This window comes from Streptomyces formicae (assembly GCF_002556545.1).
GTDB classification, from domain to species: Bacteria; Actinomycetota; Actinomycetes; order Streptomycetales; family Streptomycetaceae; genus Streptomyces; species Streptomyces formicae_A.
In genome coordinates this window covers 4,499,802-4,556,383 of the sequence record NZ_CP022685.1, presented here as the reverse complement: position 1 = coordinate 4,556,383, position 56,582 = coordinate 4,499,802, and the positions used below count along the sequence as shown (strand labels likewise).

The 56,582-nt window shown below is 68.7% G+C and carries 51 protein-coding genes, 3 rRNA genes and 1 pseudogene (2 of these 55 cut by a window edge); 15 read left to right on the top strand and 40 right to left on the bottom strand.

The window, feature by feature from the left end:
• Nucleotides 1-1,282: the 3' portion of an ATP-binding SpoIIE family protein phosphatase gene (locus KY5_RS19470; protein WP_098243455.1), read on the top strand. The gene continues 392 nt to the left of window position 1, outside the view; only the last 1,282 of its 1,674 coding nucleotides appear in the window; the start codon falls outside the window, past its left edge; the stop codon is at nt 1,280-1,282.
• A gap of 56 nt (nt 1,283-1,338) precedes the next feature.
• On the opposite strand, the gene KY5_RS19465 is transcribed toward KY5_RS19470, so the two are convergent.
• Nucleotides 1,339-2,604: an MFS transporter gene (locus KY5_RS19465; RefSeq protein WP_098243454.1), complete on the bottom strand. Its 1,266-nt coding sequence runs from the start codon at nt 2,602-2,604 to the stop codon at nt 1,339-1,341.
• A gap of 122 nt (nt 2,605-2,726) precedes the next feature.
• Between KY5_RS19465 and KY5_RS19460 the strand changes: the two genes are divergently transcribed.
• From KY5_RS19460 to rrf, 4 genes are all read left to right on the top strand, one after another.
• Nucleotides 2,727-3,275, top strand: a complete 549-nt coding sequence (locus KY5_RS19460) for a MarR family winged helix-turn-helix transcriptional regulator (protein ID WP_098243453.1) — start codon at nt 2,727-2,729, stop codon at nt 3,273-3,275.
• Between the two features lie 726 nt (nt 3,276-4,001).
• Nucleotides 4,002-5,527: ribosomal RNA gene (locus KY5_RS19450) — 16S ribosomal RNA — on the top strand.
• Between the two features lie 300 nt (nt 5,528-5,827).
• Nucleotides 5,828-8,953 (top strand): 23S ribosomal RNA (locus KY5_RS19445).
• Nucleotides 8,954-9,041: 88 nt separating this feature from the next.
• A 5S ribosomal RNA gene (rrf, locus tag KY5_RS19440) occupies nt 9,042-9,158 on the top strand.
• Together the 16S, 23S and 5S rRNA genes form the textbook arrangement of a ribosomal RNA operon.
• Nucleotides 9,159-9,264: 106 nt before the next feature.
• Here the strand turns inward: rrf and KY5_RS19435 are convergent.
• The 5 genes from KY5_RS19435 to KY5_RS19415 form a co-directional block, all read right to left on the bottom strand.
• The gene (locus tag KY5_RS19435) at nt 9,265-9,933 is read right to left on the bottom strand and encodes a response regulator (protein WP_098243452.1); all 669 of its coding nucleotides are present in this window, start codon (nt 9,931-9,933) and stop codon (nt 9,265-9,267) included.
• Nucleotides 9,930-11,210, bottom strand: coding sequence for a sensor histidine kinase (locus KY5_RS19430; RefSeq protein ID WP_098247362.1), 1,281 nt, complete (start codon nt 11,208-11,210; stop codon nt 9,930-9,932). The genes KY5_RS19435 and KY5_RS19430 overlap by 4 nt, the downstream gene beginning before the upstream one ends.
• Before the next feature lie 39 nt (nt 11,211-11,249).
• Nucleotides 11,250-12,068, bottom strand: coding sequence for an ABC transporter permease (locus tag KY5_RS19425; RefSeq protein ID WP_098243451.1), 819 nt, complete (start codon nt 12,066-12,068; stop codon nt 11,250-11,252).
• Complete coding sequence (locus KY5_RS19420) at nt 12,065-13,000, bottom strand: ATP-binding cassette domain-containing protein (RefSeq protein WP_098243450.1); 936 nt, start codon at nt 12,998-13,000, stop codon at nt 12,065-12,067. The genes KY5_RS19425 and KY5_RS19420 overlap by 4 nt, the downstream gene beginning before the upstream one ends.
• A gap of 127 nt (nt 13,001-13,127) precedes the next feature.
• A complete protein-coding gene (locus tag KY5_RS19415; RefSeq protein WP_098243449.1) occupies nt 13,128-14,063 on the bottom strand; it encodes a helix-turn-helix transcriptional regulator in 936 nt (311 codons plus the stop codon).
• Nucleotides 14,064-14,167: 104 nt separating this feature from the next.
• On the opposite strand from KY5_RS19415, the gene KY5_RS19410 reads away from it, so the two are divergent.
• Nucleotides 14,168-14,890 (top strand): SDR family NAD(P)-dependent oxidoreductase, encoded by a 723-nt coding sequence (locus tag KY5_RS19410; RefSeq protein WP_159072555.1) that lies wholly within the window; start codon nt 14,168-14,170, stop codon nt 14,888-14,890.
• A 10-nt stretch (nt 14,891-14,900) separates the two neighbouring features.
• Here the strand turns inward: KY5_RS19410 and KY5_RS19405 are convergent, their stop codons facing one another.
• From KY5_RS19405 to KY5_RS19350, 12 genes are all read right to left on the bottom strand, one after another.
• Nucleotides 14,901-16,388 (bottom strand): type IV secretory system conjugative DNA transfer family protein, encoded by a 1,488-nt coding sequence (locus KY5_RS19405; protein ID WP_098243447.1) that lies wholly within the window; start codon nt 16,386-16,388, stop codon nt 14,901-14,903.
• Nucleotides 16,378-17,778 (bottom strand): ATP-binding protein, encoded by a 1,401-nt coding sequence (locus KY5_RS19400; protein ID WP_098243446.1) that lies wholly within the window; start codon nt 17,776-17,778, stop codon nt 16,378-16,380. Before KY5_RS19400 ends, KY5_RS19405 begins: the two co-directional genes overlap by 11 nt.
• A gap of 21 nt (nt 17,779-17,799) precedes the next feature.
• A complete protein-coding gene (locus KY5_RS19395) occupies nt 17,800-19,359 on the bottom strand; it encodes an SCO6880 family protein (RefSeq protein ID WP_199843150.1) in 1,560 nt (519 codons plus the stop codon).
• Nucleotides 19,356-20,717 carry a hypothetical protein gene (locus KY5_RS19390; RefSeq protein ID WP_098243445.1) on the bottom strand — a complete coding sequence of 454 codons (1,362 nt, stop codon included), beginning with the start codon at nt 20,715-20,717 and terminating at the stop codon, nt 19,356-19,358. The genes KY5_RS19395 and KY5_RS19390 overlap by 4 nt, the downstream gene beginning before the upstream one ends.
• Nucleotides 20,707-21,555, bottom strand: coding sequence for a hypothetical protein (locus KY5_RS19385; RefSeq protein WP_098247360.1), 849 nt, complete (start codon nt 21,553-21,555; stop codon nt 20,707-20,709). Before KY5_RS19385 ends, KY5_RS19390 begins: the two co-directional genes overlap by 11 nt.
• A 244-nt stretch (nt 21,556-21,799) precedes the next feature.
• Complete coding sequence (locus KY5_RS19380) at nt 21,800-22,108, bottom strand: hypothetical protein (RefSeq protein ID WP_055570172.1); 309 nt, start codon at nt 22,106-22,108, stop codon at nt 21,800-21,802.
• Between the two features lie 229 nt (nt 22,109-22,337).
• The gene (locus KY5_RS19375; protein ID WP_267894284.1) at nt 22,338-24,011 is read right to left on the bottom strand and encodes a hypothetical protein; all 1,674 of its coding nucleotides are present in this window, start codon (nt 24,009-24,011) and stop codon (nt 22,338-22,340) included.
• A gap of 196 nt (nt 24,012-24,207) precedes the next feature.
• Nucleotides 24,208-24,942, bottom strand: coding sequence for a DUF4232 domain-containing protein (locus tag KY5_RS19370; protein WP_098243444.1), 735 nt, complete (start codon nt 24,940-24,942; stop codon nt 24,208-24,210).
• A 269-nt stretch (nt 24,943-25,211) separates the two neighbouring features.
• On the bottom strand, nt 25,212-25,859 hold the full coding sequence (locus tag KY5_RS19365) for a hypothetical protein (protein WP_098243443.1): 648 nt from the start codon (nt 25,857-25,859) through the stop codon (nt 25,212-25,214).
• Between the two features lie 86 nt (nt 25,860-25,945).
• The gene (locus KY5_RS19360; protein ID WP_098243442.1) at nt 25,946-26,197 is read right to left on the bottom strand and encodes a DUF397 domain-containing protein; all 252 of its coding nucleotides are present in this window, start codon (nt 26,195-26,197) and stop codon (nt 25,946-25,948) included.
• Nucleotides 26,198-26,232: 35 nt separating this feature from the next.
• Nucleotides 26,233-26,433, bottom strand: a complete 201-nt coding sequence (locus KY5_RS19355; protein WP_098243441.1) for a DUF397 domain-containing protein — start codon at nt 26,431-26,433, stop codon at nt 26,233-26,235.
• Between the two features lie 11 nt (nt 26,434-26,444).
• Entirely contained in the window at nt 26,445-27,296 is an 852-nt protein-coding gene (locus KY5_RS19350) for a helix-turn-helix domain-containing protein (RefSeq protein WP_098243440.1), read from the bottom strand.
• A 195-nt stretch (nt 27,297-27,491) separates the two neighbouring features.
• Here KY5_RS19350 and KY5_RS19345 point away from each other — a divergent pair, with 195 nt between their 5' ends.
• A complete protein-coding gene (locus KY5_RS19345) occupies nt 27,492-27,929 on the top strand; it encodes an ATP-binding protein (RefSeq protein WP_098247358.1) in 438 nt (145 codons plus the stop codon).
• Here KY5_RS19345 and KY5_RS19340 read toward each other — a convergent pair.
• From KY5_RS19340 to KY5_RS19305, 8 genes are all read right to left on the bottom strand, one after another.
• Nucleotides 27,926-28,624, bottom strand: a complete 699-nt coding sequence (locus tag KY5_RS19340; RefSeq protein ID WP_098243439.1) for a hypothetical protein — start codon at nt 28,622-28,624, stop codon at nt 27,926-27,928. The genes KY5_RS19345 and KY5_RS19340 overlap by 4 nt on opposite strands.
• A 48-nt stretch (nt 28,625-28,672) precedes the next feature.
• Nucleotides 28,673-29,590 (bottom strand): hypothetical protein, encoded by a 918-nt coding sequence (locus KY5_RS19335; RefSeq protein ID WP_098243438.1) that lies wholly within the window; start codon nt 29,588-29,590, stop codon nt 28,673-28,675.
• Nucleotides 29,591-29,675: 85 nt separating this feature from the next.
• Nucleotides 29,676-30,932 carry a hypothetical protein gene (locus KY5_RS19330; RefSeq protein ID WP_098243437.1) on the bottom strand — a complete coding sequence of 419 codons (1,257 nt, stop codon included), beginning with the start codon at nt 30,930-30,932 and terminating at the stop codon, nt 29,676-29,678.
• A 1-nt stretch (nt 30,933) separates the two neighbouring features.
• Complete coding sequence (locus tag KY5_RS19325; RefSeq protein ID WP_098243436.1) at nt 30,934-31,236, bottom strand: hypothetical protein; 303 nt, start codon at nt 31,234-31,236, stop codon at nt 30,934-30,936.
• 56 nt (nt 31,237-31,292) lie between these two features.
• Nucleotides 31,293-32,267, bottom strand: coding sequence for a hypothetical protein (locus tag KY5_RS19320; protein ID WP_199843149.1), 975 nt, complete (start codon nt 32,265-32,267; stop codon nt 31,293-31,295).
• 50 nt (nt 32,268-32,317) lie between these two features.
• Nucleotides 32,318-32,992, bottom strand: a complete 675-nt coding sequence (locus tag KY5_RS19315; protein ID WP_234362788.1) for a hypothetical protein — start codon at nt 32,990-32,992, stop codon at nt 32,318-32,320.
• Between the two features lie 580 nt (nt 32,993-33,572).
• A complete protein-coding gene (locus KY5_RS19310) occupies nt 33,573-34,676 on the bottom strand; it encodes a CU044_5270 family protein (protein ID WP_159072554.1) in 1,104 nt (367 codons plus the stop codon).
• Entirely contained in the window at nt 34,673-35,344 is a 672-nt protein-coding gene (locus KY5_RS19305) for an RNA polymerase sigma factor (RefSeq protein WP_234362787.1), read from the bottom strand. Before KY5_RS19305 ends, KY5_RS19310 begins: the two co-directional genes overlap by 4 nt.
• 141 nt (nt 35,345-35,485) lie before the next feature.
• Between KY5_RS19305 and KY5_RS19300 the strand changes: the two genes are divergently transcribed.
• Both KY5_RS19300 and KY5_RS19295 read left to right on the top strand, forming a co-directional pair.
• A complete protein-coding gene (locus tag KY5_RS19300) occupies nt 35,486-36,496 on the top strand; it encodes an NlpC/P60 family protein (RefSeq protein ID WP_098247354.1) in 1,011 nt (336 codons plus the stop codon).
• A gap of 249 nt (nt 36,497-36,745) precedes the next feature.
• On the top strand, nt 36,746-37,456 hold the full coding sequence (locus tag KY5_RS19295) for a phosphatase PAP2 family protein (protein WP_098243434.1): 711 nt from the start codon (nt 36,746-36,748) through the stop codon (nt 37,454-37,456).
• Between the two features lie 77 nt (nt 37,457-37,533).
• On the opposite strand, the gene KY5_RS19290 is transcribed toward KY5_RS19295, so the two are convergent.
• Both KY5_RS19290 and KY5_RS42210 read right to left on the bottom strand, forming a co-directional pair.
• Nucleotides 37,534-39,114 (bottom strand): FAD-binding oxidoreductase, encoded by a 1,581-nt coding sequence (locus KY5_RS19290; RefSeq protein WP_098243433.1) that lies wholly within the window; start codon nt 39,112-39,114, stop codon nt 37,534-37,536.
• A gap of 86 nt (nt 39,115-39,200) precedes the next feature.
• Nucleotides 39,201-39,356: a hypothetical protein gene (locus KY5_RS42210; protein ID WP_199843147.1), complete on the bottom strand. Its 156-nt coding sequence runs from the start codon at nt 39,354-39,356 to the stop codon at nt 39,201-39,203.
• A gap of 118 nt (nt 39,357-39,474) precedes the next feature.
• Between KY5_RS42210 and KY5_RS19285 the strand changes: the two genes are divergently transcribed.
• Entirely contained in the window at nt 39,475-40,290 is an 816-nt protein-coding gene (locus tag KY5_RS19285) for a hypothetical protein (protein ID WP_098243432.1), read from the top strand.
• Nucleotides 40,291-40,440: 150 nt separating this feature from the next.
• Entirely contained in the window at nt 40,441-40,635 is a 195-nt protein-coding gene (locus tag KY5_RS19280; protein WP_098243431.1) for a hypothetical protein, read from the top strand.
• 365 nt (nt 40,636-41,000) lie between these two features.
• Here the strand turns inward: KY5_RS19280 and KY5_RS19275 are convergent, their stop codons facing one another.
• The gene (locus KY5_RS19275; RefSeq protein ID WP_098243430.1) at nt 41,001-41,360 is read right to left on the bottom strand and encodes a metal-sensitive transcriptional regulator; all 360 of its coding nucleotides are present in this window, start codon (nt 41,358-41,360) and stop codon (nt 41,001-41,003) included.
• A gap of 212 nt (nt 41,361-41,572) precedes the next feature.
• Here KY5_RS19275 and KY5_RS19270 point away from each other — a divergent pair, with 212 nt between their 5' ends.
• Complete coding sequence (locus KY5_RS19270; protein ID WP_098243429.1) at nt 41,573-42,193, top strand: DUF47 domain-containing protein; 621 nt, start codon at nt 41,573-41,575, stop codon at nt 42,191-42,193.
• A 9-nt stretch (nt 42,194-42,202) separates the two neighbouring features.
• Nucleotides 42,203-43,201 (top strand): inorganic phosphate transporter, encoded by a 999-nt coding sequence (locus KY5_RS19265; protein WP_098243428.1) that lies wholly within the window; start codon nt 42,203-42,205, stop codon nt 43,199-43,201.
• A gap of 157 nt (nt 43,202-43,358) precedes the next feature.
• On the opposite strand, the gene pstB is transcribed toward KY5_RS19265, so the two are convergent.
• From pstB to KY5_RS42560, 10 genes and pseudogenes are all read right to left on the bottom strand, one after another.
• Nucleotides 43,359-44,135 carry a phosphate ABC transporter ATP-binding protein PstB gene (pstB, locus tag KY5_RS19260; RefSeq protein ID WP_098243427.1) on the bottom strand — a complete coding sequence of 259 codons (777 nt, stop codon included), beginning with the start codon at nt 44,133-44,135 and terminating at the stop codon, nt 43,359-43,361.
• Nucleotides 44,136-44,190: 55 nt separating this feature from the next.
• Nucleotides 44,191-45,267, bottom strand: a complete 1,077-nt coding sequence (pstA, locus tag KY5_RS19255; protein ID WP_098243426.1) for a phosphate ABC transporter permease PstA — start codon at nt 45,265-45,267, stop codon at nt 44,191-44,193.
• The gene (pstC, locus tag KY5_RS19250) at nt 45,264-46,286 is read right to left on the bottom strand and encodes a phosphate ABC transporter permease subunit PstC (protein WP_098243425.1); all 1,023 of its coding nucleotides are present in this window, start codon (nt 46,284-46,286) and stop codon (nt 45,264-45,266) included. The genes pstA and pstC overlap by 4 nt, the downstream gene beginning before the upstream one ends.
• A gap of 117 nt (nt 46,287-46,403) precedes the next feature.
• Nucleotides 46,404-47,528, bottom strand: a complete 1,125-nt coding sequence (gene pstS, locus KY5_RS19245) for a phosphate ABC transporter substrate-binding protein PstS (protein WP_098243424.1) — start codon at nt 47,526-47,528, stop codon at nt 46,404-46,406.
• Between the two features lie 221 nt (nt 47,529-47,749).
• Nucleotides 47,750-48,196 carry an NUDIX hydrolase gene (locus tag KY5_RS19240; protein ID WP_098243423.1) on the bottom strand — a complete coding sequence of 149 codons (447 nt, stop codon included), beginning with the start codon at nt 48,194-48,196 and terminating at the stop codon, nt 47,750-47,752.
• The gene (locus tag KY5_RS19235; RefSeq protein ID WP_418952798.1) at nt 48,166-49,305 is read right to left on the bottom strand and encodes a CHAD domain-containing protein; all 1,140 of its coding nucleotides are present in this window, start codon (nt 49,303-49,305) and stop codon (nt 48,166-48,168) included. Before KY5_RS19235 ends, KY5_RS19240 begins: the two co-directional genes overlap by 31 nt.
• Nucleotides 49,286-51,637: an RNA degradosome polyphosphate kinase gene (locus KY5_RS19230; RefSeq protein ID WP_418952797.1), complete on the bottom strand. Its 2,352-nt coding sequence runs from the start codon at nt 51,635-51,637 to the stop codon at nt 49,286-49,288. The genes KY5_RS19235 and KY5_RS19230 overlap by 20 nt, the downstream gene beginning before the upstream one ends.
• A gap of 133 nt (nt 51,638-51,770) precedes the next feature.
• The gene (locus KY5_RS19225) at nt 51,771-52,739 is read right to left on the bottom strand and encodes a hypothetical protein (protein ID WP_098243421.1); all 969 of its coding nucleotides are present in this window, start codon (nt 52,737-52,739) and stop codon (nt 51,771-51,773) included.
• Entirely contained in the window at nt 52,736-53,632 is an 897-nt protein-coding gene (locus KY5_RS19220) for an ABC transporter ATP-binding protein (RefSeq protein ID WP_098243420.1), read from the bottom strand. Before KY5_RS19220 ends, KY5_RS19225 begins: the two co-directional genes overlap by 4 nt.
• A pseudogene (locus tag KY5_RS42560) lies at nt 53,629-53,870 on the bottom strand (GntR family transcriptional regulator); the annotation flags it as partial. The gene KY5_RS19220 and the pseudogene KY5_RS42560, both read right to left, overlap by 4 nt.
• A 106-nt stretch (nt 53,871-53,976) precedes the next feature.
• Here KY5_RS42560 and KY5_RS19210 point away from each other — a divergent pair.
• Entirely contained in the window at nt 53,977-54,315 is a 339-nt protein-coding gene (locus KY5_RS19210) for an LppU/SCO3897 family protein (RefSeq protein ID WP_098243419.1), read from the top strand.
• Nucleotides 54,316-54,391: 76 nt separating this feature from the next.
• Here the strand turns inward: KY5_RS19210 and mshD are convergent, their stop codons facing one another.
• The gene (mshD, locus tag KY5_RS19205; RefSeq protein ID WP_098243418.1) at nt 54,392-55,330 is read right to left on the bottom strand and encodes a mycothiol synthase; all 939 of its coding nucleotides are present in this window, start codon (nt 55,328-55,330) and stop codon (nt 54,392-54,394) included.
• 838 nt (nt 55,331-56,168) lie between these two features.
• Here mshD and KY5_RS19200 point away from each other — a divergent pair.
• Nucleotides 56,169-56,582: the start of a bifunctional metallophosphatase/5'-nucleotidase gene (locus tag KY5_RS19200; protein WP_098243417.1), read on the top strand. 1,428 nt of this gene lie beyond the right edge of the window; 414 of the gene's 1,842 nt are visible here — the first part of the coding sequence; the start codon lies at nt 56,169-56,171; its stop codon lies beyond the right edge, outside the window.

Sequence of the window (56,582 nt, the reverse complement as noted above, 5' to 3'; positions counted from 1 at the left end):
CCGCAGGACGTCCGGCGGCCGGTCGTACACCTTTACGTGCACCCCCGTGACGCTGCCGCTCGGCGGCTCGGCGGCGGGCCCCGAAGAGGGTGGCGGCGTCCTGGTGTTCGCCGCCGACGTCACCGACCACGCCGAGGCCGCCGAGCGCCTGCGCACCAGCGAGCGCGCCCAGCGCGAGACGGCCGTCACCCTCCAGAAGTCCCTGCTGCCCCAGGAGCTGGAGCAGCCCGACGACCTCCGCATCGCCGCCACCTACCAGCCCGGCGGCACCGAGGCCGCGGTCGGCGGCGACTGGTACGACGTGATCACCCTCGGCGGCGGCCGCACCGCCCTCGTCATCGGCGACGTGATGGGCCGCGGCGTGCGCGCGGCGGCCGTCATGGGCCAGCTCCGCACAGCAGTGCGCGCCTACGCCCGCCTCGACCTGCCCCCGCACGAGGTCCTCCAGCTCCTGGACGGCCTCGCCGCCGAGATCGACGCGAGCCAGATCGCCACCTGCGTCTACGCGGTGCACGACCCGAACGAAGGAAGCCTCGTCTACGCGTCCGCGGGGCACCTGCCGATCCTCGTACGCGACGAGAACGGCGTGATCCACCGCGCCGAAGAGCCCACGGGACCCCCGCTCGGCACGGGCGGCTGGATGCACACATCCGGGTCCGTGCCGCTGAGCCCCGGCTCGACGGCGGTCCTCTACACGGACGGCCTGGTGGAGCGGCGCAGCGAGGACATCGACGAGGGAGTGGCCTCCCTGGAGCGCGCGCTCGCCGGTGCGACCGGCACGCCCCAGGTGGTGTGCGACCGGCTGATCCGCGCCCTGGGCGTGACGGCCGACCACGACGACGACGTCGCCGTCCTGGTCCTCCAGCACCCCGCCCGCACCGGCTCCGACGCCGAGCTCTTCCGCAACGCGGCCCTCGAACTGCTCGGCGGCGTGGAAGCCGCCCCACGCGCGCGTGCCTTCGCCACGGGCGTCCTGGCCAGCTGGCGCTTCTCGCCCGAGCTGCACGACCTGGGCGTCCTCGCGGCCAGCGAACTGGTCGCCAACTCCCTCCAGCACGGCACCCCGCCGATGCGCCTCCGCCTGCGCCGCACCGACCGCCGCCTGATCATCGAGGTCACCGACGGCGACGACCACCTGCCGCGCCGCCGCCGCGCCGAACCGGCCGACGAGGCGGGCCGGGGCATCGCCATCGTCGCCACGATCGCCTCCAGCTGGGGCTCGCGCCGCACACCGGGCGGCGGCAAGGCCGTCTGGTGCGAATTCGCCCTCCCACGCGCGTAGGCCCCGGTTCGGGGAACCGGGGCCTACGGAGAGGTGCGTTTTCGGGGACGGCCCGCTCAGGAGCCGGCGGTGACCGGCTCGGGGGCGCCCTGCGCCACGACCCGGCTGCTCTCCTTGTACGGGTGGTTCTGCGCGGGCGTCAGCTGCCGGCCGAGCCGCAGCGCGAGCACGGTCATGCCCAGCGAGAACAGCAGGAACATCACGATGTACGGAGCGTGCAGCGTGGCACCCATCGGCCCGCCCACGGCCGGTCCCACCGCGAGGGCCAACTGCTTGACCAGGGCGAAGGCCGAGTTGTAGCGCCCGACCATCGACTCAGGAGCCAGATCGGCGACCAGCGGCGCGACGGTCGGCGCGAGCATCGTCTCGCCGAGCCCGAACAGGGCGTACGTCGAGATGAACGCGGCGGTGGCCATGGCCTGGCTGCCGTGCCCCATCCCCGCGTACCCGGCGGCGATCCACGCCACGGCCCAGATGAGGCCCACGGACGCGATGACCTGGGAGCGCTTGCGCCGCTCGACGAACCGCAGGACCGCGAACTGCGCGATCACGATGGCGCCGGTGTTCGCGGCGAGGGCGATGCCGAGCGTCGAGGGCGAGATGCCCGCGGCCTCCACGCCGTACGCCGAGAGACCCGACTCGAACTGTCCGTAGCAGGCGAAGAAGACCACGAAGCCCAGGACGCACAGCTGGAGCATGACGCGGTTGCGGAAGACGTCCCGCATGCTGCCCCGCGCCTGCGGGGTGGCGTCGGCGATCCGTGCCGAGCGGGGGATGCGCGCGGTCAGCATCACGGCGATGAGGATCAGGAAGATGACCGTCTCGATGGCGAAGAGCAGCGTGAAGTCGCCGGGCCGCTCGTGCTTCACGATCTGGCCGCCGATGAGACCGCCGACGCCGAGGCCCAGGTTCTGCAGGAAGAACTGGGTGGCGAACGCGCGCGTCCGGGTGGCCGGGGTGGAGCACTCCACGATCATCGTGGCGAGCGCGGGCTGCATCACGGCCTGACCGGCTCCGAGCAGCCCTGCCGAGGCGAGGACGAACTCGGGGCTGCTGGAGAGCCCGAGGCTCATGGCACCCACGGCGGCGGTGAACAGCGCGACGATCAGTACGGGCAGCGGCCCCCGTCGGTCGATGGCCCGACCGGAGAACGGCAGCACGATCAGCGCGGCCACGGCGAAGGCGGCCAGCACGAGGCCCGCCGTCACCGCACCCAGATCCCGCACCTGCGCCACGTAGACGTACAGGAAGGGGACGGTAAAGCCGAGACCGAACGCACTCAGTGCGTTGCCCACGTGGATCCGGCGCATCTGCGCGCCCATCGCCCTGGTCACTTTCACCTGCCTTAGGAGTTAGAAGTGAAGACTTCGAAGCTAAAGTTAGGATCTAAACAGTACACACTGAAGGACTTCAATGCCAAGTGGGGGCGTGCCATACTCGGCCCATGGGTGACACCCCCGGCCCGAGTGAGCCGACACTTGAAGAGCAGATCGCCGCGTACCAACGGGAGTTCCAGGACCTCGACCCCCAGGTCGAGGAGATCGTCTCGGCCCTCGGCCGGCTGAACCGCCGCATGAACGTCGCCTACGGCCGCCAGACCGCGACGCTCGGCATCAGCAACGCCGAGTGGGAGGTCCTCAAGGCCCTGGTGCTCTCCGGAGCCCCCTACCAAATGGGACCCGGGGAACTGGCCAAGCGCCTCGGCCTCACCCCGGCGGCCATGACCCACCGCATCGACCGCATGGTCGGGGAGGGCCTCGTCACCAGGGACCGCGACGAGTCCAACCGCGTCCGTGTGATCGTCGAGCTGACGGCGGAGGGCCGCGAGAAGTGGCTGGAGGCGATGCGCCTCGCCACGGTCTTCGAGGAGGACCTCCTCCAGGACCTGTCCCAGGACGAGCGCGGTGTCCTCGGGGAAGTACTGACCCGCCTCCTCCGCCGGGTCGAGGACGCCCAGCCGGATGCCGGCGGCCGCCTCAACGACCTGGACTGAACGACCCGGCCCGAGGGCCCGCGGCCGGTCCACGACCGGCCGCGAAACCGTCCACCTGCGAAGGTTGACAGCCACCTGCCCGATCCGTAAGGTTCTTCGGGTTGCCACAGAGCCGTAACGGTTCTGCGACAGCACCTCCCGCCGCTGTTGAGCGGCAAACCAAACTCAGCACAACCTCCCAACGGAACGCATTCGGCATGCCCGAATTCAATTCCAAGACTCGATTATGAGTCGCCGGGAAAACCCGCTAGAGTTTGAGACGTCGGAACGGCCCAACAGCCGGGAAGACAACCCCACTTCGACTGGGAATCGGGCCCGAAAGGATCTGATAGAGTCGGAACCGCCGGAAAGGGAAACGCGAAAGCCGAAAGGCTGGAGCGGGAACCGGAAAGGCACCGAGGAAGTCGGACACGAAAGAGTCTGATAGAGTCGGAAACGCAAGAACGAAGAACAAAAAGAAACACCGAAGGGAAGCGCCCGGAGGAAAGCCCGAGAGGGTGAGTACAAAGGAAGCGTCCGTTCCTTGAGAACTCAACAGCGTGCCAAAAGTCAACGCCAGATATGTTGATACCCCGACTCACTTCGGTGAGTTGAGGTTCCTTTGAAAAAGTCCTGTACGGCCCTTGAGGCTCGTGCAGGCAGCACAGCGAGGACGCTGTGAACCGAGGGGATTATTCCTCTCCTTGGTTCCGCTCTCGTGGTGTCGCACCGGATTACCGGTACACATTCACGGAGAGTTTGATCCTGGCTCAGGACGAACGCTGGCGGCGTGCTTAACACATGCAAGTCGAACGATGAAGCCCTTCGGGGTGGATTAGTGGCGAACGGGTGAGTAACACGTGGGCAATCTGCCCTTCACTCTGGGACAAGCCCTGGAAACGGGGTCTAATACCGGATAACACCGTCTCTCGCATGGGAGAGGGTTGAAAGCTCCGGCGGTGAAGGATGAGCCCGCGGCCTATCAGCTTGTTGGTGAGGTAGAAGCTCACCAAGGCGACGACGGGTAGCCGGCCTGAGAGGGCGACCGGCCACACTGGGACTGAGACACGGCCCAGACTCCTACGGGAGGCAGCAGTGGGGAATATTGCACAATGGGCGAAAGCCTGATGCAGCGACGCCGCGTGAGGGATGACGGCCTTCGGGTTGTAAACCTCTTTCAGCAGGGAAGAAGCGAAAGTGACGGTACCTGCAGAAGAAGCGCCGGCTAACTACGTGCCAGCAGCCGCGGTAATACGTAGGGCGCAAGCGTTGTCCGGAATTATTGGGCGTAAAGAGCTCGTAGGCGGCTTGTCACGTCGGTTGTGAAAGCCCGGGGCTTAACCCCGGGTCTGCAGTCGATACGGGCAGGCTAGAGTGTGGTAGGGGAGATCGGAATTCCTGGTGTAGCGGTGAAATGCGCAGATATCAGGAGGAACACCGGTGGCGAAGGCGGATCTCTGGGCCATTACTGACGCTGAGGAGCGAAAGCGTGGGGAGCGAACAGGATTAGATACCCTGGTAGTCCACGCCGTAAACGGTGGGAACTAGGTGTTGGCGACATTCCACGTCGTCGGTGCCGCAGCTAACGCATTAAGTTCCCCGCCTGGGGAGTACGGCCGCAAGGCTAAAACTCAAAGGAATTGACGGGGGCCCGCACAAGCAGCGGAGCATGTGGCTTAATTCGACGCAACGCGAAGAACCTTACCAAGGCTTGACATATACCGGAAAGCATCAGAGATGGTGCCCCCCTTGTGGTCGGTATACAGGTGGTGCATGGCTGTCGTCAGCTCGTGTCGTGAGATGTTGGGTTAAGTCCCGCAACGAGCGCAACCCTTGTTCTGTGTTGCCAGCATGCCCTTCGGGGTGATGGGGACTCACAGGAGACTGCCGGGGTCAACTCGGAGGAAGGTGGGGACGACGTCAAGTCATCATGCCCCTTATGTCTTGGGCTGCACACGTGCTACAATGGCAGGTACAATGAGCTGCGAAGCCGCGAGGCGGAGCGAATCTCAAAAAGCCTGTCTCAGTTCGGATTGGGGTCTGCAACTCGACCCCATGAAGTCGGAGTTGCTAGTAATCGCAGATCAGCATTGCTGCGGTGAATACGTTCCCGGGCCTTGTACACACCGCCCGTCACGTCACGAAAGTCGGTAACACCCGAAGCCGGTGGCCCAACCCCTTGTGGGAGGGAGCTGTCGAAGGTGGGACTGGCGATTGGGACGAAGTCGTAACAAGGTAGCCGTACCGGAAGGTGCGGCTGGATCACCTCCTTTCTAAGGAGCACTTCTTACCGAGTTCGCTCGGTCAGAGGCCAGTACATCGGCGAATGTTCGATGCTGGTTGCTCATGGGTGGAACGTTGACTACTCGGCACGATGACTTGGCTTCACTAGTACTGCTTCGGCGTGGAACGTGAAAGTCAGGGGATCGGGTCGGGCACGCTGTTGGGTATCTGAAGGTACGGCCGGTTTCGGCTGCCTTCAGTGCCGACCCCAGTGCACTCGGATCTACTGGTTCGGGGTGATGGGTGGTTGGTCGTTGTTTGAGAACTGCACAGTGGACGCGAGCATCTGTGGCCAAGTTTTTAAGGGCGCACGGTGGATGCCTTGGCACCAGGAACCGATGAAGGACGTGGGAGGCCACGATAGTCCCCGGGGAGTCGTCAACCAGGCTTTGATCCGGGGGTTTCCGAATGGGGAAACCCGGCAGTCGTCATGGGCTGTCACCCGCTGCTGAACACATAGGCAGTGTGGAGGGAACGCGGGGAAGTGAAACATCTCAGTACCCGCAGGAAGAGAAAACAACCGTGATTCCGGGAGTAGTGGCGAGCGAAACCGGATGAGGCCAAACCGTATGCGTGTGAGACCCGGCAGGGGTTGCGCATGCGGGGTTGTGGGATCTCTCTTTCACAGTCTGCCGGCTGTGAGGCGAGTCAGAAACCGTTGATGTAGACGAAGGACATGCGAAAGGTCCGGCGTAGAGGGTAAGACCCCCGTAGTCGAAACATCAGCGGCTCGTTTGAGAGACACCCAAGTAGCACGGGGCCCGAGAAATCCCGTGTGAATCTGGCGGGACCACCCGTTAAGCCTAAATATTCCCTGGTGACCGATAGCGGATAGTACCGTGAGGGAATGGTGAAAAGTACCGCGGGAGCGGAGTGAAATAGTACCTGAAACCGTGTGCCTACAAGCCGTGGGAGCGTCGGACATCAAGCTTGCTTGGTGTCTCGTGACTGCGTGCCTTTTGAAGAATGAGCCTGCGAGTTTGCGGTGTGTTGCGAGGTTAACCCGTGTGGGGAAGCCGTAGCGAAAGCGAGTCCGAATAGGGCGATTTAGTAGCGCGCTCAAGACCCGAAGCGGAGTGATCTAGCCATGGGCAGGTTGAAGCGGCTGTAAGAGGTCGTGGAGGACCGAACCCACCAGGGTTGAAAACCTGGGGGATGACCTGTGGTTAGGGGTGAAAGGCCAATCAAACTCCGTGATAGCTGGTTCTCCCCGAAATGCATTTAGGTGCAGCGTCGTGTGTTTCTTGCCGGAGGTAGAGCACTGGATAGGCGATGGGCCCTACCGGGTTACTGACCTTAGCCAAACTCCGAATGCCGGTAAGTGAGAGCGCGGCAGTGAGACTGTGGGGGATAAGCTCCATGGTCGAGAGGGAAACAGCCCAGAGCATCGACTAAGGCCCCTAAGCGTACGCTAAGTGGGAAAGGATGTGGAGTCGCACAGACAACCAGGAGGTTGGCTTAGAAGCAGCCACCCTTGAAAGAGTGCGTAATAGCTCACTGGTCTAGTGATTCCGCGCCGACAATGTAGCGGGGCTCAAGCGTACCGCCGAAGTCGTGTCATTGCGATATATACCCCCAACGGGGATCGTGATGGGTAGGGGAGCGTCGTGTGCCGGGTGAAGCCGCGCCGGAAGGCAGTGGTGGACGGTTCACGAGTGAGAATGCAGGCATGAGTAGCGATACATACGTGAGAAACGTGTGCGCCGATTGACTAAGGGTTCCTGGGTCAAGCTGATCTGCCCAGGGTAAGTCGGGACCTAAGGCGAGGCCGACAGGCGTAGTCGATGGATAACCGGTTGATATTCCGGTACCCGCTGTGAAGCGTCAAACATCGAATCAGGCGATGCTAAGTCCGTGAAGCCGTCCCGATCTCTTCGGAGTTGAGGGAAGTGGTGGAGCCGACGGACCAGACTTGTAGTAGGTGAGTGATGGGGTGACGCAGGAAGGTAGTCCAGCCCGGGCGATGGTTGTCCCGGGGTAAGGGTGTAGGACGCAAGGTAGGCAAATCCGCCTTGCACATAGTCTGAGACCTGATGCCGAGCCGATTGTGGTGAAGTGGATGATCCTATGCTGTCGAGAAAAGCCTCTAGCGAGTTTCATGGCGGCCCGTACCCTAAACCGACTCAGGTGGTCAGGTAGAGAATACCGAGGCGTTCGGGTGAACTATGGTTAAGGAACTCGGCAAAATGCCCCCGTAACTTCGGGAGAAGGGGGGCCATCACCGGTGATGAGTCTTGCACTCTGAGCTGGGGGTGGCCGCAGAGACCAGCGAGAAGCGACTGTTTACTAAAAACACAGGTCCGTGCGAAGCCGTAAGGCGATGTATACGGACTGACGCCTGCCCGGTGCTGGAACGTTAAGGGGACCGGTTAGTGCGCTTTCGGGCGTGCGAAGCTGAGAACTTAAGCGCCAGTAAACGGCGGTGGTAACTATAACCATCCTAAGGTAGCGAAATTCCTTGTCGGGTAAGTTCCGACCTGCACGAATGGCGTAACGACTTCTCGACTGTCTCAACCATAGGCCCGGTGAAATTGCACTACGAGTAAAGATGCTCGTTTCGCGCAGAAGGACGGAAAGACCCCGGGACCTTTACTACAGTTTGATATTGGTGTTCGGTTCGGCTTGTGTAGGATAGGTGGGAGACTGTGAAGCGGGCACGCCAGTGTTCGTGGAGTCAACGTTGAAATACCACTCTGGTCGTGCTGGATGTCTAACCTCGGTCCGTGATCCGGATCAGGGACAGTGTCTGATGGGTAGTTTAACTGGGGCGGTTGCCTCCCAAAGAGTAACGGAGGCGCCCAAAGGTTCCCTCAGCCTGGTTGGTAATCAGGTGTTGAGTGTAAGTGCACAAGGGAGCTTGACTGTGAGACCGACGGGTCGAGCAGGGACGAAAGTCGGGACTAGTGATCCGGCGGTGGCTTGTGGAAGCGCCGTCGCTCAACGGATAAAAGGTACCCCGGGGATAACAGGCTGATCTTCCCCAAGAGTCCATATCGACGGGATGGTTTGGCACCTCGATGTCGGCTCGTCGCATCCTGGGGCTGGAGTCGGTCCCAAGGGTTGGGCTGTTCGCCCATTAAAGCGGTACGCGAGCTGGGTTTAGAACGTCGTGAGACAGTTCGGTCCCTATCCTCTGTGCGCGTAGGAATATTGAGAAGGGCTGTCCCTAGTACGAGAGGACCGGGACGGACGAACCTCTGGTGTGCCAGTTGTCCTGCCAAGGGCATGGCTGGTTGGCTACGTTCGGAAAGGATAACCGCTGAAAGCATCTAAGCGGGAAGCCTGCTTCGAGATGAGTATTCCCACCCCCTTTGAGGGGTTAAGGCTCCCAGTAGACGACTGGGTTGATAGGCCAGATCTGGAAGCCCGGTAACGGGTGGAGGTGACTGGTACTAATAGGCCGAGGGCTTGTCCTCAGTTGCTCGCGTCCACTGTGTTGGTTCTGAAACCACGAACAACCGTCGTAGCCATGTGCCACGGCTCCGGTTGACAGTTTCATAGTGTTTCGGTGGTCATAGCGTGAGGGAAACGCCCGGTTACATTCCGAACCCGGAAGCTAAGCCTCACAGCGCCGATGGTACTGCAGGGGGGACCCTGTGGGAGATTAGGACGCCGCCGAACTATTTTTAGGGAAAACCCCCGCACCATTTGGTGCGGGGGTTTTCTGCGTTCTGACGTCCTGACGTTCTGACGCCTTTTACGACGGGTGCCTTTTTGTGGGCGCCTTTTACGAAGGGCTCACCAGCTTCGTGTCGTAGGCCAGAATGACCGCCTGCACCCTGTCCCGCGCTCCCGTCTTCGCGAGGATGCGGCCCACGTGCGTCTTCACCGTGGATTCCGCGAGATGCAGCCGGGCCGAGATCTCCGTGTTCGTCCAGCCCTGGCCGATGACCGTCAGGATTTCCCGCTCGCGGTCCGTGAGCGACACGATGCGGGGATCCTGGGAAGGGTCGGCGGGGACGGCCGACGTGGGCAGGTGATCGGCGTACGCGTCGAGGAGACGGCGGGTCAGGCTCGGGGCCACCACCGCGTCGCCCGACGCGACCGCGCGGATTCCGGAGAGGAGATCCTCCGGCAGCGCGTCCTTGATGAGGAAACCGGACGCCCCGGCGCGCAGACCGGCGTACGCGTATTCGTCGAGGTCGAACGTCGTGAGGATCAGTACGCGCGTGCGGTCGCCCGCCGCGACGATGCGGCGGGTGGCCTCGATGCCGTCGAGGCCCGGCATGCGGATGTCCATCAGGACGACGTCCGGATGGAGTTCGGCGGTCATGCGGACCGCCTCGCTGCCGTTGCCCGCCTCGCCCGCGACCGACATGTCGTCCTGGCTCTCCAGGAGCATGCGGAAGCCGAAGCGCTGCATGGGCTGGTCGTCGACGAGGAGCACGGTGGTCACGGTGTCTTGTCGTCCTTCGCGGGAGAGAGCGGGAGGTGGAGGTGGACCCGCCAGCCGCCCGATGGGCGGGGGAGCGGGCCGGCCTCAAGTGTGCCGTCGTACAACGAGGTTCGCTCGCGCATTCCGGTCAGACCTCGGCCGCTTCCCGTGTCCGTGCGCGTGCCGGGGGCGCCGGGAGCGCGGCCGGTGCCGGTGTCCGTGACGTCGACCGTCACCCCGTCGGGGGCGTACGTGACGTCGACCGTCGCCGTGGCGTCCGGGCCGCCGTGCTTGAGGGTGTTGGTGAGGGCTTCCTGGATCACGCGGTAGACGGCGAGTTGGCGGCCCGCGGGGACCGACTCGGGGGCGCCGCGCACCGTGGAGCGTACGGGGAGGCCCGCGGCCCGTACGCCGTCGATGAGCTGGGCCAGGTCGGACAGGGCGGGCTGCGGGGCGAGTTCGGCGGTGGCGGGGGCGTCGTCGCTCAGGACGTCGAGGAGGCGGCGCAGTTCGGAGAGGGCCTGCCTGCTGGTGGTGCCGATGGCTTCGAGGGCCTGGGCGGCGCGTTCGGGGGACTTGGCGGCCGCGTACGAGCCGCCGTCCGCGAGGCCCGTGATGACCGAGAGGTTGTGGCCGATGATGTCGTGCATCTCGCGGGCGATGCGGGTGCGTTCGGCGGCGGTGGCGAGCCGCGCCTGCTGGTCGCGTTCGACTTCGAGGCGCTGGGCGCGTTCGACGAGGGCCGCGGTGTGGTCCTGGCGGGAGCGCACCGCGATGCCGAGGAGCGCGACGAGGGAGTACGCCCAGAGGTAGGGGACGATCTGCGCGTCCCAGCTGTCGTCGGGGAAGCGGACGACGCCGACGACGAGCGGCAGCGTCATCATCGCGCCCGCCGTGCCGAGGGTCTTCAGGGGCAGCCGCAGGGCGATGTTGAACAGGACGATGAGCTGGAGCATCGCGGCCTGGAGCAGCGCGCCAGAGGCGCTGTTGACGAGGCCGACGGCCGACGTGAAGGCGAGCACGGCCATGGGGTGGCGGCGGCGCCAGAGGAGCGGTACGGAGAAGCAGAGGCTCATGACGATGACCAGCGGCTGCGGGACGCCGGGGTCGGCGGCGACGGTGCGCCAGCCGTCGCCCGCGACGTCGGTGATGGCGACGATCACGTAGAAGCCGGTCAGGAGCAGGTCCCAGACCAGCGGGTGGCGCCGGTCGATGGCGCGCACCCGCTGGGTCAGGCGTTGGAGGTACGGGAGGCCGGTGGTCGATCCGGTGGTCGACGTCGGCCGTATCTCGGTCACCGCTTCATCCTCGTACACGAGATCGTTTCGCACACGGGTTCAGACGTCGCGACGCTTGAGGAGCACGGACGCCCCGGCGATGAGCGCCGCGGTCCACAGCGCGAGGGTGAGCAGGGCGGTGCCGGGAGCGATGGTGTCCTCGACGCGGGCGACCGAGCCGAGGGAGCTCGCGGCCTGGGCGGGCAGGTACCTGACCGCGGTGTCGACGAAGTCGAAGGGCAGCGTCTTCAGGATCTCCGGCAGGATGAGGACGGCGGCGATGAACGCCCCGATGGCGCCGGGCACCGAGCGCAGCAGCGCGCCGAGGCCGAGGGCGATCAGGCTCATCAGGGTGATGCCCGCGGCGCTGCCCGCGAGGGCGCCCAGGACGCCGGGGTCGGCGAGCGACAGCTTCTTGTCGGTGTCGGAGAGCCAGATCTGGGCGGTGAGGAAGGTGCCGGTGTTCGTCACGAGGGTGGCCGTGAACGCGACGCCCGCGAAGACCGCGGCCTTGGACCACAGGACGGGCAGCCGGTGCGGGACGGCGGTGAGGGAGGCGCGGATCATGCCCGTCGCGTACTCGCCCGCGATGACGAGGATGCCGAGGACGGCGAGGCAGATCTGCGAGAGCTGGGTGCCGAAGAGGACGAAGACGACCGTGTCGATCTCGGAGTCGTCGCCGTCGTAGGTGGCGCCCATCATGATGCCGACGGAGAGGACCAGGGCGCTCGCGGTGATCAGGGTGATCCAGGTGGAGCGGAGGGTCCACAGCTTGTGCCACTCGGAGCGCAGGATGCCCTTGGTGGTGAGGCGGTAGGGCGCGGGAGTGGTGGGCGTCGCGGGGGTGTTCTGGGCGGGGGCGGTCTGGAGGGTGCTCATGCCGCTGCTCCTTCGGACTGGGCGAGTGACGGGGCGGCGACGTATTCGACGGAGTCCCGGGTGAGGTCCATGAACGCCTGCTCCAACGAGGCTTCCTGCGGGGTGAGTTCGAAGAGCGGGATGCCGTGGGCCGCCGCGGTGCGGCCGATGTGTTCGGCGTCCGTGCCGCGGACGTCGAGGGTGCCGGGGCTCTCGCAGGAGATCCGCACGTCGGGGCCGGTGAGCAGCTCGGTGAGGAGTCCGGCCTCGGGGGTGACGACCTTGACGGATCCGGTGCCGGATTCGCGTACGAAGCGTTCGACGGTGGTGTCGGCGAGGAGCCTGCCGCGGCCGATGATGATCAGGTGCTCGGCGGTGAGGGCCATCTCGCTCATCAGGTGGGAGGAGACGAGGATCGTACGGCCTTGTGCGGCAAGGGACTTGAGGAGGTTGCGGATCCACAGGACGCCCTCGGGGTCGAGGCCGTTGACGGGCTCGTCGAGGATGACGGTGGCGGGGTCGCCGATCAGCGCGGCCGCGATGCCGAGGCGCTGGCCCATGCCGAGCGAGAAGCCCTTCACGCGCTTGCGGGCGACCTCCTGGATGCCGACGAGGTCGAGGACCTCGTCGACGCGCTTCTTCGGGATCGAGTGGGTGTGGGCGAGCGCCATGAGGTGGTGGTACGCGGAGCGGCCCGGGTGGACGGAGCGGGCTTCGAGGAGGGCGCCCACCTCGTGCAGGGGCGCGGGGTGGGCCGCGTAGGAGCGGCCGCCGACGGTGGCGCGGCCGCGGGTGGGGGCGTCGAGGCCGAGGAGCATCCGCATGGTGGTGGACTTGCCCGCGCCGTTGGGGCCGAGGAAGCCGGTGACGGCGCCCGGGTGGACCTCGAAGCCGAGGTCCTCGACGACGGTCTTGCCGCCGTAGCGCTTGGTCAGTTCGTGAGCACTAATCATGTCCTCGATGCTGCTGCGGGCGGCGGCGCGGATCGTCGGACCGGGGGCGGGAGATGGGCGGCGGGGGTAGTACCCGGGTACGACGGGGGCCCTGAGGCGGGCTAGAGCGCGGGGTCCGTCCGGGCGATCAGAGGTCCGGGTCCGCCCGGGCGATCAGATAGCCGAGCTGGGCCCGGGACTGTGACCCCAAGTCCCGGGAGATGGCGGCGACATGGGCGGCGACCGTGCGCCGCGACACCCCGAGGCGGCGGGCGATCGCGTCGTCCGTGAGGCCGGAGACGAGGAGCTTCATGACCGCGCGGCGGGCCTCGTCGACGATGAGCGGCTCGCGGTGGCGGGCTGCGGTCGGCTCCGCCACCGGTTTCGCCCGGTCCCAGGCGTCGTCGAAGACGGCGGCGAGGTGTGCGACGACGGTGGGGTGCCTGATCTCGACGGCGCCCGCGTCCTGGTCGCAGAGGTAGGCGGTCGTGCGGTCGCACAGGATCATGCGGCCGGTGAGCTGTTGCAGGGTGCGGACGTGGCCGCCCGCCCGCTCGATGTCCTGGATGTGCCGCCACCGCGCGGCGTGGGTGCGGGCCGCGTGCGGGTACAGCGCCCGGTGCGTGACGCCGGGCGGGACGGGGGCGGGGGCGGGGAGGGTCGTCATGAGCTCGGTGCGGCAGTCGCGCACGGCCTGTTCCAGGAGCGCGGGGACGGCGTCCGCGCCCTCGACGAGGGTGAGCCAGTCCTGGGACTCGCGGCGTGCGGCGCGGTAGATCGCGTGGACCGGAGAGAACCCGGAGCCGATGGACCGCAGCCGCTCCTGCTGGGCGTCGAGCAAGTCCCTCACGGGTTGGAGGAGTTCGGTCTCGGCGACATGGGGCGACACGGGTACGAGGACTTCGGGGTCGTCCGGGGGAGGCGTCAGCAGACCGAGGCGTACGAGGCAGTGGGGCGCTGTCGCGCGCGGCAGGCAGCCCTTGACGACCGCGGCGCGGTAGCGGCTGAGGCCGTCGGCGCAGGGGGCCTGGGCGGTGTCGGTGCAGTGGCAGCCGGTTCCTGGCCCCTTTGCGTCATCGTGCATCGCACGATTATGCACCGGGAATTCCAAGGCTCAGGTGTCGTACTGCTGTGAGACTCGAAGTGACAAAGGTCGTTCGCTTGGGAATCAAAGGGAATGTGGTTCGTGTGAATCTCTCCGGCAGTACAGTCGTCATCACGGGCGCGGGCAGCGGCATCGGTCTCGCGACCGCCGAACTCGTCGCACGGCGCGGCGCCCGCGTCGTGCTCACCGACCGCAGCGCGGACGTCGTGCGTCCGCAGGCCGAGCGGATCGCCGAACTGACGGGCTCGGAGGCCGAGTTCCGCGCACTCGACGTCACCGACGGGGCGGCGGTGGAGGAGGTCATGGGGTCGGTCGGCACCATCGACCACCTCTTCACCTGTGCGTCAGGGGCCGTGGTCGCGCCCTTCGAGGAGCTCACCGAGGCGCGGGTGCGGCAGTTCTTCGAGGTCAAGTGGTGGGGGCAGTACCGGTGCCTGCGGGCCGCGCTGCCGTACGTCCCGAAGGAGACGGGGTCGGTCACGCTCGTCTCCGGATACCTCTACCGGAAGGTCGACCCCGGCTACTTCGCCTTCGCCGCGGTCAACGGCGCGGTCGAGGCCGCCGTGAAGTCCCTCGCCATCGAGCTGGCGCCGCTGCGGGTCAACGCGGTCGCGCCGGGGCCGACCGATACGCACGCGCACCTCATGTCCCCCGAGGAGCACGGCGCCTACCGTGCGGAGATCGCGCGGCTGCTGCCGGTCGGACGGCCCGGCTCGGCGGAGGAGGTCGCGCATGCCGCGGCGTACTTGATGGAGAACACGTTCACCACGGGGACGACGCTGGACGTGGACGGCGGCAAGCGCTGAACCCCCGTGACTATGCGGGGAGTTCGCTGTCCGGCCAGCGCGTACGTCCCTGTTCCCGCGAGCGCAGCAGGGCCAGGGTCGGCAGGCCGCGGTCCGCGCCGGTGGTGAGCAGCTCCGGCAGCTCGGGCAGCGGAGCCACCGCCGCGACGTCGTCGAGGACGAGCGTCACTGGTGGGTCGAGCCGACCGGAGGATGACCGTTCGGCCATGCGCCGGCCGTGCTCGACCACGCTGGAGGCGAGTGCCGTGAGCAAGGGCATGGCACCCGGGCCTTGGCGGGACTTGGGATCCTCGATCGCCTCACCCACCACAAAAAGCGTGCCCCCTTCATCGACGAAGGAATCCAGGGTGAGCGCATCAGTTCGGTTCGGGGTGCAGGATTCGCGTACGTGGACGGTGAAGAGGGCGGAGAGGGCGCGGGCGGTCAACTCCTGTGCCATGTCCTTGCGTTCGGCGTAGGCGGTGAGGACCGCCTCCAGTTCACCGGCTGCGCCCGATGACGCCTTGGGGTGCGTACGGAGGATGCGTACGGCCTCCTGGACCTGGGTGCCCTGGGACCAGCGGTGGACGTGCTTCATGGGTTTGTCGCCGACCGCGGCCGCGTGCAGGAAGCTGCGCATCAGGGTCTCCGCGGTGTCCGCGACGGCGCTGTCCAGCTTGGCGCTCGGCCTTATCGGCGCGAGCAGGGCGGCCGCGCGGTGGGCCGCTGTCGCCTTGTCCTCGCAGCCCGCGGTGGGGGACCAGTGCATGCGGGCGGGGGTGTCGCACAGGTGCGAGGGGTCGTAGAGGAGGACGGGGCCGAGCTTGGCCCGCGCGTCCTTCGTCTCCGCCCACAGGGTGGGGTCGGAGGTGATGATCAGGGCTGCGCCCTCGGCGTCCTGGATGGCTTGTAGCGCCAGCGGTCTGCGGGTCGCGGGGTCGCCCAGTACGAGGGGCGTACGAGGGGGTGGCACGGTCGGCACCGGGACGCTGTGCTCCACGCCTCCGGCGCGGAGGTCGTCGTGACGCTCGGTCGGGACCGGCTCCCTGGGCTCCGCGCCTGCGGCACGGGGCTCCCACCCGTCCACCCGTTCCGTCACCGGAGGCGTCGATGTCTCCGACCCGCCCCCTTCAGCCCGCCGCGCCTTCCGTACCGCCCTCCACCGCACCACCGTCCCCATGACGAAGATCGTCAGCACCACGAGGATCATCAGCTGGCCGATGAACAGGCCCCAGAACAAGCCGTACCCGGAGAGCTGCCCCGGAGGCGTCTGCGGCCACGCGCCCGCCAGGTCGTGCGGCCGGCCCACCAAGTGGCGTACGGAAAGGGGCGTATGACCGAAGGTCACATGCTCGGGCCAGGAGCCGTGGGCGAACCAGCCCGCGAGGCCCGTCGCGGACCAGACGAGCACCGTGGACCCGAGCAGGAACCCGAGGAAGCCCACCAACACCCCGTCGGGAATGCCCCGTTCAGGCCGCTGCGGGACTCTGCGTCCGCCCCGCTCCCACTCATCCCGCATGCTGCTCCATGTACGCCGCCCGCTGCTCCGCCTCCAGCTCGGCCGCCCGCATCGCCTCGTCGGTCGGTCCCTCGTCGGGGAGGTCGGCCGACGACTCGGTCATGGCGCGGTCGGTGAAGACCAGTGGTCGTTCCGTCTCGGTGATGAGGTGCTTGACCACCTGCACGTTGCCGTTCACGTCCCAGACCGCGATGCCGGGGGTGAGGGTGGGGATGATCTCCACCGCCCACCTGGGGAGCCCGAGCACCCGGCCCGTCGCCCTCGCCTCGTCCGCCTTCTGGGCGTAGATCGTCCGGGTGGAGGCCATCTTCAGGATCGCCGCCGCCTCCTTGGCGGCCGCGCCGTCCACCACGTCGCTCAGGTGGTGCACCACCGCCACGAAGGACAGGCCGAGCCGTCGGCCGAACTTCAGCAGGCGCTGGAACAGCTGCGCGACGAAGGGGGAGTTGATGATATGCCACGCCTCCTCCACCAGGAAGATGCGCTTCTTGCGGTCGGGCCGGATCCACGTGTGCTCCAGCCACACGCCGACGATCGCCATCAGGATCGGCATCGCGATGGAGTTCCGGTCGATGTGCGAGAGGTCGAAGACGATCAGCGGGGCGTCGAGGTCGATGCCGACCGTCGTGGGGCCGTCGAACATGCCCCTGAGGTCACCGTCGACCAGCCGGTCGAGCACCAGGGCCACGTCCAGGCCCCAGGCCCGCACGTCGTCTATGGCGACGTTCATCGCCTCGGCCGACTCCGGCTCGGGGTGCCGGAGCTGCTCGACGATGTCGGTGAGGACGGGCTGACGCTCCACGATGGTCTCGTTGACGTACGCGTGGGCGACCTTCAGCGCGAAGCCCGAGCGCTCGTCGAGCCCGTGCCCCATGGCGACCTCGATGATGGTCCTCAATAGCGCGAGCTGGCCCGTCGTCGTGATCGCGGGGTCGAGCGGGTTCAGCCGGATCCCCATGTCCAGGGCGGCCGTCGGGTCGAGCCGGATGGGAGTTATCCCCAGCTCCTGGGCGATGAGGTTCCATTCGCCGACGCCGTCCTCACCCTGTGCGTCCAGGACCACGACCTGGCGGTCCTTGAACCTCAACTGCCGAAGGACGTACGTCTTCTCAAGCGCCGACTTGCCGTTGCCTGACTCGCCGAGCACCAGCCAGTGCGGGGCGGGGAGCTGCTGCCCGTACAGCATGAAGGGGTCGTAGATGTAGCCCTTGCCGGAGTAGACCTCGCGCCCGATGATCACGCCGGAGTCGCCGAGCCCCGGCGCGGCCGTCGGCAGGTAGACCGCCTGGGCCTGCCCCGTCGACGTGCGCACCGGCAGCCTGGTCGTCTCGACCTTCCCGAACAGGAAGGACGTGAAGGCGTCCGTGAGGATGGTCAGCGGATCCCGCATCTCAGCAGCCTGCCTCTACGTCTAGCGTCGGATGCCGGTCGCGAACGGCAGCGTATTCACGAAGGCCCTGTGGTGCTCGCGGTCGCACCACTCCAGCTTCAGATACGACTTGCCCGCTGAGGCGCGGATGGTGCGCTTGTCGCGCGCGAGTGCCTCCGGGGAGCGGGACGACACCGTGATGTAGCCGACCAGGTTGACGCCCGCCGCGCCGCTCGCCAGGTCCTCGCCGCGCTGGTCGAGGCGGGAGTGCGAGGCGATGTCGCGGGGGTCGACGGTGCGGTTCATCTTGGCCTGGCGGCTGGCCTCGGCCTCGTCGTTCGTCTTCTCCGTCAGCATCCGCTCGATGGCGACCTCGGTGGGTTCGAGGTCCATCGTGACGGCGACCGTGCGGATCACGTCCGGGGTGTGCACGAGCAGCGGCGCCAGGAAGTTCACGCCGACCGGCGTCATCGGCCACTCCTTCACCCAGGCCGTGGAGTGGCACCAGGGCGCGCGCGTCGAGGACTCGCGGGTCTTGGCCTGGAGGTAGGTCGCCTCCATGGCGTCGAGCTCGGCGGGCCAGGCGTTGCGCTTCGTCATCGCCTGGATGTGGTCGATGGGGTGGTCCGGGTCGTACATGGAGTGCACGAGGGAGGCGAGGCGGCCCTGGCCGAGCGGTTGCCGTACGCGGATGTCGGCCTCCTGGAGGCGCGAGCAGATGTCGGTCAGCTCGCGCGCCATGACCACGGCGAGTCCGGCGTCCTTGTCGAGCTTCCTGCCGCCCTGCGGGCGTGCCGCGCGGGCCATCGCCTGCGCCTCACCGGCCAGCTCGCGGGAGTAGTGCATGCAGGCGACGAGGTAGGCGCGGTGCTGCTCGCTGCTGGTGGACACCATCGACTGCAGCTGGTCGTAGGAGCCCTTGAGCCAGGGCAGCGCCCGGTCGTCGCCGCGCTGGCTGACGTCCTTGGCGTGCGCGTCCGGGTCGGCGGGCAGCGTACGGGCGAGCATCTGGAGCCGCGTCACGAAGCCGTCGCCGTTCGCGACGTGCTTGAGGAGCGTGCCGAACCGGTCGACGAGCGCTTCCTGGTCCTCGGAGTCGCGAAGCCCCACGCCCGGGCCCTCGATCTCGATGGCCGCGGTGACGGTCCGCCGGTCCGCGTGCAGCAGCACGGCGATCTCGTCGGGGCCGAACGGCGCGGCCAGCCAGTTGATGCGGCCGATGCCGGGCGGCGGCCCGACCTCGACTTCCCTTCCGTCGGCCCTGACGCCCGCCTCGGGGGCGGCGGAGCGGTAGGTGGTACCGCGCTTGAGGGACCGCTTGTAACTGCGGTTGATCTCGAACCACTTGTAGAACGTGCGGTGCTTGTACGGGACGTACACCGCCGCGATGGCGAGCATCGGGAAGCCCATGAGCAGCACGATGCGCAGGGAGAGGACGGGGACGAGGAGCCCGCACATCATGCCGAGGAACGCCCCCGCGATGATCAGGGCGATCTCCCCGGTCTCGCGGTTCTTGCCGACGATCGCGTTCGGCCGGGCGCGGCCGATCAGATATGTGCGGCGGGGCGCGACCGGCTGGGACACGTGGGACTGGGTCGTCAACGCCCTTCACCTCCCGAGCGGTTGGTACTGCTGTTGCGGGCGCCGCCCCGGTTGCCCGAGTGCGGCGAGTTCGTCGCGCTGCTGCGCGGCGGGGGTGCGGCGGAGGGGACAGATCCGCCGCCGTTCGATGAGCCGCCGCCCCCGCCTGCGGCGGGTCGGCTGCTGTGGGCGGCGACACCGCCGCTGGCGGGGTTGGCGGGCCGCGCCTGGCTGGTGTTGTTGCCGCCCTGGTTGCCGCCGCCGTTCCCCCGGGAGCTGTGGGTCTTGATGCCCTGGGAGACGAGGGAGGCGGGGGAGCTGATCACGGCGGCGGCCTTGTTCTCGGCGCCGCCCATGATGCGGTTGTTGCGGGAGTTGGCGATCTCGTCGCCGAAGCCCGGTACGAAACGGTAGATCATGGCGCTCGCGAAGATGGCGAGCAGGATGATCGAGAGCCCGGAGACGACGGCGGAGAACGAGTCGGGGCCGTCGTCGGCGGAGAGCGCGCCCGCGAGGCCGAGCACGATCACGATGATGGGTTTCACGAGGATCACCGCGATCATGATCCCGGCCCAGCGCCGGACGTGCCCCCACAGGTTCTTGTCGACGAGCCCCGCGTACACGACGGTGCCGAGGAGCGCTCCTACGTAGAGCAGCGCGGCCCTGATGACGAGCTCCAGCCACAGGACACCTGCGGCGAGGATCGACACCAGCGAGACCACGATCAGCATGATCGGTCCGCCGCCGATGTCCTCCCCCTTCTTCAGCGCACCCGAGAACGTCCCGAAGAACTGGTCGGTCTGCCCCCCTGTCGCCTTCGCGATGACGTCCGACACGCCGTCGGTCGCCGAGACGACGGTGTAGAGGATCAGCGGCGTGAAGGCGGAGGCGAGGACGGTGAGCCAGAGGAAGCCGATGGCCTCGGACAGGGCGGTGGTGAGCGGGACCCCCCGCACCGCCCTCTTCGCCACGGCGAGCAGCCACAGGAGGAGGGTCAGGATGGTGGAGGCGGCGAAGACGACGGCGTACTGCTGGAGGAACTTGTCGTTGGTGAAGTCGACGTTGGCGGTGTCCTTCACGGCTTCGGAGAGTTTGTCCACGGTCCAGGAGGCGGCGTCTGCGCAGCCCTTTGCGAGGGCGCGTAGGGGGTCGAGGTCGGAGGTGATGGGGGGAGAGGCGGGGTACTTTCCACCGCCTCCGCTGTCCTGCCCCTTCTCGCAGTACTCCTTCGCGGGCCCGCGGATGAGGTCGCACGGGTTGTCGGAAGGCTTGGGATCCGGTGCCGCGAAGACACGGGTGGCAAGCAGCACGGCCGACGTCTGCACCGTGGTGAAGGCGGCGGCGAGCGTGAGGGTGCGGCGTCGGGCGCTACCGGGCATAAGTGAACCCTCCGAACTGCTCCACTGCCTTCGCCATGTCGTCGGCTGTGGACGCCCGCTGGTCGCGGCCGACCGGGACGGGGCCGTCCTTCTGCCGGAAGTCGGCGACCTTCCAGTCGCCGTCGACCCACCGCAGCTCGTAGGTGTTCGTGAACCAGCTCTCCGACACCGGGTTCTTGGTGTCCTCGCCCGCCAGGCCGAAGAGGGACGAGTACCAGATCTCGACGGTTGCTCTGTCGCCGCTGAACTTCGTGGCCTTGGTGCCCACGGGGATGATGCGCGAAACGAACTGCGTGTTCTTGGGCGCGGAGCCGTCGGCGTTCAGACCGATGTTCGTCAGGAACTTCTCGCTCGAGTACACCTTGTCCAGCGAGGACTGACGCTTGGCCGCCTCGTCCGGGGTGTAGACCGCGTCCACGATGCCGTGACGCTGGTTCTTGTCGAACATCTCGGCCGAGCCCAACGAGACCGCGTAGTTCGCCGCGGCACTCTGCGCCCCCTGCTCATCATGCGCGAACCCCGAAGGAATCCCCGAGTTCTTGCCCTCCACCGGCTTCTCCCCGGTAGGGGCCGTCGCCGACGACCCCGCCTTCTTCCCGTCCCCACCCCCCGAAGAGGACTCGTCCCCCCGGTTGGCGAACGCGATCGCCGCGATCAGCAGCACCACCACGCCCACGACAGTGACCAGACTGCGCGACGAGGACCGCCCGCCGCCGCGGCCGGATCTGCGCGCGCCGCCGTAGACGTCGTCGCCACCGCCCTCCCCCTCGGGGAGCCGCGTCCTGGTCTCTCCCGTGCCGCCGAAGAGGCCGTCGTTCCGCTCGTCGTCGGGACTCATGCCGCGCATGCCCCCTCAAGCTCTCGCTGAACCGCCACGTGGGACATGTACGACGGTAGCCGTGCGGGTTCCCGCGCGGGCGCGGTGTGGTGACTCGACATCAGGGAGTTGCAACCTCAGCCGGTGGGCACGACGGACGGGTGGGGAGAGGGGGACAGGGAGAGGAGGGGACGTGGGGAGAGAGGGGACGTGGGGAGGGACGTGGGGGACGTGGGGAAAGGTTCCGGTCGGGCGGGTGGGACCGCTAGACCGCCATGCCGTACACGATGGTGAACAGCGTGCCGAGCGAACCGATGATGAAGACGCCGGTCAGGCCCGCGATGATCAGGCCTTTGCCCTGCTCCGCGCTGAAGGTGTCGCGCAGCGCCGTCGCGCCGATGCGTTGCTTCGCCGCGCCCCAGATCGCAATGCCGAGACAGAGGAGGATGGCGATCGCCATCACGACCTCGATCATCACGCGTGCCTCGTTGCCCAGGCTCCCGAAGGGACCCCAGTCGGGGGCGATCCCGCCGATGATGGTGGTGATGTCGCCCTTTTCGGCTGCCATAAGCATGTGTAACTCACCGCCCCTAGTGGGTTGTTCTGGCTCCTCTGCCTACCTCGGTGCAGAGGACAGCTCATTCTCGCCGACAATCGGGCCCGCGCATGCCGCCTTGGCGCCATTCGTTGGCTGACTTCGTATGTTTTCTCGTGAGTGAGGTCTGGTCACTCTGTGTATCACGCAGGATGACGCCGGGCAATGACGGCCCGGCGCGCCTCTGACCAGGTGTTCTGACCAGGTGTTAAGTCAGCCCGAGCCCGGCGGTCCCGCGGGTCACGAACGAGCAGTCGGTGTAGCGGTACGACGTACTGAGCCTGGCACCTGCCGCACGGTCGCTGACGGCTGCCCGCTTGTAGAGGAAGTGGTACTCGCCCGCGGGCAGCCGCAGGGTCGTCCTCGGGTAGCCGGACACGCCCGCCCGGCACGCCTTGTCGCCCTGCGGCTTGTCGGCGAAGATCCGGCACGACGTGCAGTCCTTCAGCGTGACGCGGCCGGTGGTGGGGCCGGTGTAGAGGACCTCCAGCTCGCCGGGGCCGAGGTTGGCGACGACGAGGTCGACGGTGGCACCGCGGGCGTGGCGGGCCGGGGGCAGGTGGCGGCCCGCGCTCGGCCGGACCCCGGCGATCTCGGCGGCGACGGCGATGTCCCCGGCGCGCCGGTGCTTCTTGTTGTCCGGGTACTTCGCGGCGAAGTCCTTCATCGTCCGGGCCGCGTCGGCGAACCGGTCGTCCCGGAACTCGTCGACTCCGCAGGCGTAGACGCCCCGCTCCACGGCGCGGTCGGTGGCGCCGCGCAGCGCGTCGGCGTCGACCGTGCCGCTGGGCAGGCCGCTCGCCGTGGTGCCGATGGCCCGCAGCTCGTCCACGGCGGGGCAGGGCTCGGAGCCCTTGAGGTCGGCCTCGCGGGCGGTGATCGCGGCGCGCAGCGCGGGCTCGACCTTCGCGGCCTGGTCCGAATCGGGGAAGGTGCGCAGCAGTTCGCCGAGCGGCCCTTCGGCGGCCGACCGGCCGATTCCGGCCGCGCCGCACTCGTAGAGGGAGGTGGCCAGGCGCCCGTCGGGCCAGGTGGCGAGCGCGCCGAGCCGGTCCTTGCCGAGGGTGGCGGGGACGGTCCGCAGGTGCTTGAGGGGGCTGATGGCGTCGCAGTACTTCTTCGCGGCGTACGGCGCGGCGGCGGTCTTGTAGTACGCGTCGAGGCTCTCGGGCAGCCGGTCGGCGGCCTTGGACCCGGGGTGGTCGTCGGCGAGCCCGCGGTAGATGTCCATGGCCTTCGCGTACCGCTGCTTGTTCCCGTGTCCCGCCGGGCCGTCGAAGGGCTCGCCTGCCAGACCGGCGACGATGCGGTCCGCCCGGTCCAGGCGGTCGAGGAGCATCTGCTCCACGGCCTCGTCGCGCGCGCCCTCGTACGCGAAGGCGGCGCCTGCGGGCACGGCGAGCAGGACGACGCCGAGCCCGACGGCGAGCGGGCCGCGCACGCGCCCGCGGCCGGACGTCCGGGTCGCCAGGCGGGCGCCTGTGGCGGCGGCGATGACCAGGAGGGCGAGGTAGGCGAGGAGTACGCCGCCGGGGACGCCGTCGACGTCGGCGGGCAGCGCGATGAAGAGGAGAGCGGCGGTCGCGGCGCAGCAGAGGATGGCTGGAAACCAGCGCCGTATCAGGACGAAACCGAGGCCGAGTCCGGTGAGGTTGAGGAGGGCTACGGCTAGGGGCGTGAGGGGGTGGCCGGTTTCGGGCGGGAGCGCCGCGTGTGGCGGAAGTGACGCGTGTGACGCGTGTGACGCGTGTGATGCGTGCGGCGGGTTTGGTGGGAGGGGCGGCAGCAGGGGCGGCGGGGGCATCGGGGGCGGTGGACCGAACCGGCCCGGAGTGGTGTCGTCGTCGCCCGGTCCGGTGGCATGCCGGTCACTGGGTTCCATCGTCGGCTCCCCCCAGCCGTGCGGCCGTGCGGCTGCGCCCGGCAGTCGCATAACGCCCAATTCCCCTACCTTCGGGGAAGGTTGGGGACGCGTCAATCGGCTGCGGGGGATGTGGGGGGAGCGGGTTCGACCCTTGTGACCGGGGAGTTCTCCCAGGCCACAAGGGTCACTCGGGCGATGCGGGTGATACGGGTGGTCAGCCGGCCGGGGAGTCGCTGACCTTGCCGACCGGGCTGAGCATGATCGGCCCGGTGAGGGCCTGGGAGTCCGGGTTCTCGGCCGGGAGGGAGCCCGCGGGCCAGTCGACGGTGACCGTCTTGGTCTCGTTCGGCGGGGTCACCAGGATCTTGGAGACGCGTACGCCGGAGCCGCCGGAGTCGTTCACCGGGAAGCCGATGTTGAAGGCGGCGGTCTCGCCGTCCTTGAGGACGTCGGTCCGCGGCTTTTCGTCGTTGCGCTCCCCGGCGATGGTGTCGCCCGCCGCCGTCTTCAGGTCGACGCCCGCGAAGCCGTTGATGGTGCAGTCGCGGCCGCCGCCGTTCTTGAAGGCGACGGTGACGGTGCCTTCCTTGCCGATCGTGTTGTCCACGGCGGAGACCTCGAGCTCGTCGCTGCGGCAGATGCCGACCTTGCCGTTCTCGTTGGAGCCGGTACCGGCGGCGGTGCCGGTGTCGCTACCGCCCGAGCCGCCCGTGCCGCCCGAGCCGGTGCCCTTGCCGTCCGAGGAGCCGCCGCTGCCGCCCGTACCGTTGCCGCCCGTCTCGCTGCCGCCGGTCCCCTTGCCGGCGTCCTGGCCCGCCGACGCGCTCGGCACCGAGTCGCCGGAGCCCGCGGCGTCCGTGCCGTCGTCACCGTTGCACGCGGTGAGTGAGAGCGAGCCGAGCAGCGCGAGGCCGGCGAGAAGGGTCTTCGAGGCGTGCGCGATCTTCATGGTGTCCCCGTCAGGTTGGTGGTGCCGAGCCGCGCCCGTTGGTGATCCGAGCGGCCGGGCGGTGGCGGTACGAGGCCGTGGTGACCGGCCCTGGAAACAGCGAAGCGGTCGGCCTGGACCCGGGGCAAGGAAAGCTGGACGACGGGGGACACTGGAATGCCAGAACTATCTCTGACCTGCGAGAACACTCCTCGCCTGGGACGTGCTCCTGGGACGTGCTCCCGGGACGTGTCCCGGCATACCGGAGCGGGTGCCTCCGGGGACCGGGGTCAGTCCCCGGCCTCCCCGTACCAGCGCCACGTGGTGAGCCGGGCCCGCCCCGGGAGCTCGCCGCGTCCGGTCGCCCACAGGAGGGTGGGCCAGGGGGCGGTGTCGGTGGGGGCGTCGGGGAAGAGGCGGTGCAGGACGCGTGCGCAGAGGTCGGCGGGCGGGCGCCAGGCGTCGCGGATGCCGAGGCCGCCGACGATGTCGTACGTATGGACGAGGGTCTCCACGATCCCCATCGCGGCGAAGCCCTCCGGGTCGGATGCGCCCCACGCGTGGTGGGCCCGGACCGTCGGCGCGGTGGTCGCGACCATGCCGGTCAGGAGCGCCCCGCACGACTCCAGGACCTGGAGCAGCCCGGGAACGCCGGACTCGCGGTCCGCGAAGGTGACGTTGGAGGGGCCGCCTTCCCTGCGGTGGTACCAGAGGAAGGGCACATCCCCGTCCAGGGGCGGCGTCTCGGGCCCGAGCTGAGCGGCGTACGCGAACAGATCGTCGGCGAGGTGCTCGACGGTCTCCCAGCAGTCCCATTCGATGCCGCCCGCCTTGACGCTCCAGTCGGCGTCGGGCGGGGCCTGGCGGAGGGTGGCTACGGCGAGGCGGACGGCGTGGGTGACGTCTGCGGGGGTGACGGGTTCTCTTGGTCCGGACATGGCGGGACGGTAGCAGGGGGTGGGCGGGGTGCCAGTACTGGTTTTCCTTGGAGGCCGGTGTGGAGGTCAGTAGAGGTTCGTAGAGGTCAGTGCCCTTCCACGCTGTCCACGCCCTCCACGAAGTGGTCGAACTCGCCCGCCTGTACGCCGAGTACGAAGGCGTCCCACTTCTTGCGGTTGGTCGTGACGATGTTGTCCGGGTCGCTGGTCTCGCGGAGGTAGACGGCGTCGTCGTCCTTGCCGAAGGCGATCTCGATCCAGGGCCCTGGGCCCTGTTCGTCCTCGGGGGCGGCGCGGGTCCAGTCGAGGTCGGTGGGGATGCGGGGCTTCTCGGTCATGGCTGGGGTCTGCGTCCTTTCTGTGCCGGTGGGGCTCATGCCGTCCCGGCGCCCGCGGGCCGCGCCTTCGCGGTGCGGAGCAGGGCGGCGAAGGCCGTGGGGGTGGTGTGGAGTATCGCGGTGGTGGGGTCGCTGCTTTCGGTGAGATGGACCGTGCCGGTCGCTGTCGCTGCGACATGTACGCACGAGTCGCCCTCGCCGCAGTAGGAGGACTTCTGCCACATGAGCATGGTCATCTCGGTTCCCTTCACAAGGTCTGGACGATGCTGCGGATGAGGTCTTGCGACTGCGTGGGCGGGAGCGCTTGGGCTTCCATACGTTCAAGGAGTACGCGGTACTTGCAGAGCTGAGCCTCGGCGTCGAGGAACACGGGGCCGTGCGATTGATCGAGGTGGACGGTGTCGAGCCGGGGGACGGCGCCACCGGAGTAGAAGAGGGACTGCCCCGATCCCGGGAAGGAACCGGCGGCGAACGGGAGCACCTGGATCGTGACGCGCTCGCGCTCGCTCATCTCCAGCAGGTGGAGCAGCTGCCGCTTGGTCACGGCAGGTCCGCCGAACTGCATCCGCAGGGCGGCCTCGTGGATGATCGCCCGATACGGGGTCGGCGGGTCCCGGAAGAGGACCGCTTGCCGTTTGATGCGGAACGACACCCGGTGTTCCACCTCCGGGGGCGGGAGCTCGGGGACGACCTGGAGGAACAGCTCGCGGGCGTGGTCGGTGGTCTGGAGCAGGCCGGGGATGTGCACGGTGACGGCGGTACTCAGGCGCGTGGCGTGGTGCTCGACCTCGGCGAGGTCCAACAGCCCGGCGGGCAGGATCTCGCGGTACTCCTCCCACCAGCCGCGCGTGCGGTCCTCGGCCATGTTGACGAGGGCATCGATGAAGGCCTGGTCCGAGCAGTCGTAGCTGCGAGCCATCGCACGGACGCGGGCCGCGCTCACGCCGAAGCGTGCGGTCTCGACGTTGCTGAGCTGCCCCTGGCTGGTCCCGAGGACGCGCGAGGCCTCGGTCGCGGTTATCCCCGCATGCTCGCGGAGTCGCCGAAGTTCCGTGGCGACGCGGATGCGGCGGACCGTGGGCGCTGACCTCCCGGCCATGCAACTCCTCCTAGGGACAGCTCGGTTCGTCACTCACACGAGGGATTGTGCACTGCATTCCATGGAATGGGCGCAAATTGTATTTGCGCATCCCTAGCCTGTGTCTCAGGCCACTCGCCCGGAAGTACCCCGCTCGACGGAGCGGCACCGTCACTGGGCAACACCGTGCAACTCCCCGACGTGAAAGGCGATCCCATGACAACCGTAGTCCCGCCCTGGACCTACACCCTCCAACTCCCCCACGATCCCCGCGCCCCGGGAATCGCCCGAGCCACACTCCGCGCGGTCCTCGGGACGTACGGACTCGGCGAACTCACCCCCACCGCCGAACTCCTCGCAGGAGAACTCCTCAACAACGCGCACTGCCACACCGACGGCCCCTACGCCCTCCGCCTCCGCTCCTCCTCCCCGGAGGGGATCCGCGTGGCCGTGTGGGACTCCAACCCGGAGATCCCACCCGGGTTCGGGGAGGACGACCGCGCCTTCGACCGGCAGCCGCCGGAGACGGCGGAGGACGGGCGGGGGCTGCACATCGTGCGGGCTTGTGCGGACCGCTGGGGGGCGTACGGCATGGGGGCGGGGCACGCCGGGAAGCTGTTGTGGGCCGAAGTCACACCCGGATCCGGTCGCTAAGCGGCTTCGCCTTCTTCCGGTTCGGTGAAGGAGACCGTCTGGAGGATCGCCGACATGATGTTGCAGAACTCGGTCCAGTAGTCCGTGGACGCGGTGTGGAGTGTGAAGATCGCGGTGAACGGGCCCGTGGGGAAGGGGACATGGACCTGGATCTGGCCGGTGAGGAGATCGGTCGGCTCGCCGGTCGTGGTGATCTCCGGGTTCAGCTTGTACTCGGTGAGGGTGACGCAGGAGACGGCGGGGCCGCAGGGGAGGTCGAGCCAGCGGGCGTCGTTGTGCGGGGTGGTGGAGAGGACGGCGAGGATTCCTTGGGCGACGGTTTCCGTGTCGCCCGAAGCCTGGTCGGTGGGGACGGCGGCGACGGTGAAGGCGCATTGGGCCACACCGTCGGCACCGTTGTGCCCGGTCTTCGCGCCGTCCTGGCTGTCGCCGTCGCCGTCCTCCTCTGCGGTGGAGAAGAGCCCCATCGCGGAGTAGGAGACCCCGGTGTCCGCCATGAGTTCGGCGAGGCCGGCGTAGTAGGGGGCGGCGGGTTCCCAGACGCGTTCGTCCCCCTGGGAGTAGAGGCCGCGGACGAACTCCTCCGCCTTCTCGGCGCGTTCCTCCGGGGTGGCGGCGAGGGGGAGGGCGTAGAAGCCGTCGGGGACGTGGAACCAGATGGGTGGGGGGTCTTGCTCGAGGAGGGGGAGGGGCATGAGGAGCTGTCCTGGTCGATTCAGGGGCAGGGTGCGGATTCGGGTGAGTCAGCTGGGGAAATCCTCCGGGTGATACGCGACCGGCTCGACCTCCACTCCATTGGCATCCATGACCATGTTCCTTTCGAGGACACCGAAGTCCGCGTTCACTTCTAGCTGGTCCACCGCGCGTACCTGATAGCAACCGCAAGGGTTCTGCGTGATCAATGGAGCTTCGTCCTCCGGGCCCCGGTCGGCGATGAAGGCTTCGACGGTGGCTCGCTGGTCGTCGGTGAGTGACTCCAAGGAGACGTAGCCGCGGGGCTCGGTGAGAGGCCAGATGAGCTTGCGCCGCGAGACGGAGCGGAGTCTGCACCAGGAGCCGTCCGTGAACAGGATCCGCAGATCGGTTCCGATCCGGAAGTTCCGACGGTCGACCGAGGCGATCGTGGAGCGGGGCGTCTCCCAGAGGACTTCGTCCTCGATCTTCGACTGCTCCTTCTTGGAGAAGGGAAAGCCCACGACGACCAGACGTCGGTCGGTGACGATCGCCTGCGTGCGGTAGCGCTTCTCGTCCGAGCGCCCCGGGTCCAGTTGCCAGGGCAGAGTGCGGGCGAGTGTTCCAGGAGCTGCCCACATGACGGGGAAGTCCTCGACTTCGTCGGCGGGGTCGTCAGGGGTGTCGGATCCGGAGTCCGGCCCGTAGTCGCCGCTGAGGTTGCCGCCGGCGGCACTCAGGACGGCCATGACGGCGACACCGAGCCCGAGTACCGCGCCCTTCCCGGCCCTCCGCGCGAGCGAACCACCCGTGGAGTGTTGCGTGTAGACCGGCCCTTCGGGCCAGCCGGGAAGCTCCCCCTGAATGTCGTTGCGCTCGGTGTCACGGAACCAGCGCATTCCTTTGACCCGCGGGGCGGCGCCGGTGGCGAACGTGACGGGACCACGGGCGAGGAACGTCTCGTCCGGGTCCGTGATCCAGATGCCCATGTGCGTGTGTCTCCTCCGTCTCCTCGGTGGTATCGGCTCTGGGCACCGATGCCGCCGAGCCCCTCACGCGGTGATACGTGCCGACTCAGCCACCCGAGGTGGATTTCGCGAACTGGTCGCCGGGGAAAAGGGCCTCTCCCACGTGCTGATGAATACTCGTGATCTTTGGAAAGATCTTGGCTCCGGCGTCCATGGCGATACCGGCCCCGGCGGGGTTGATGTGCACCCCTGGAATCAGATTCAGCGCTCGGGAACCCAGCCACTGACCTTCGTGATACCCACCGGCCGCAAGACCGCCCATACGGTTCAGCAAACCGCCGCCTGCGCGTGCCACTTCGTAGACATCCTCGGATTTACCTCCCAGCTTCACCAGGCCGCCTATGCCGAGGCCACCGGTGAGGGCTGCGGAATGTTCTCCGAACGTCAGCAGGATGCGGCCTGGGCCGGCACTGGTCGCCGTGAATCCCTTGCCGAGTTTGGACGCCAGAGCCGCGCCCCTGGTCACGCCCGCCACCTTGGTGGCCTTGCTGAACATCCCGATCCCGGGCAACAGTCCCACGGCGTCCATGCCCATCGTCACCCAACTGACGTCCGCCCCGCCCATCTTGGCCAGCCCATGCGCACCCAACGCAAGGCCACTCGTGATGAGCGCCGCCGTACCGAAGATCGCCGCGAGCGGAGGGAACGGGAGCGTGACGATGGCCAGGAGGGCAAGCACCGCCGTCAGGTCGCTCAGCAGGTCACCGATGAGTTTGATCAGGTCGGCGTGGTCCTTGAGCCACTTGCCCGTGGCGTCCCACGCGTCCGCGACGCCCTTCGTGAGCTTGTCCCAGAAGCCCGGCTCGTCCGGGGCGATGTCGCTCGCCTTGTCGAGCTCCTTGCTGATCGCGCCCGCCGCCTTGGCGTAGCGGTCCTCAAGGTCGTGCACCTGTCCGATGACCTCGTCGACGTCCCCCGACGCCTTCCCGCTCTCCTTGCTGTTCGGCTTCGCCTCCGAGCGGGCGTCCAGCTTCTCCCCGGCCTTCTTCTCCAGACGGTCGGTCTCGTCCTGGAAGTCCTTGAGTTCCCTGGCCCACCGGTGCAGCGCGCGCGACGCCTTGTCGAAGGATTCGTGGCTCTTGCGGATGAGCGGGGTGACGTCCTCACCGATGTACTCGGTGAAGGCGAGCGCCGCCTTCCCCTTCCACGCGCCGCACTCGATCCGCTCTAAGTCCCGGACCGCGGCACCCAGTTCGCCCGCGAGCCCGCCCAGCTTCTTCGCCAGGTCGCGGGTGTCCTCGACGTTGCCGGGGGTGGGGTCCCAGCCTATGTTCGGCAGCGCGGGGCGCTTGGTGCCGCTCACGCTACTTGCTCTTCTTCTTGGCGGACTTGAGCGATTCGGCCAGCGCCTGGTCCAGCTTGCTGAACTCCGTGTCGATCTTGTTGATCATCTTGACGGCGCCCTGGGTGTGCTTGCCGAGCTGCTTGACGCCGTAACCCCACTCGTCGGCGAACTCGTGCACGTCCTCGATGAGTTTCTCGGCGCCGACGACCGACCCGTCGGTGTTCTTGAGGGATCTGCGCGCGGCGTCCATGCGGTCGCTGACCGAGGAGAAGGTCTTCTTGAGGTCCTCAAAGATCGTCCCGTCGAGGCGGAGGTCGCTCATGTCGGTGTCCGGATTCCCTGTGTGGTCGGGGGGCGGGGCCGTAGCCCTAGTCGTGGTCAGCGGTTGACGGACTGGATCTCGCGTACGACGACGTCCTGCGTCGCGCCGAACTCGCCGGGGGGCAGTTCGCCGCCTGGTTCCGTGGTGCTCTTCCAGGTGACCTGCCACGTGATGGTGGCCCCGAGTTCGTACGAGGCGTCGCCGGACGAGCGCAGGTAGCGCACGCCGCACGGCGGGTCCGTGTCCGCCGGGGTGCCCTTGGCGCGGGGCTTGCCGATCCGGCCGTCGTCGCCGATCGGGCACTCGCCGGAGGCCGGGTACGTCTCGGCGTCCGACGTTCCCGGGTTGAGCTTCAGCGAGACGGGCTTGGCGGTCGTCGTCGCGGAGAGGCCCGTTCCCGGCAGGCTCGCGGTTACCGAGATCTCCTTGAACTTGGCCTTGTCCAGCCACACCCAGGTCGGCAGGTTGACCTTCGTCTCGCCCTCGGGGGCCATCGTGATCTCGGTGTCGGGGACCGGGATCTGGCCGTAGGCGTATTCGGCGAGGATTCTGGGAGAGACGGCGAGTGGTTCGTCGGGAGTCTTGCCTTCGTCCACCCAGAACGGCATCTTGTTGCAGGCCTGGGCCTCTGGCTCGTCCTTGCGCTTCTCGTCGACCGCCGCCGCCCAGAACTTCCCCTTGCCCTGCTTGTCGAGGTTGTAGTTCTTGTAGGGGTGGCCTTCCTTGAAGTACGAGTCGAAGACCCCGCCGACAAGGTCACCGATCCCGAGGAGCCCGATCTGTCGGATCGCCTTGACCGTGGCCTCGATCCCCTTCGGGGAGTACGCCGGTTCGTACCAGCAAGCAGGCGGATCCCAGTTGGTGTTGGCGGGGGTGAGCGTGCCGGTTTTCGGGGCCTTGGGGCTGCCCTCGACCGTCGTCTGCACCTTCGTCTCGACGGTGAGCTGCTTGTCCTGGCGATCGCCCTTCGCGCTGCCGAGGGCGGCGCCGGGATTCTTGTCACGGGCATGCGCGGGGGCGACAGTCGCCATCGCTGCCAGGACGACGCTGGAAACGATCAGGGTACGGAGCTGGCTCCGCTTCACCGCTGGCACTTCGCCGACCTCTCATCCGAGATGATCTGGGCCGCCTGCCATACGCCCTTCGAGTCCTTCTCCATGCGGGTGTTGTAGAAGGTGAAGTCGTTCGAGTCGTCCGAATCGCCAGATCTGTCGACCTTGCCGGTCTTGCGATCCTTGCTGTAGGCCTTCGTGTCGTCACCGCAATACGTCACCGCGGCCGCACCCCCCTTGAGCAAGGTGACCTCACGGTTGAAGTACCGGGTTTCGCCGACCCATGTCGTGTTGGCCTTGTAGAACGACTCGACGTACCGACCCGCACTGAGGAGCGCGTCGCCCTTCGAGTAGAACTTCAGCGCAGGGTGCTCCTTGGCGTGGACGGTGATGGCCTCGTCGATGGAATCGAGCATCCGCTCGTGATCGGCGAGCACTGCGTCCTTCTTCGGATCCCCTGTCTTGCCCCCCTCGAAGACGTTGTCCACGTCCTTGGGCAGCTTGATCTCCGGCCGGTCGATCCCGTCCTCGGATGCCTTCGGGGAGGGCGACTCCTTCTTGCCGCCTGAGTCGGAGTCAGCGCCCGCGATCTTGTCGGTGTCCTTGTCCTTCGCACCACCGTCACCCCCTCCGCACGCCGAGAGCGAGAGGACCGCCGCAGCAGTCATGGCGGCCGCTGCGAGCAGGGTGGGGCGGCGGTTCACGGTCGGCTCCTGGAGGGGGGAGGGTTCTCTGGAGTGAACCAAGCTATCCAGGAGGGGTGGGGGACACCAGCGGCAGGGTCGGCGGGCAAGGGCATATATGGGCGCATACCAGCAGAGTTGGAGTCTTCGCTGATCACTCTTGGCTCGTATGCGTTGCGCACCGCCATGGAGTGAGGAATGAGCGACCGTCCCGGAGAGCAAATCGAGGCATGCCGCGGGGGACGGTGGCGCCCCCTTCGCGCGAGTGCCCAGGCGGGCGGGAGGGCGGGTGGCAGGGCGGGCGCGACCGGTTCCGCCCGCCTACGCAGTTCCCCCGCCGGGGACAAGGCGGCCCGCCGTACCGGACGCGCCATTCCCGCCGCGCTGGGCGTGCCATTCCCGTCGCGCCGGACGCACCGTTCCCGTCGCGCCGGACGCACCGTTCCCGTCGCGCCGGACGCACCGTTCCCGTCGCGCCGGACGCACCGTTCCCGTCGCGCCGGACGCGCCATTCCCGCCGCGCCGGACGCGCCGAACGCGCTTCCCGCCACCCCTGCCCGCCCCAAGGCAGCGCCACCCCCGCCCGCCCCAAGGCAGCGCCTCACGTCGAGCTGTCCGCCACCCCCGTCCGGGACTTCTTCTCGTCGACGATCCGGCGGTCCAGGATCGCCGTCCGTTCCACCACCGTGCCCGGCTTGATGCCGTCGACCTGCTTGACCTGTATGCCCCGGCTGCCCAGGTACGCGTACGTCTTCTTGTCGAAGATCCACTCCGTGCGTTCGCCGGTCTGTTCGTCCGTGCGGGCCAGGGCGATTCCCTCGCGGCCCGCCGCGTCCTTGGCGTGGTCGACGACGACCACGCCGGGGATCCTCGCGCCCGCGCGGTAGAGCGCCGCGCTGATCTTCGGCGGGGCCAGCTGCTCGGAGATCATGTCGCTGATCGTGTCGAAGGCCTGCTGGTCGCGGGAGCTCTGGGAGTCGGTGTCGGCGTAGATGCGGTCGAGGAGGGCCTTGGGGGACGTGGGGAGCTTGCTCACCTTGTTGTACGACCAGCCCTCGACGTCGCCGTCGAGCGTGATGCCGTCCTGGGGCTGGAAGCCGGGCTCGTACAGCCAGCCCTTGAGGCCGTTGGGGGACATCCACACCTCGCGCGGGTGCAGCTTCTGGACCATCGTCTTCGTCACGTTCGTGTCGACGTTCTGGTCGATGTAGACGTAACTGACCTTGCTCTTCACGTAGACGTACTGGTCCTGGCGGGGGGCCGTGAACTTCTCCGTCTCCGCGGCCCGCGACGCCTTCGCCGCGACGGTGGAGACCGTCTTCGTGGTGCCAGGCTCCAACTGGACGACGGGGGCGATCTCGCGCGGGCCGCTCTCGGGGGCGCCGCCCGTGCCACCGGTCAGGTTCACCGCGACCACGGCGGCCAGGGCCGCCGCGGTGACCGGGACGCCGATGAGGAGCGCGCGGCGCACGGGACGGCGGGGCGGGCCCGCGGGCGGGGCGGGGAAGCCGGGGGACGTGGGGCCCGTCTGCTGCTGGATGTGGGTCATCAGGTGCCTCTCGAGCAGGAGTTGGCGGTCCGTGGAGAGGGCGGGGTCGCCGGGGGCCGGGAGGAGCCTGGCCAGCTCCATGTGGTCCAGCGGCTCGTGCCGTGCCGAACGGCTCCGGCGCCGGCCCTCGCTCCGGCTCCTCGGAGTGCGCTTCATTCGTCTCCCTCCCTCTCCGACCTGACCGCGTGGGTGCGGTCAACCTGTACTTGTCCGCCCATATGCGGTGGTTCCACGATTTCTCCGGCCGAACGTCCGGACTTTCGGGAGGCGGCAGCCGTCAGTTCCTCCTCCGCCAGCTTCCGCAACCGTGTCCGCGCGCGGGACAGGCGCGAGCGCACCGTGCCGACCGGGATGCCGAGCGCCTCGGCCGTCTCCGCGTAGCCGAGGCCCGACCAGACGCAGAGGGTGAAGACCTCGCGCTCGCCGCGCCGCAGCCGCTTCAGCGCCGCCTGCGCGGCCGCCAGTTGCTCGGCGTCCGCCATCCGGCCGACCAGCTCGTCGGCGAAGTCGGGCACGGCGCCCGCCGCGGGGACTCGGTCCACCGCGGAGCGGTAGCGGCGGGCGGCGCGGGTGGTGTTGCGCAGCACGTTCACGGCGATGCCCATCAGCCAGGGGCGCGGGCTCTCGCCCTCGTCGCGCAGCTTTCCGCGCAGGCGCCACGCCTCGAGGAAGGTCAGCGAGACCACGTCCTCGGCGGTGGCCCAGTCGCCGCTCACGCGCAGCGCGTGCCGGTAGACCAGCTGGGAGTGGTCGCGGAACAGGTCGCGGAACGCCTCCGGGTCACCGTCCCTGATCCGGGCGTGCAAGGAGAATGAGTACGTCACGTGAGGTGTTGTCCGCGGACGGCGAAGAGTTCCACTTTCCACGCGCCTTCATGAAGCGGCCAGGAATGATCCCCGCCACTTTCGCACGGGGCCTCTACACTGAGCGGCGGCGGTCTCCCGGTGGGTGAGGGGTGGTTGACGGTGCGTAAGGCGTGGCTGGTCGCGTCCGTCGGGATCGGCGGTGCCCTCAGTTTCATCGCGCTGCTCGTCGTCGGGACCTACATGGCCGCGGGCAGCCTCGCCAGCGGCGTGGGCGGTGGGTCCGTGGGGCTCGCCAAGGGAGCCGTGCCCGCCACCTATCAGCCCCTCGTGCAGAAGTGGGGCAACCTCTGCAAGGCCATCAACCCCGCGCTGCTCGCCGCGCAGCTGTACCAGGAGAGCGGCTTCAACCCGCGCGCCAAGAGCCCGGCCAAGGCGCTCGGCATAGCGCAGTTCATCCCGGGGACCTGGGCCGCGCACGGCGTGGACGGCGACGGCGACGGCGACCGTGACATCTGGGACCCGAAGGACGCCATCCCGTCCGCCGCTTCGTACGACTGCAAGCTCGCCGGGTACGTGAAGGACGCCCCGGGCGACCCGACCAAGAACATGCTCGCCGCGTACAACGCGGGGGCGTACGCCGTCATCAAGTACGGCGGCGTACCGCCGTACCGCGAGACGCAGAACTACGTGAAGACGATCACGACCCTCTCGGAGAGCTTCGCCCGCCCCGTCGGACGCGTGCAGCCCTCGCAGCAGGCGGCCAGCGCCATCTACTACGCGCAGAAGAAGCTCGGTACGCCCTACCTGTGGGGCGGCAACGGCACGCCCGACCAGGGCGGCCGCTTCGACTGCTCGGGGCTCACCCTCGCCGCCTACCGGTCCGTCGGCATCACGCTGCCGCGCGTCGCCAACGACCAGTACAACGCGGGCCCGCACCCCAAGCGGGACGAACTGCTCCCCGGCGACCTCGTCTTCTTCTCGGACGACCTCACCAACTCGCGGACCATCAGGCACGTCGGCATCTACGTCGGCGGCGGCTACATGATCGACGCTCCGCGCACCGGTGCGGTGATCCGTTTCGACCCGATCGACACACCGGATTATTTTGGCGCGACTCGTGTCACGAAGGACGGCGCGAAAGCGCTTCCGACCAAGCCCGCAGAGGTCTGAGTGGAACCTCGCGGGGGGCGCGCGGAGGCGTACGCGGGGTGTGATGTGGCTTGAACTCTCCGTTAAATCACTCCCCCTGAGCTGCGGCGATGTATCTCTCTTCGGTAACGTCTGAGTGATCTTTCGGTGGAGAGTGGAACGTAGGGGAGGGGACTGCGCGTTCCCTTGACTGGACCGGACCACGGGGGTTGAGGAAAGGGCGCACAGAACAGTGCGCCCATGGGCTAGGAGACAAGGGGCCGCAGCGCCATGGCTGGACTCGATGAATCCGGGTCGAACCCCGACGTCAGCCTGCTCTACGACATCAACGGACTGGCGAAGGACTCCCCGCACTGGTTCGACCGCGCCGTGGAGTTCGTCGGTGAGTACGGCCTGTTGCTCGCCCTCGTGCTGCTCGTCGTGTGGTGCTGGTGGGGCCAGCGCAAGCGCGGCACGCTCGACGACGCCGCCTCGTCCGTCGCCGCCGTCGTCTGGGCGCCGCTCGCCGCGGGCATCGCCGTCCTGGTGAACGTACCGATCCGGGGCTTCGTCGAGCGGCCTCGGCCGTTCGTCGACCACCGCGGCATCGACGTACTCGTCGACGGCAAGACCGACTTCTCCTTCGTGAGCGACCACGCGACGCTCGCCATGGCGCTTGGCGCCGGGCTCTTCGTCGCCCACCGCAAGTTCGGGCTCGTCGGCATCGGGCTCGCCGTGCTCGAAGGTTTCTGCCGGGTCTTCATGGGCGTGCACTACCCCACGGACGTCGTCGGCGGCTTCGCGCTCGGCACGGCCGTCGCCCTGCTGCTCTCGCCGCTCGCCATGGCGCTGCTCACGCCGCTGGCCAAGGCGATCGGGCGCTCCGCGCGCGTCGGCCGCCTCGTCTGGTCCCGGCCCGCCGAGCCGGTCGCCGCGCTGCCGGGGGCGTCCTCGCAGGCGGCTGCCGCGCAGGATCCGGACGAGAGGGACCTCGCGGCCTGAGTGCGTCTTCGAGCGCCGGACGGGCTGATTTTCCGTAGCCCGCCCGGCGATTGAGGGACGGCGGAGCCGAAGGGGGGCTACAGGGCCTGGGGGAAGTCGAAGAAGCGGGTCGGGTCGTACTGCTTCTTGAGCTTCTTCAGGCGGGGAGCCGCGTCCCCGTAGTACGCCGTGCGCCAGTTCGTCAGCGTCGCGTCCGTGTAGTTCTGGTACGCCGCTCCTGACGCGTGGCGCCCCATCGCCCCGTGAGCCTTTTTCAGCCACGCCTGCGCGGGCTTGCCCGAGGTGCCCGCGCGCCACGAGGCGATGTACTGCGCGAGCATCCGCGAGCGGCGGTGCACGAAGGCCGTCGCCGTCGGGTCGACGCGGTTGATGGCGCCGCCGAGCGCGGTGAGCGCGATGCTGCCCGCGCTCGCGCCCGTCACGTTCTCGATCTGCGACAGCAGCGTGCGGATGCCGGTCGCGGAGAGGGAGCGGTCGAAGAAGTCCGAACCGGCCGCGTACGTCTCGCGGTTGAGGGCGCCCTGCGGGCTGCGGCCCGGTGTCGTGCCGGGCAGGTGGCACTGGGCGTCGGTCGAGAAGGACGAGCAGCCCGCGTAGACCTCCATCGACTCCTCGTACGTACGACGCTTCAGGGAGACGCTGCGCGCGGGGGCGCCGATCTTGTCGGCGAGGCGGTCGACGGCGTTCTGCAGTTCGCCGTACGTGCCGAGCGAGAAGCACGCGACGGAGACGTTCGGGGTGCCGCCGGGGGTGTTGGCCAGGTGGAGGGAGGACCAGATCTCGTCCGGCTGGTCGGGGCCCCACGTCTGCCACGCCTTGACGACCGCCGCCGCCTTCGACCAGGGCCACGTCATGTACGCCGAGACGCCCTGGGGCGCGGCGTGCGTGCGGTACGTCAGCTCGGTGACGACGCCGAAGTTGCCGTTGCCCGCGCCGCGCAGCGCCCAGAAGAGGTCCTTGTTCTCGGACGTGGAGGCCCTGAGCTGCTTGCCGTCCGCCGTGATCAGCGTCGCGGAGGTGAGGCTGTCGCAGGTCAGGCCGTACGCCCGGGAGACCACGCCGTGGCCGCCGCCGAGGGTGAGCCCCGAGATGCCGACGGTCGGGCAGGAGCCCGCGGGGATCGTCACGCCCTTCGCGGCGAGCGAGCGGTAGACGTCGATGAGCTTGGCGCCGCCGCCGATGGTCGCGCTGTTCCCGCTCGCCCGGATCGTGTTCAGCTTCGACACGTCGATGATCAGGCGCCCGGTGCCCGACGACCAACCCGCGTACGAGTGGCCGCCGTTGCGGATCGCGACCGGGGTGCGGTGCGCGCGGGCGTACGAGAGGGCGGTGCGGATGTCGTCCGGGTGCGCGACGTAGGCGACGGCGGTGGGCTTCAGGTCGTCGAAGCGGGTGTTGTACAGCTGGCAGGCCGCCGCCCACTTGGCCTCGCCGGGCCCCACGAGCGTCCCGTCCAGGTCCCTGGCCAGGGCCTTGAGGGTCGCGGGGGAGGAGGCCGCCGCGCTGGAGGTTCTGATCGGGGTGCTGCTGCCGCCGCCGCTGCGGGACGCGGTGGTGCCGGTGGCGCTCCCGCCGGTGCCGCTGCCGCCGGAGCAGCTCGTGATCGTGGCGGCGGCCAGCGTGGCCGCCGTTGTGCCTATGAACGTACGCCGTTCCATGACGCCTCCCGTTGCTTCCCGGAGAACGAGACGGTGTGCGGGACTTCTGGGTTCCGCGTACCCGGTTCCAAGGGTGCGCCTCGTGTCTACGGGTGCGCCTCGTGTTCCGTCGCGTCCAGGCGGGCCTTGCTGCGGGCCCTGCGCGCGGGGCCGCGCCAGCCGCAGACGCAGTGGGCGGAGATGAAACGGCCCTTCTCGACCGTCGTGGTGCGGTGGGGGGCGGGGTCTTCCTGATCGGCCACGTCGTCACCGTACCGACCCCGGGTTAACGGCCGTCCGCGTGACGGGTCAACGTACCGATCGTTAGGGGGAACGACGCGGGCCGTCGGCAGACGTAGAACGCTTGGGGGTAGACAAGCGATGGGGCAGCAGCACAGGCGCACGGGCGGAGCGGTCGCCGCGGTCGCGGCGGTGGGGCTGATGGCCGTCGTCACGGGGTGCTCGGACCGGGGCGCCGCCGCGGAGGCGCCCCCCGCGGGTGACCCCGGGGACGTGGTGCGGCGGGCCGCCGACTCCCTGGTGCGGGCGGGCAGTTCCCAGGCGAGTACGTCCCTGGAGATGGCCAGTGGCGGAACGCGCGTCACCATCCGGGGCAAGGGCGTGTACGACTTCAAGCGGCAGCGCGGCCGGTTCCAGGTCGTACTCCCGAAGGACCCCGCCGGAGACGACGAGCACCGGCCCATCACCGAACTCCTGACCGCGGGCGCGCTCTACATGAAGAACCGCGGGGCCGGTGTGCCCGCCGACAAGTGGGTGCGGATCGAGACACGCTCCCTCTCCGACGGGAACCTCGTCACCGGTGGCGCCACCGATCCCCTCGCCGCGGCCGAACTGCTGCGCGGGACGCGGCATGTGGCGTACGTGGGCGAGGAGCGGGTCGGGGGCGCCGAGGTGCGGCACTACCGGGGGGTCGCCGACATCGGGAGCGCGGTGAAGGAGGCTTCCGCAGGTCAGCGGGGTGCGTTGGCCGCGGCGGCGAAAGGGTTCAGCAGACAGGGCGTGCCCTTCGACGTCTTCCTCGACGACCGGGGGCGGGTGCGGAAGCTGCGCCAGCAGTTCCGGATGGCCGAGGCCAATGTGGCGTCGACCACGCTGCTCTACGGTTTCGGGGCGCCGGCGGAGGTGCGACTTCCGGCCGACGAGGACATCTTCGCCGGGAAGATCGCGGAGCGTTAGCCGGGTGGCGGGCGCGTGGTGGGCGGGTCCTAGTCGCGAACGGCTGGGTGAAATGGTCCGTCCGTGCCATGCGCGTTGTGTAGACCGCTCCCTACTCTAGGAAGTCGGCAACGGCCGGAACGGGTCGGACGGGTCAGTCAGGAAGAGGTGATGAACGTGGCTCCGATGCGTGGCGGCACGGCGGTTCAGGACCACGTCGCCCTCGCCGAGATCGAGCTGTGCGGTGACCTCATCATCGCCGCGTCCGCGGCGGGGGAGGAGCGGCTCAGTGCTGACCGGATCGACGAGGTGCTGAGGGTCTCCGACGTGCGGGAGGCCGGGGGCATCGGCGACGATCGCCGATGAGCCCGGCTCCGGCCCTGGCCCCGGCCCGGTGTTTCGGCGTCGGTGGCTGATGTCGTGTCGTGTGTCGGCTCTCCCGCCGTGGGGGCCAGCCCGCCGCTCCGCGGCGATTCACTCCCACCCGCCCACCCGTTTACCCGGCACCGTGGGCTCTTGTGGGTGAGCGTGAGCCGGTCGGGGCCGAGTGGGTAGGTGCGGAGCGGTGCTCGTGGGCCCGCCCGACCGGCGACGTAAGGCCCTGTAGCCAGACGTGAGCCTGTCGGTGCCGAGTAAACGGGTGGGCGGGTGGGACTGGCGCCCGCGGAGCGGGCGATTTGGGCTCTGGGCCGCGGCGGCAGAACGCACAACCGCGCCCCGCGAGCATCACGCTACGTCCGCATCATGCGAGCGATCGCCTTCGTCGCCTCCTCGACCTTCGCGTCGATCTCCGCGCCGCCCTTGACCGCCGCGTCGGCGACGCAGTGGCGCAGGTGTTCCTCCAGGAGTTGGAGGGCGAAGGACTGGAGGGCCTTTGTGCTCGCCGAGACCTGGGTAAGTATGTCGATGCAGTACACGTCCTCTTCGACCATGCGCTGCAGGCCGCGGATCTGGCCCTCGATGCGGCGCAGGCGCTTGAGGTGTTCGCCCTTTTGCTTGTGGTAGCCGTGCACTCCGTGGTCGTGGTCGGAGGACGCTTCGGGCGCCTCCGCGGTCGGCACGGCCGCGTCGGCCGCTTCGGTGGTCGTCATCGCGTCCTCCTCCTGTTGGGCATTGCGCTGTGGGGCAGTCCCGTATTTCTGCAGATCCATATACCCCTGGTGGGTATATGATAGCCGATTTCTCGGGGGGTGTGCTGATCACTGTGCCTGATGGGCGACACTGGGGGGCGGCCGGTTAGCCGTGGCCGGATGATGCGCCTAGCATCAGCCTGACCGCATCCAAAGCACCCCGAGGACCCCACGTGCGCTTTCGTCTGACCCCCAGGGAGACGAGCTTCTACGACATGTTCGCCGCATCCGCGGACAACATCGTCACGGGCTCGAAGCTCCTGATGGAACTGCTCGGAGCGGACTCCTCCGCCCGGGCCGAGATCGCAGAGCGTATGCGGGCCGCGGAACACGCGGGAGACGACGCTACGCATGCGATCTTCCACCAGCTGAACTCCTCCTTCATCACGCCCTTCGACCGCGAGGACATCTACTCCCTCGCGTCGTGCCTCGACGACATCATGGACTTCATGGAGGAGGCCGTCGACCTGGTCGTCCTCTATCAGGTCGAGGAACTTCCCAAGGGCGTCGAGCAGCAGATCGAGGTCCTCTCGCGGGCCGCCGAGCTCACCGCCGAGGCCATGCCGAACCTTCGGACCATGGACAACCTCACCGAGTACTGGATCGAGGTGAACCGATTGGAGAACCAGGCCGATCAGATTCACCGCAAGCTGCTCGCGCACCTCTTCAACGGCAAGTACGACGCCATGGACGTGCTGAAGCTCAAGCAGATCGTCGACGTGCTGGAAGAGGCGGCCGACGCGTTCGAGCACGTCGCCAACACCGTGGAGACCATCGCGGTCAAGGAGTCCTGAGGCCCCTCCATGGACACCTTTGCACTGATCGTGACCATCGGCGTCGCGCTCGGATTTACGTATACGAATGGCTTTCACGACTCCGCGAACGCCATCGCCACATCCGTCTCCACGCGTGCGCTGACGCCGCGCGCCGCGCTCGCCATGGCCGCGGTGATGAACCTCGCCGGTGCCTTCATGGGCAGCGGGGTCGCGAAGACCGTCAGCGAGGGGATCATCGAGACCCCGCACGGTGACAAGGGGATGTGGATCCTCTTCGCCGCGCTCATCGGCGCGATCGTGTGGAACCTGATCACCTGGTACTTCGGACTGCCCTCCTCCTCGTCGCACGCGCTGTTCGGCGGCATGGTCGGCGCGGCGCTCGCGGGCGGCATCGGGGTCATCTGGTCCGGGGTCGTCGACAAGATCGTCATCCCGATGTTCCTCTCCCCGGTGGTCGGCCTCGTCGCCGGTTACCTGGTGATGTGCGCGATCATGTGGATGTTCCGCAAGTCCAACCCGCACAAGGCCAAGCGCGGTTTCCGCATCGCGCAGACGGTCTCCGCGGCGGGCATGGCCCTCGGGCACGGTCTCCAGGACGCGCAGAAGACGATGGGCATCGTGGTGATGGCGCTCGTCATCTCCGATGTGCAGAGCGCGGATGCCCCCATCCCGATCTGGGTCAAGATCGCCTGTGCGCTGATGCTCTCCGCCGGTACGTACGCGGGTGGCTGGCGCATCATGCGGACGCTCGGCCGGAAGATCATCGAGCTGGACCCGCCGCAGGGCTTCGCCGCCGAGACGACCGGTGCGGGCATCATGTTCACCACGGCGTTCATGTTCCACGCGCCGATCTCGACGACTCACGTCATCACGTCCGCGATCATGGGTGTGGGGGCGACGAAGCGGGTCAACGCGGTGCGGTGGGGTGTTGCCAAGAACATCATCTTGGGGTGGTTCATCACGATGCCTGCGGCGGCGCTGGTCGCCGCCGTGAGTTTCTGGATCGTCAACCTCGCCTTCTTGTAGTTCGTTGACCGCGGGCCGCCCGTGGTTGCTCGCGCAGTTCCCCGCGCCCCTTGCGGGGCACGGAAAGGCCCGCCCCCGGGAGCCAGGGGCGGGCCTTTCTTTGTTGTCCCTGCGGTGGCACCGCCATGCAGCACCGCGGGGAGTCTGGAGGGGCGGCTCAGCCGAAGCGGCCCGAGATGTAGTCCTCGGTGGCCTGGACCGACGGGTTGGAGAAGATGCGCTCCGTGTCGTCGATCTCGATGAGCTTGCCGGGCTGGCCGACCGCGGAGAGGTTGAAGAAGGCCGTGCGGTCCGAGACGCGGGCGGCCTGCTGCATGTTGTGCGTCACGATGACGATCGTGAAGCGCTCCTTGAGCTCGCCGATCAGGTCCTCGATGGCGAGGGTGGAGATCGGGTCGAGGGCCGAGCAGGGCTCGTCCATCAGGAGGACCTGGGGCTCGACCGCGATCGCCCGGGCGATGCACAGGCGCTGCTGCTGACCGCCGGAGAGGCCGGAGCCCGGCTTGTTGAGGCGGTCCTTGACCTCGTTCCAGAGGTTCGCGCCCTTGAGGGACTTCTCGACGATGTCGCCCAGCTCGGACTTCTTGTACGAGCCGTTGAGCTTGAGGCCCGCGGCGACGTTGTCGAAGATCGACATCGTGGGGAAGGGGTTCGGGCGCTGGAAGACCATGCCGATCGTGCGGCGCACGGCCACCGGGTCCACGCCGTTGCCGTACAGGTCCTCGTCGTCCAGGAGCACCTTGCCCTCGACGCGGCCGCCCGGGGTGACCTCGTGCATGCGGTTCAGGGTGCGCAGGAAGGTGGACTTGCCGCAGCCGGACGGGCCGATGAAGGCGGTCACGGAGCGCGGCTCGACGGTCATGGAGATGTCGTCGATCGCCTTGTGGGAACCGTAGAAGGCGGTCAGGCCCGATACGTCGATTCGCTTGGCCATGGGATCACTGCTTCTTTCGAAAAGGGACGTGCTGAGGGTCGCTGAGATGGCCGCGTCAGCGGCCCGTCTTCGGTGCCTTCCAGCGGGCGATGCCACGCGCCGCCAGGTTGAGGATCATGATGAAGCCGATGAGCGCGAGGGCCGCCGCCCAGGCCCGGTCGTACGCCGCGTCGTTGCCCGCCGCGTACTGCTGGTAGATGTACAGCGGCAGGGAGGCCTGCGAGCCCTCGAAGGGGTTCGTGTTGATCATGGGGTTCACCCAGACCAGCAGCAGGACGGGCGCGGTCTCACCGGCGATGCGGGCGACCGAGAGCATGATGCCGGTCGTGATGCCGCCGATCGCGGTGGGCAGGACGACCTTGAGGATGGTCCGCCACTTCGGTACGCCGAGGGCGAGCGACGCCTCGCGCAGCTCGTTCGGGACGAGCTTGAGCATCTCCTCGGTGGAGCGCACGACCACCGGCATCATCAGGATCGCGAGCGCCATGGCGCCGGCCCAGCCGGAGAAGTCGAAGCCCAGGATGAGGATCCAGAAGCTGAGGACGAACAGGCCCGCGACGATCGAGGGGATGCCGGTCATGACGTCGACGAAGAACGTGACGACCTTGGAGAGCTTCCCCCGCCCGTACTCGACGAGGTAGATCGCGGTGAGCAGGCCGATCGGCACGGCGATCGCGGAGGCCAGGAGCACCTGCTCCAGGGTGCCGATGATCGCGTGGTAGATGCCGCCGCCGGGCTCGTCGTCGGCGACGACGCCCATCGAGTGGGTCAGGAAGTAGATGTCGAAGACCTTGATGCCGCGCTGCACGGTCTCGAAGATCAGCGAGGCGAGCGGCACGACGGCCAGCAGGAACATGACCCACACCATCGAGGTGGCGAGGCGGTCCTTGGCCTGGCGGGCGCCCTCGACGGTCATCGCGATGACGTACGAGGCGACGATGAAGAGGACGGCGGCTATCAGGCCCCACTGGACGCGGCTGTGCAGTCCGGCCCCGGCGCCGATGCCGACGGCCACGGCGGCCGAGCCGACGGCGACGGCGGCGGGCGTCCAGCGCGGCAGCGTGGCGGCCTTGAGGGGCGAGGGCCGCTTGGCGAGCGGGCTGGGCGGGGTGGGTGTCGTCGTGATGCTCATGCGTTGGCCCCCGAGTACTCCTTGCGGCGGGCGATGATCAGGCGGGCCGCGCCGTTGACCAGCAGGGTGATGACGAAGAGCACCAGGCCGGAGGCGATGAGCGCGTCGCGGCCGTACTCGCTGGCCTCGTTGAACTTGCTGGCGATGTTCTGCGCGAAGGTGCCGCCGCCGAAGTCGAGCACGGAGGCGTTGATCACGAAGAGCGGGGAGAGCACGGTGGCAACGGCGATCGTCTCGCCGAGCGCGCGGCCGAGGCCCAGCATCGAGGCGGAGATGATGCCGGAGCGGGCGAAGGGGAGCACCGACATGCGGATGGTCTCCCAGCGCGTGGCGCCGAGCGCGAGCGCGGCCTCCTCGTGCATCTTCGGGACCTGGAGGAAGACCTCGCGGCTCACGTTCGTGATGATCGGCAGGATCATGATCGCGAGCAGGATGCCGACGGTCATCAGGGAGCGCGGGGCGCCGCCCTGGTAGGAGAAGATCCCGGTCCAGCCGAAGTAGTCGTCGAGCCAGCTGTAGAGGCCGGTGAGGTTGGGGGCGACCACGATGGCGCCCCACAGGCCGTACACGATCGAGGGCACGGCGGCCAGCAGGTCGATCACGAAGGCGATGGGGGCGGCGAGCTTGCGCGGCGCGTAGTGCGAGATGAACAGCGCGATGCCGATGGCGACGGGGACCGCGATCGCGAGGGCGATCAGCGAGCTCACCACGGTGCCGAAGACCAGGACGGCGATGCCGAAGTACGGCTTGCCGCCGGTGGTGGCACCGGCCGGGTCCCACTCGAAAGTGGTGAGGAAGTTGCCCGTGTTGTCCGAGAGGGCGAGCGCCGTGCGGTACGCCAGGAACGCCGCGATGGCGGCCATGATCACGAGGAGCGCGATGCCGGAGCCGCGGGAGAGTCCGAGGAAGATCCGGTCACCGGGACGGGTGGCGCCGCGGGCGGCGGCCTTGCTCGTGGAGTCCGTCCGCTTCGCGTCGTCCACGGGGAGGGATGCGGTCGTATTGCTTGGTATGTCCATGGGGTTCTCCGGTCTGCGGAGGCGCCGTGCGCTGGGGCAGGCGCTCCGTGGCGGCGGTGCACCGGACGGTGCGGCCGGCCCGTTGCTTCTCACGGGGGCCGGCCGCACTCGGTTCAGCTAGCTCAGGCTCGCGATGGTGGAGCGGACCTTGGTGATGATCTCGTCGGGGATCGGCGCGTAGTCGTTGTCCTTGAGGACGTTCTGGCCGTCCTCGCTGGCGATGTAGGTCAGGAAGGACTTGGTGGCGGCGAGCGTGTCGGCCTTGTTGCCCTTCTCGCAGACGACCTCGTACGTCACCAGGGTGATCGGGTAGGCGCCCTCGGCGGTCGGCTTGTAGTTGAGCTCAAGGGCGAGGTCCTTGCCCTTGCCGACGACCTTGGCCTCGGAGATGGCCTTGGAGGCGTTGTCGACGTTGGCCTTCACCGGCTCCTTGGCCTCCGTCTTCAGGTCGACGGTGTTGATGCCGTCGCCCGCGTAGGAGAGCTCGAAGTAGGAGATGGCGCCCGCGGTCTGCTTGACCTGGCCCGCGACACCGGCGGAGCCGTTGGCGGACTGGCCGCCCTTGGCCTCCCAGGACTTGCCCGGCTCGTGCGGCCAGGCGGCGGGGGCGGCGCCCTTGAGGTACTTGGTGAAGTTGTCCGTGGTGCCGGACTCGTCCGAGCGGTGGAACGCCTGGATCTTGGTGCTGGGGAGCTTGGCGTCGGGGTTGAGCTTCTTGATCGCCTTGTCGTCCCAGGTCTTGATCTTGTCGTTGAAGATGTCGGCCAGGGTCTTGGCGTCCAGGACGAGGTTGTCCACGCCGGGGACGTTGTAACCGATGGCGATCGGGCCGCCGACCATCGGCAGGTCGATGGCCTGGCTGTCCTTGCAGAGCTTCTTCGACTTCTCGATCTCTTCGGGCTTCAGCGCCGAGTCGGAACCGGCGAACGCCGTCTGGCCCTGGAGGAACGCCGTGATGCCCGCGCCGGAACCCGTCGGGTTGTAGTTCAGCTGCACGTCCTTGCAGTTGGTCGAGTAGACCTTCCGCCAGGCGTCGATCGCGTTCTTCTGCGCGGACGAACCGGAGGCCGCGAGCTGGCCCTTGGCGTCGTCGCACTTGATGTTGGCGTTGGCGTTGGTCTCCTTGCCACCACCCGAGCCGCTCGTGTCGTCGGAGCCGCACGCCGTGAGGGCCAGGGCGCCGGAGACGGCGATGGCGCCGAGGGAGAGGGCGCGGAGCCGGTTCTTGCGCTGAAGCTTCACTTTTCGGGTTTTCCTTCCGGGAGCCGCCGGCCCTTTGCTGGCGGCGTGCGATGTCGTACGTCATGCCTTGCGGCGGTGTGTCTCGCTCAAGACCCCTTCGGTGTCTTGTAAGCCCGAAATTAGGCAGGGCAAGTGAAGCGGCCGATGGGCACGAGTGAACGGAGGGTGAACCTCGGCGGTCGGCCTGGTTAGGCAATGTGCTACAGAAAGTAGCGAAGTGACTACGCCAGGTTAAGCGTGCTGAGCAGGGCGTCGACGAGCTGCCGGTCGCGGAGCTGCGTGAGCCGGTTGCGGGCCGCGACCGGGGGCAGCCAGATGATGCGGTCGACCTCGCGATTGGGCGAGAAATGGCCGGTGGTCGCCTCCGCTGCCCAGTAGGTGACTTCCTTGGGGCGGCCCTGGGCGAGGTAGCGGGCCGTGGGCAGGGGAGCGCCGGGGGCGCAGCGGAAGCCGGTCTCCTCCTCGACCTCGCGCAGGGCCCCCGCGAGCGGCTCCTCAGAGCGCTTCAGCTTGCCCTTGGGGTGCGACCAGTCGTCGTACTTGGGCCGGTGCACCAGGCAGACCTCCAGGCCGCCGTCGACGGGGGAGCGGCGCCACAGGACGCAGCCCGCCGCCCGGACGACGCCTTCCTTGGACGTCACCGTGTACTCACCGCCTCGTGGAGCCATGCCTGCTGGAAAGCGAACCGGGCGGCCTCGACCTCGTGGCGCTGGTCGGCGTGGAGCACGCCGAGTGCGTACGCCGTGGCCGGGGCGATGCGGGGGGTGCGGGCGGCCTGGGCCGCCGCGGCGGCCGCCGCCGCTGCCTCGCGGTGGACGTTCAGGGCGTGGCTCGCGTCCGTGACGCGGGGGTCCTGGGCGGCGTGGCCGAGGAGGACCTCCTGGGCGTACCGGTGCAGGCGCAGCAGGGAGCGGACCTTCAGCCAGGGGGCGTCCTGGGCGTCAGGGGCGCTGTCCGAGGCGAGGCCGTGGACGAGGGCGCCCGCGTTGTAGGGATGGCCCGCCTGGCCCAGCGGGAGCGTGCCGATGGCCTCGATGAGGTCCGATTCCGCCTGGGCGGCGAGGAGCTTGAGGTCGTCGCCGGTTCCTGCCCGCAAGGGGACCTCGCTCGCCAGGACGGCGACGTTGTCCGCGACCGCGTGGAAGCGGGAGGAGCCGAATGCCTGGAGGGCGGTGGAGTGGGCCCTTGTCCTTGCCAGGGTGAGCTGGCGCTCCAGGAGCGCGGCGGCTTTGGCCGCGCCCACTGCCAGGCCGCGAGGGGTGCTCGCCTCCGTGGCGGCACTCGGCGACGGGGGCTGTGCCCACCCTTCCCCAAGCTCTCGGCTTCGCTCGAGCAGGGCAGGCCCCACTCGCCCCGCGGAACGATTGCCCACAGCAGCAGACCCCTTGGCAGGGCCCGGCACCTGAGGCTGGCCCGCCAGGCGGTGGAGGGCCTCAAGGAGGCGGTCCAGGCGCGTGGCGTACGCGTGCTCCTGGGCCAGCGTGCCCGAGAGCCAGGCCAGTTCGGGGCGCAGGGAGGACGCCCACTCCTGGTCGAGGAGGGGGCGGAACGTGTGCAGGGTCGCGCCGATGCGGCGGGCAGCCCGGCGCAGGGCGCGGGCCGCCTCCAGGGACTCCTCGGCGCCCTGCGCGTCCGTCGTGGACTCGCGGTGCAGCCGCAGCGAGCGGAGGAACTCCGTCGCCTGGGCGTTGAGGTGGGCGGCGAGCAGTTCGCCCGCGTCCGCGCCGGGGTCGGGTCCCGTGCCCGTACCCGTCATCTCACGGTGTTGCTGTGCCACGCCGGCGCCTCCGGGCGTCTATGAGCATCTCCTGTACGTTCCGCAAGGGCTGGCCTTCCGGATCCACCGAGTGGCGGGTCCAGTTGCCGTCAGCGCCGAGGTGCCAGGAGGCGGTGGTGTCCGACATGCCGGTCTCCAGGAGCCGGCTGAGGGCCGCACGGTGCGCCGGGTCCTGGACCCGGACCAGTGCCTCGATGCGGCGGTCGAGATTGCGGTGCATCATGTCGGCGCTGCCGATCCACACCTCCGGTTCGCCGCCGTTGCCGAAGGCGAAGACGCGGGAGTGTTCGAGGAAGCGGCCGAGTACGGAGCGCACGCGGATGTTCTCCGAGAGCCCGGCCACCCCGGGCCGCACCGCGCAGATGCCGCGCACCCACACGTCCACGTCGACGCCTGCCTGGGACGCGCGGTACAGCGCGTCGATCACGGCTTCGTCGACCATCGAGTTGACCTTGATGCGGACGTGGGCCGGGCGGCCCGCGCGGTGGTGCTGTATCTCCTTGTTGACGCGCGAGACGAGACCGTCGCGCAGCGACTTGGGGGCCACGAGGAGACGGCGGTAGGTCTCCCTGCGGGAGTAGCCGGAGAGGCGGTTGAACAGGTCGGAGAGGTCCGCGCCGACTTCCGGGTTGGAGGTCAGCAGGCCCAGGTCCTCGTAGAGGCGGGCCGTCTTGGGGTGGTAGTTGCCGGTGCCCACGTGCGAGTAGCGGACCAGGGCGTCGCCTTCTTGGCGTACGACGAGGGAGAGCTTGCAGTGGGTCTTCAGGCCGACCAGGCCGTAGACCACGTGGCAGCCGGACTCCTCCAGCTTCCTGGCCCACTTGATGTTGGCCTGCTCGTCGAAGCGGGCCTTGATCTCGACCAGGACGAGGACCTGCTTGCCGGACTCGGCGGCGTCGATGAGCGCGTCCACTATCGGGGAGTCGCCCGAAGTGCGGTACAGCGTCTGCTTGATGGCGAGTACGTCGGGGTCGGCGGCGGCCTGTTCGAGGAACGCCTGCACGGAGGTGGAGAACGAGTCGTACGGGTGGTGCAGGAGCACGTCGCGTTCGCGAAGGGCGACGAAGATGTCGGGCGCGGACGCCGACTCGACCTCGGCGAGGTCGCGGTGGGTGCCCGCCACGAACTTCGGGTACTTCAGCTCGGGCCTGTCCAGCTTGGCGATGCTGAAGAGGCCGGTCAGGTCGAGCGGTCCGGGCAGCGGGTAGACCTCGGCCTCGCTGATCTTCAGCTCCCGCACGAGCAGGCTGAGGATGTTCGGGTCGATGGACTCCTCGACCTCCAGGCGCACGGGCGGGCCGAAGCGGCGCCGCATGAGCTCCTTCTCCAGGGCCTGGAGCAGGTTCTCCGCGTCGTCCTCCTCGACCTCCAGGTCCTCGTTCCTGGTGAGCCGGAACATGTGGTGCTCCTGGATCTCCATGCCCGGGAAGAGCTCCTGGAGGTGCGCGGGCGCCGCGATGACGTCCTCTATCGGGACGTAGCGCTGCGGGGATGCCTCCAGGAAGCGGGAGAGCAGCGGGGGGACCTTCACACGTGCGAAGTGCTGATGTCCGGACACCGGGTTGCGCACGACCACGGCGAGGTTCAGGGAGAGCCCCGAGATGTACGGGAAGGGGTGCGCGGGGTCCACGGCCAGCGGGGTCAGGACGGGGAAGATCTGCTGCCGGAAGAGCGTGAAGAGCCGGGACTGCTCCTTCTCGGTCAGCTCGTTCCACCGGACCAGGTGGATGCCCTCGTCGGCGAGGCCCGGCGCGACGTCGTCCTGGTAGCAGGCGGCGTGCCGGGCCATGAGCTCGCGGGAGCGGTTCCAGATGAGGTCGAGGACCTCGCGGGGCTGGAGTCCCGAGGCCGAACGGGTGGCGACGCCGGTCGCGATGCGCCGCTTGAGACCGGCCACGCGGACCATGAAGAACTCGTCCAGGTTCGAGGCGAAGATCGCCAGGAAGTTAGCCCGTTCGAGGAGGGGTGTGTGGGGGTCCTCGGCCAGCTCGAGAACCCGTTCGTTGAAGGCGAGCCAGCTGCGCTCCCGGTCGAGGAACCGGCCCTGGGGCAGTTCCGCGCCGTCGTGCCCTATCTGGGCGTCCTCGTCGTACGCGTCGAGGTCGGCATCGATGTCAGGGTCCAGGTCGGAGACCGTGGCGGCGATGGTGTGGGGCCTGTGTGCGGCGATGGAGCCGACGGAGGGCTGGGCGTGCTGGACCTGACCTTGCGTGTTCGGCTGGCTCATGGACCCATTCTTCCGCGCGGGCACGCCGATGGGCGCGTCGGAGAGCGCGGGAGAGAGGCGGAGCTTCCCGTTCACCGGGGAAGGGTCGGGCACGGCGGGCTGCATTGAGCGAGCGTCGCAAGCCAGTCTGAATCGCCGGTTACGGCGACATGACGTGCGGGACATCGACCGACGACCCCCGGGCGTCTACACGGTGGGGGCCGTCGGTCGAGCGTACGTATCCAGCCGATCGTACGGTTCAGGCCGCGCGGCGGCGGAGGATCCTGAACGCGGCGTAGGTTGCGGCGGCCGCCAGGGCGAGGATGATGCCGGTCTCGATCAACTGGACGTACCAGAAATGGGACTTGGGGTGGTAGTCCATGAACGCGCCGGTGACCTTGGTGTCGGTGGGGCAGGAGTAGCCGGAAAGCGGCTTCGGGAGGCAGTGCCTCGCGATGAAGCGGTCTCCGGCGGCGTTGGTGACGCCTTGGTCGACGGCGAAGTAGTCGAAGGGCTGCGGGACGTCGAGCCACCAGTCCCGGGACGGGGCGGGCGCGGTGATCGTACGGGTCGGGAAGAGGCCCCAGCGCACATTGCCGCACAGCAGCAGTACGCCTCCGGTGACCAGTGTGGTGAGGGACGCGGCGAGCAGCGTCCGGCGTACGAGGAGCCCGACGGCGGCTCCCACGGCCACGCCGAGCAGGCCGTACGCGAGGAGCACGGGGCCCGTGGCTTCGTAGATGCCCCGGTCGGCCCAGTGGAAGTTCGTGCGGTCGCCGAGCGCGTTACCCGTGCCGAGCTGGAGGACCGCCATGAGGAAGAGCGTCCCGCCCACGGCGAGCGCGACGGCGGTGGTCAGCTTGGAGGCGAGCCAGCACGCGGGCGAGACCGACTGGGTCCAGGAGAGCTTGTACACCCCGGACTCCATCTCGCGCCCGATCAGCGGGCCCGCGACGAAGGCGCCGATGAGCGCGGGGAGCAGGAGCATGCCGAGGGAGCCCTTGTCCATGCTGATGTACAGCATGTCGCGGGCGCTGGTGAAGCCGAGGAAGGTGTCGCAGGTTCCGTTGGAGGCGCAGCGGCCCACGGGTTCGGGGTAGGCGTGGGCGGCCCAGCGCAGCCAGCCGGTGAAGGCGAGGGCGGTGAGGAGGACGGTGCCGCCGGTCAGCAGGGCGGTGCGGTGCAGACGGATGTCGACCCGGCGGGGGCCGTGCAGGAGCGTGCTCACGCGGACACCTCCAGCCCCCGCGAGGTGGCGCCGGGAGAGATCAGCGCGGGCGCGTCCGGTGAGCGGAGATGGGCCAGCAACAGCTCCTCCAGGGAAGGCTCTTCGACGTCCCAGTCGTCGGCGACGGGTCCTTCGGCGCGTATCAGGGCGCTGAGGCCGCGCCCCGTCGCGCGGGATTCGACGACCGTGTGCGGGTGCAGGCGTTCGACCGGGCCTCGGCCGGTGACCAGGCGGTGGGCGCCGACGAGATCGTCGATGCCGCCGCCGAGGCGGATGCGGCCCGCGCCGACCAGGAGCAAGTGGTCGCACGCGTCGGCGAGTTCGCCGACGATGTGCGAGGACATCACGACGGTCGTGCCGTGCTCGGCGGCCGTGGCCATGAGCGTGCCCATGAGCTGATGGCGGGCGAGGGGGTCGAGGTCGGCCATCGGCTCGTCCAAGAGCAGGAGTTCGGCCCGCTTGCCGAGCGCGAGGGCGAGCGCGACGCGGGTGCGCTGGCCGCCGGAGAGCGTACGGATGCGGGCGTTCGGGTCGAGCCCGCCGCTCACGACGCGCTCGGCCGTGGCCGTGTCCCAGTGGCCGGGGTTGAGCTCGGCGCCGAGCCGCAACGTGTCCGCGATGGTCAGTTGCGGATGGAGCGGCTTGTCCTGGGCGACGTACGCGACGCGGGCGCGGGCCTCGCCGGGCGCGGCGCCGAGCACGGTCAGCGTGCCCGAGCTGGGGCGTTCGAGGCCCGCGGCGAGCGCGAGCAGCGTGGACTTGCCCGCGCCGTTGGGGCCGACGACGGCACAGACGCGTCCCGTCGGCAGCCGGAACGAGCAGTCGTGCAGGGCGCGGTGGCGCCGTCCGTAATGCTTGCTCAGCGACGTCGCCTCGATGGCGGTGTCGGTCATGCGAACTCCCCCTTGAAGCCGCGGTCCGTGGTCTGCGGTTCGGTGAACTGTTCTTCCAGTACGGCCGTGAAGAGCGCGGCCACGTCGTCCCTCTCCAGGCCCGCCGCGCGGGCCCGAGCGGCCCACTCGACGAGCTCCCCCCGGAGCGGCGAGCGGTGGCCTCGACGACCTCGCGCGCGGTGGGCAGCTTGTCGCCCGGCTCCAACAGGCCGAGACGGAGCGCCTGTCGGGCGTTCCGTCAAGTGGGACCACATCGAGGCGAGTTGCGGGACAGGGGGCGGGATCTTGTAACGTCTGCCGCTCGGAATTGACGTGAACACGCACGAAATCTCGGGGGTTTCACCATGTCCCAGCGCCAATCGCCCCTCATCAAGGTGGCGGCCCTGCTCATCGCGGCCGTCGTCGCGGGGGTCTGGATGTACACGAGCAAGGGCAACACCACCGGACCCGACAGCGAGAGCGCCAAGCAGCCCGCCGTCGCGGAGGTCGGTGACTGTGTCCAGAACACGGGGTCGGACGGCAGCCCGGACATGGAGATCATCGGCTGCGGTGAGGCCGGGGCCGAGTACAAGGTCGCGAGCAAGTTCGAGACGGAGTGCGAGCCGGGGCAGTCCCGTTACGAGCAGACGCGGCGGGGGCGGGTGCAGTTCTCGATGTGTCTGACCGAGGTCGCGGGCAAGTAGCGCGGACGGGCCGACGGTACGACGAAGGGCGCGGCGTTCCCCGGGGAACGCCGCGCCCTTGTGCGGTACGCGGGGGTCAGGACTCCGTGCGGTACATCAGGTCCGTCTCGTGCGTCACGAAACCGAGCCGCTCGTAGACGCTCACCGCCGCCTTGTTGTCCGCGTCCACGTACAGCATCGCCGTCGGCAGGCCCTGCTGTGCGAGGTGGCGCAGGCCGGTCGTGGTCAGCGCCTTGCCCAGGCCACCGCCCTGCGCGCCGGGGCGTACGCCCACGACGTACACCTCGCCGAGGCCCTCGTCCGCGTGGGCCTTCGTCCAGTGGAACCCGACCAGTTCGCCCGCACGCTCGGCGAGGAAGAAGCCCGCCGGGTCGAACCACGGCTCCGCCTTGCGGTCGTCAAGGTCGCGCTGGGTCAGGGAGCCCTGCTCGGGGTGGTGGGCGAACGCCTCCGCGTTCACCGCGAGCCAGGCCGCGTCGTCCTGTCCCGGCACGAAGGTGCGGACGGAGACGCCCTCGGGGAAGACCGGGTCCGGCAGGTCGAGGTCGGTCAACGGGCGGCGCATCTGCCGCAGTTCGCGGAAGAGCGCCAGACCGAGCACCTGTGCGAGGTGCCGGGCCGCGGAGTGTCCGCCGTGCGCCCACACGCGCAGGCGTCGGCCCGACTCGCCGAGCAGCGCGGAGCCCAGTGCCCTGCCGTGGCCGCGGCCGCGGTGTGCGGGGTGCACGACCAGCTCGGCGGCGGGGGCCTCCACGGGGTCGGTGTCCTCCAGCTGCGCGTAGCCGACGAGGTCGCCGCCGACGCTCAGGAGCAGGTGCCGTACGCCCTCGCGGGCCCCGCCCCGAAGTTGCAGCCTGCCCTGCTCCGACACCGCCTGCTGACCGTCCGAACGGGCGGCGTCCGCGAGGAGCCCCAGCACGGATTCGGACTGCGCCGGGCTGAGCGCGGTGAGGGTGTCGATCTTCCGGAGGGGGGCGGGGGTGGGGGCGGCCTCGGCGGGGCGGTCGTCAGTCATGCTCCCGAGCGTAGTCTGGCGGGGGCGCCTGGAGCGGGGGTGTTGCGCTGCGCGCTCGGCCTCGGTGCCCGGCGGGCTCTCATCGCGCTGCCGCGCTCGCCCTCAATCGCCGGGCAGGCTCGATATTGCGCGCTCGCCCTCTCGATCGCTGTGCGGGCCGGATTGGCGCTGCGCGCTCGCCCTCAAGCGCCGGGCGGGCTCGATATTGCGCGCTGGCCCTCTTGATCGTCGTGCGGGCTGGATATTGCGCGCTCGCCCTCTCGATCGTCGTGCGGGCTGGATGTTGCGGGCTGGTCCTCTTGACCGTCGTGCGGGTTGGGTTGGCGCTGCGCGCTTGCTCTCAATCGTCGTGCGGGCTGGATATTGCGGGCTCGCCCCCTCGATCGTCGTGCGGGCTCGATATTGCGCGCTGGCCCTCTCGATCGCTGTGCGGGCCGGATTGGCGCTGCGCGCTCGTCCTCAAGCGCCGGACGGGCTGAATATCGTCCGCCCACCCCGATCCCTCCCCCTCCCCGGGGGGGGGAGGCGCCCCGCATGCCCCACGCTCGCCCTCAGGCGGCCGCCCCCGCCGCCGGGCGACCTGGACGCCGTGGCGTTCGTCCTCAAGTGCCGGGGGGGGAGGGGCCCGCTCGGCCGTCGCGCCCCTACCACCGTCAGCCAGGCCCAGGGGCCAGATCCCCCCCTAACGGCAACCAGGATGTAACCAGCAACCCTCTGTTGTGCTACGCGCGTTGACTCTAGGCTGCCGTCGCGGCGGAATGCCGTCGTATCGGTTCTGTTCGGACCTATTCGAGCTCATTCGAGTCCATACAAGTCCATTCGACCCCCAGGGGGACACGTGTCAGCCTCAGCCCAGTCACGTCGGCCCAGACGTCGTGCCTATCGCGTGCTTGCCGCGGCCGCCTCGCTCGCCACCGTCGGTGCGCTGGCCGCCGCGCTTCCCGCCAGTGCGGGGGCGGAGCACGCGGGTGGGGGCAAGGGCGGCGAGAAGCGCACGGTCGACGTGCAGTTGTTGTCGTTCAACGACTTCCACGGGAATCTGCAGCCGCCCGCCGGGTCCTCGGGACAGGTGACGGAGAAGCAGCCCGACGGGAGCGAGAAGAAGATCGACGCGGGTGGGGTCGAGTACCTCGCGACGTCGCTGCGCACCGCGCGCAAGGGCAACCCCTACAGCGTCACCGCCGCCGCCGGCGACCTCATCGGCGCGAGCCCCCTGCTCTCCGGGCTCTTCCACGACGAGCCCACCGTCGAG

Excerpts from the sequence above, each read along its gene's own strand:
- KY5_RS19290 (WP_098243433.1), bottom strand. The coding sequence starts at position 39,114 with ATGGAACGGCGTACGTTCATAGGCACAACGGCGGCCACGCTGGCCGCC.
- KY5_RS19280 (WP_098243431.1), top strand. The coding sequence starts at position 40,441 with ATGAACGTGGCTCCGATGCGTGGCGGCACGGCGGTTCAGGACCACGTC.
- KY5_RS19415 (WP_098243449.1), bottom strand. The coding sequence starts at position 14,063 with ATGCACGATGACGCAAAGGGGCCAGGAACCGGCTGCCACTGCACCGAC.
- KY5_RS19385 (WP_098247360.1), bottom strand. The coding sequence starts at position 21,555 with ATGAGTCCCGACGACGAGCGGAACGACGGCCTCTTCGGCGGCACGGGA.
- KY5_RS19295 (WP_098243434.1), top strand. The coding sequence starts at position 36,746 with ATGGCTGGACTCGATGAATCCGGGTCGAACCCCGACGTCAGCCTGCTC.
- pstB (WP_098243427.1), bottom strand. The coding sequence starts at position 44,135 with ATGGCCAAGCGAATCGACGTATCGGGCCTGACCGCCTTCTACGGTTCC.
- KY5_RS19220 (WP_098243420.1), bottom strand. The coding sequence starts at position 53,632 with ATGACCGACACCGCCATCGAGGCGACGTCGCTGAGCAAGCATTACGGA.
- KY5_RS19285 (WP_098243432.1), top strand. The coding sequence starts at position 39,475 with ATGGGGCAGCAGCACAGGCGCACGGGCGGAGCGGTCGCCGCGGTCGCG.
- KY5_RS19355 (WP_098243441.1), bottom strand. The coding sequence starts at position 26,433 with ATGACCATGCTCATGTGGCAGAAGTCCTCCTACTGCGGCGAGGGCGAC.
- KY5_RS19350 (WP_098243440.1), bottom strand. The coding sequence starts at position 27,296 with ATGGCCGGGAGGTCAGCGCCCACGGTCCGCCGCATCCGCGTCGCCACG.
- KY5_RS19460 (WP_098243453.1), top strand. The coding sequence starts at position 2,727 with ATGGGTGACACCCCCGGCCCGAGTGAGCCGACACTTGAAGAGCAGATC.
- KY5_RS19240 (WP_098243423.1), bottom strand. The coding sequence starts at position 48,196 with ATGGCTCCACGAGGCGGTGAGTACACGGTGACGTCCAAGGAAGGCGTC.
- KY5_RS19310 (WP_159072554.1), bottom strand. The coding sequence starts at position 34,676 with ATGAAGCGCACTCCGAGGAGCCGGAGCGAGGGCCGGCGCCGGAGCCGT.
- KY5_RS19465 (WP_098243454.1), bottom strand. The coding sequence starts at position 2,604 with ATGGGCGCGCAGATGCGCCGGATCCACGTGGGCAACGCACTGAGTGCG.
- KY5_RS19375 (WP_267894284.1), bottom strand. The coding sequence starts at position 24,011 with ATGGAACCCAGTGACCGGCATGCCACCGGACCGGGCGACGACGACACC.
- pstA (WP_098243426.1), bottom strand. The coding sequence starts at position 45,267 with ATGAGCATCACGACGACACCCACCCCGCCCAGCCCGCTCGCCAAGCGG.
- KY5_RS19365 (WP_098243443.1), bottom strand. The coding sequence starts at position 25,859 with ATGTCCGGACCAAGAGAACCCGTCACCCCCGCAGACGTCACCCACGCC.
- KY5_RS19265 (WP_098243428.1), top strand. The coding sequence starts at position 42,203 with ATGGACACCTTTGCACTGATCGTGACCATCGGCGTCGCGCTCGGATTT.
- KY5_RS19405 (WP_098243447.1), bottom strand. The coding sequence starts at position 16,388 with ATGCGGGATGAGTGGGAGCGGGGCGGACGCAGAGTCCCGCAGCGGCCT.
- KY5_RS19400 (WP_098243446.1), bottom strand. The coding sequence starts at position 17,778 with ATGCGGGATCCGCTGACCATCCTCACGGACGCCTTCACGTCCTTCCTG.
- KY5_RS19345 (WP_098247358.1), top strand. The coding sequence starts at position 27,492 with ATGACAACCGTAGTCCCGCCCTGGACCTACACCCTCCAACTCCCCCAC.
- KY5_RS19370 (WP_098243444.1), bottom strand. The coding sequence starts at position 24,942 with ATGAAGATCGCGCACGCCTCGAAGACCCTTCTCGCCGGCCTCGCGCTG.
- mshD (WP_098243418.1), bottom strand. The coding sequence starts at position 55,330 with ATGACTGACGACCGCCCCGCCGAGGCCGCCCCCACCCCCGCCCCCCTC.
- KY5_RS19340 (WP_098243439.1), bottom strand. The coding sequence starts at position 28,624 with ATGCCCCTCCCCCTCCTCGAGCAAGACCCCCCACCCATCTGGTTCCAC.
- KY5_RS19390 (WP_098243445.1), bottom strand. The coding sequence starts at position 20,717 with ATGCCCGGTAGCGCCCGACGCCGCACCCTCACGCTCGCCGCCGCCTTC.
- KY5_RS19210 (WP_098243419.1), top strand. The coding sequence starts at position 53,977 with ATGTCCCAGCGCCAATCGCCCCTCATCAAGGTGGCGGCCCTGCTCATC.
- pstC (WP_098243425.1), bottom strand. The coding sequence starts at position 46,286 with ATGGACATACCAAGCAATACGACCGCATCCCTCCCCGTGGACGACGCG.
- KY5_RS19425 (WP_098243451.1), bottom strand. The coding sequence starts at position 12,068 with ATGAGCACCCTCCAGACCGCCCCCGCCCAGAACACCCCCGCGACGCCC.
- KY5_RS19230 (WP_418952797.1), bottom strand. The coding sequence starts at position 51,637 with ATGCAGCCCGCCGTGCCCGACCCTTCCCCGGTGAACGGGAAGCTCCGC.
- KY5_RS19325 (WP_098243436.1), bottom strand. The coding sequence starts at position 31,236 with ATGAGCGACCTCCGCCTCGACGGGACGATCTTTGAGGACCTCAAGAAG.
- KY5_RS19275 (WP_098243430.1), bottom strand. The coding sequence starts at position 41,360 with ATGACGACCACCGAAGCGGCCGACGCGGCCGTGCCGACCGCGGAGGCG.
- KY5_RS19360 (WP_098243442.1), bottom strand. The coding sequence starts at position 26,197 with ATGACCGAGAAGCCCCGCATCCCCACCGACCTCGACTGGACCCGCGCC.
- KY5_RS19335 (WP_098243438.1), bottom strand. The coding sequence starts at position 29,590 with ATGGGCATCTGGATCACGGACCCGGACGAGACGTTCCTCGCCCGTGGT.
- KY5_RS19380 (WP_055570172.1), bottom strand. The coding sequence starts at position 22,108 with ATGCTTATGGCAGCCGAAAAGGGCGACATCACCACCATCATCGGCGGG.
- KY5_RS19420 (WP_098243450.1), bottom strand. The coding sequence starts at position 13,000 with ATGATTAGTGCTCACGAACTGACCAAGCGCTACGGCGGCAAGACCGTC.
- KY5_RS19320 (WP_199843149.1), bottom strand. The coding sequence starts at position 32,267 with ATGGCGACTGTCGCCCCCGCGCATGCCCGTGACAAGAATCCCGGCGCC.